This is a genomic window from Streptomyces sp. WZ.A104 (assembly GCF_002382885.1).
Classification (GTDB): domain Bacteria; phylum Actinomycetota; class Actinomycetes; order Streptomycetales; family Streptomycetaceae; genus Streptomyces.
This window is the reverse complement of the sequence record NZ_NWVL01000007.1, coordinates 110,440-167,686: the sequence shown is the minus strand read 5'-3', so window position 1 is coordinate 167,686 and position 57,247 is coordinate 110,440. Positions and strand designations below refer to the sequence as shown.

At 69.8% G+C, this 57,247-nt stretch carries 45 protein-coding genes and 1 pseudogene (1 of these 46 cut by a window edge); 25 read left to right on the top strand and 21 right to left on the bottom strand.

What is annotated here, in order from left to right:
* Window positions 1-92: 92 nt before the first annotated feature.
* From CIB93_RS38680 to CIB93_RS06025, 3 genes and pseudogenes are all read left to right on the top strand, one after another.
* Entirely contained in the window at window positions 93-707 is a 615-nt protein-coding gene (locus CIB93_RS38680) for an ISAzo13 family transposase (protein WP_257002050.1), read from the top strand.
* Window positions 653-1,378 (top strand): hypothetical protein, encoded by a 726-nt coding sequence (locus tag CIB93_RS38675; RefSeq protein ID WP_257002049.1) that lies wholly within the window; start codon window positions 653-655, stop codon window positions 1,376-1,378. Before CIB93_RS38680 ends, CIB93_RS38675 begins: the two co-directional genes overlap by 55 nt.
* A 10-nt stretch (window positions 1,379-1,388) precedes the next feature.
* Window positions 1,389-1,979: pseudogene (locus CIB93_RS06025) on the top strand (IS3 family transposase); the annotation flags it as partial.
* Between the two features lie 182 nt (window positions 1,980-2,161).
* Here the strand turns inward: CIB93_RS06025 and CIB93_RS06020 are convergent.
* From CIB93_RS06020 to CIB93_RS06005, 4 genes are all read right to left on the bottom strand, one after another.
* Window positions 2,162-3,034: an SDR family oxidoreductase gene (locus tag CIB93_RS06020; protein ID WP_096624822.1), complete on the bottom strand. Its 873-nt coding sequence runs from the start codon at window positions 3,032-3,034 to the stop codon at window positions 2,162-2,164.
* Window positions 3,035-3,127: 93 nt separating this feature from the next.
* The gene (locus tag CIB93_RS06015) at window positions 3,128-4,096 is read right to left on the bottom strand and encodes a hypothetical protein (protein ID WP_143660000.1); all 969 of its coding nucleotides are present in this window, start codon (window positions 4,094-4,096) and stop codon (window positions 3,128-3,130) included.
* Window positions 4,097-4,216: 120 nt separating this feature from the next.
* On the bottom strand, window positions 4,217-5,440 hold the full coding sequence (locus CIB93_RS06010; RefSeq protein WP_096624818.1) for a beta-ketoacyl synthase: 1,224 nt from the start codon (window positions 5,438-5,440) through the stop codon (window positions 4,217-4,219).
* A complete protein-coding gene (locus CIB93_RS06005; protein WP_257002048.1) occupies window positions 5,437-5,706 on the bottom strand; it encodes an acyl carrier protein in 270 nt (89 codons plus the stop codon). Before CIB93_RS06005 ends, CIB93_RS06010 begins: the two co-directional genes overlap by 4 nt.
* A 529-nt stretch (window positions 5,707-6,235) precedes the next feature.
* Here CIB93_RS06005 and CIB93_RS06000 point away from each other — a divergent pair.
* From CIB93_RS06000 to CIB93_RS05980, 5 genes are all read left to right on the top strand, one after another.
* Entirely contained in the window at window positions 6,236-7,414 is a 1,179-nt protein-coding gene (locus tag CIB93_RS06000; protein WP_179499993.1) for a wax ester/triacylglycerol synthase domain-containing protein, read from the top strand.
* A gap of 306 nt (window positions 7,415-7,720) precedes the next feature.
* Window positions 7,721-9,556 (top strand): pentapeptide repeat-containing protein, encoded by a 1,836-nt coding sequence (locus CIB93_RS05995; RefSeq protein WP_107470944.1) that lies wholly within the window; start codon window positions 7,721-7,723, stop codon window positions 9,554-9,556.
* A 1,438-nt stretch (window positions 9,557-10,994) separates the two neighbouring features.
* Window positions 10,995-13,190, top strand: coding sequence for an MMPL family transporter (locus CIB93_RS05990; RefSeq protein ID WP_179499992.1), 2,196 nt, complete (start codon window positions 10,995-10,997; stop codon window positions 13,188-13,190).
* A 480-nt stretch (window positions 13,191-13,670) separates the two neighbouring features.
* Window positions 13,671-21,089, top strand: a complete 7,419-nt coding sequence (locus tag CIB93_RS05985) for an SDR family NAD(P)-dependent oxidoreductase (RefSeq protein WP_373558716.1) — start codon at window positions 13,671-13,673, stop codon at window positions 21,087-21,089.
* A gap of 22 nt (window positions 21,090-21,111) precedes the next feature.
* On the top strand, window positions 21,112-21,912 hold the full coding sequence (locus CIB93_RS05980) for a thioesterase II family protein (RefSeq protein ID WP_179499990.1): 801 nt from the start codon (window positions 21,112-21,114) through the stop codon (window positions 21,910-21,912).
* A gap of 1,218 nt (window positions 21,913-23,130) precedes the next feature.
* On the opposite strand, the gene CIB93_RS05975 is transcribed toward CIB93_RS05980, so the two are convergent.
* Window positions 23,131-24,039 carry a serine hydrolase gene (locus CIB93_RS05975; protein WP_096624808.1) on the bottom strand — a complete coding sequence of 303 codons (909 nt, stop codon included), beginning with the start codon at window positions 24,037-24,039 and terminating at the stop codon, window positions 23,131-23,133.
* The gene (locus tag CIB93_RS05970) at window positions 24,036-25,001 is read right to left on the bottom strand and encodes a LysR family transcriptional regulator (protein WP_096624806.1); all 966 of its coding nucleotides are present in this window, start codon (window positions 24,999-25,001) and stop codon (window positions 24,036-24,038) included. The genes CIB93_RS05975 and CIB93_RS05970 overlap by 4 nt, the downstream gene beginning before the upstream one ends.
* Before the next feature lie 424 nt (window positions 25,002-25,425).
* Between CIB93_RS05970 and CIB93_RS05965 the strand changes: the two genes are divergently transcribed.
* The 3 genes from CIB93_RS05965 to CIB93_RS05955 all read left to right on the top strand — a co-directional run bounded on the left by CIB93_RS05965 (window position 25,426) and on the right by CIB93_RS05955 (window position 29,250).
* A complete protein-coding gene (locus tag CIB93_RS05965) occupies window positions 25,426-27,057 on the top strand; it encodes a penicillin-binding transpeptidase domain-containing protein (RefSeq protein WP_096624804.1) in 1,632 nt (543 codons plus the stop codon).
* Between the two features lie 58 nt (window positions 27,058-27,115).
* Window positions 27,116-28,597: a penicillin-binding protein 2 gene (locus CIB93_RS05960; RefSeq protein ID WP_096624802.1), complete on the top strand. Its 1,482-nt coding sequence runs from the start codon at window positions 27,116-27,118 to the stop codon at window positions 28,595-28,597.
* Between the two features lie 95 nt (window positions 28,598-28,692).
* Window positions 28,693-29,250, top strand: a complete 558-nt coding sequence (locus CIB93_RS05955) for a VanZ family protein (protein WP_096624800.1) — start codon at window positions 28,693-28,695, stop codon at window positions 29,248-29,250.
* Here CIB93_RS05955 and CIB93_RS37115 read toward each other — a convergent pair.
* Window positions 29,219-29,530: a chaplin family protein gene (locus tag CIB93_RS37115; protein WP_107470943.1), complete on the bottom strand. Its 312-nt coding sequence runs from the start codon at window positions 29,528-29,530 to the stop codon at window positions 29,219-29,221. The genes CIB93_RS05955 and CIB93_RS37115 overlap by 32 nt on opposite strands.
* A gap of 476 nt (window positions 29,531-30,006) precedes the next feature.
* Here CIB93_RS37115 and CIB93_RS05950 point away from each other — a divergent pair, with 476 nt between their 5' ends.
* Genes CIB93_RS05950 through CIB93_RS05940 form a run of 3 tightly spaced genes read left to right on the top strand, consistent with a single transcriptional unit; the run spans window position 30,007 to window position 32,635 of the window.
* Window positions 30,007-30,684 (top strand): response regulator transcription factor, encoded by a 678-nt coding sequence (locus tag CIB93_RS05950; protein ID WP_096624798.1) that lies wholly within the window; start codon window positions 30,007-30,009, stop codon window positions 30,682-30,684.
* A complete protein-coding gene (locus CIB93_RS05945) occupies window positions 30,681-32,117 on the top strand; it encodes a HAMP domain-containing sensor histidine kinase (RefSeq protein ID WP_096624796.1) in 1,437 nt (478 codons plus the stop codon). The genes CIB93_RS05950 and CIB93_RS05945 overlap by 4 nt, the downstream gene beginning before the upstream one ends.
* A complete protein-coding gene (locus tag CIB93_RS05940) occupies window positions 32,114-32,635 on the top strand; it encodes a hypothetical protein (RefSeq protein WP_096624794.1) in 522 nt (173 codons plus the stop codon). Before CIB93_RS05945 ends, CIB93_RS05940 begins: the two co-directional genes overlap by 4 nt.
* On the opposite strand, the gene CIB93_RS05935 is transcribed toward CIB93_RS05940, so the two are convergent.
* The 8 genes from CIB93_RS05935 to CIB93_RS05905 form a co-directional block, all read right to left on the bottom strand.
* The gene (locus CIB93_RS05935; protein WP_096624792.1) at window positions 32,627-33,829 is read right to left on the bottom strand and encodes an ABC transporter permease; all 1,203 of its coding nucleotides are present in this window, start codon (window positions 33,827-33,829) and stop codon (window positions 32,627-32,629) included. The genes CIB93_RS05940 and CIB93_RS05935 overlap by 9 nt on opposite strands.
* The gene (locus CIB93_RS05930) at window positions 33,826-34,527 is read right to left on the bottom strand and encodes an ABC transporter ATP-binding protein (RefSeq protein WP_257002046.1); all 702 of its coding nucleotides are present in this window, start codon (window positions 34,525-34,527) and stop codon (window positions 33,826-33,828) included. Before CIB93_RS05930 ends, CIB93_RS05935 begins: the two co-directional genes overlap by 4 nt.
* Window positions 34,524-35,633 carry a peptidoglycan-binding protein gene (locus CIB93_RS05925; protein ID WP_096624790.1) on the bottom strand — a complete coding sequence of 370 codons (1,110 nt, stop codon included), beginning with the start codon at window positions 35,631-35,633 and terminating at the stop codon, window positions 34,524-34,526. The genes CIB93_RS05930 and CIB93_RS05925 overlap by 4 nt, the downstream gene beginning before the upstream one ends.
* A complete protein-coding gene (locus tag CIB93_RS05920; protein ID WP_096624788.1) occupies window positions 35,630-36,088 on the bottom strand; it encodes a hypothetical protein in 459 nt (152 codons plus the stop codon). Before CIB93_RS05920 ends, CIB93_RS05925 begins: the two co-directional genes overlap by 4 nt.
* 1,335 nt (window positions 36,089-37,423) lie before the next feature.
* Window positions 37,424-37,549, bottom strand: coding sequence for a hypothetical protein (locus tag CIB93_RS38670; protein ID WP_257002045.1), 126 nt, complete (start codon window positions 37,547-37,549; stop codon window positions 37,424-37,426).
* A 90-nt stretch (window positions 37,550-37,639) separates the two neighbouring features.
* Complete coding sequence (locus tag CIB93_RS05915; protein ID WP_143659999.1) at window positions 37,640-37,975, bottom strand: hypothetical protein; 336 nt, start codon at window positions 37,973-37,975, stop codon at window positions 37,640-37,642.
* Window positions 37,976-38,088: 113 nt separating this feature from the next.
* Window positions 38,089-39,666 (bottom strand): hypothetical protein, encoded by a 1,578-nt coding sequence (locus tag CIB93_RS05910; protein WP_143659998.1) that lies wholly within the window; start codon window positions 39,664-39,666, stop codon window positions 38,089-38,091.
* Window positions 39,633-39,980 (bottom strand): hypothetical protein, encoded by a 348-nt coding sequence (locus CIB93_RS05905; protein WP_096624782.1) that lies wholly within the window; start codon window positions 39,978-39,980, stop codon window positions 39,633-39,635. Before CIB93_RS05905 ends, CIB93_RS05910 begins: the two co-directional genes overlap by 34 nt.
* Before the next feature lie 479 nt (window positions 39,981-40,459).
* On the opposite strand from CIB93_RS05905, the gene CIB93_RS05900 reads away from it, so the two are divergent.
* Window positions 40,460-41,395, top strand: coding sequence for a DUF5655 domain-containing protein (locus tag CIB93_RS05900; protein WP_179499997.1), 936 nt, complete (start codon window positions 40,460-40,462; stop codon window positions 41,393-41,395).
* A 99-nt stretch (window positions 41,396-41,494) separates the two neighbouring features.
* Here the strand turns inward: CIB93_RS05900 and CIB93_RS05895 are convergent, their stop codons facing one another.
* The gene (locus CIB93_RS05895) at window positions 41,495-42,241 is read right to left on the bottom strand and encodes a site-specific DNA-methyltransferase (protein ID WP_047471334.1); all 747 of its coding nucleotides are present in this window, start codon (window positions 42,239-42,241) and stop codon (window positions 41,495-41,497) included.
* Between the two features lie 581 nt (window positions 42,242-42,822).
* Between CIB93_RS05895 and CIB93_RS05890 the strand changes: the two genes are divergently transcribed.
* From CIB93_RS05890 to CIB93_RS05845, 10 genes are all read left to right on the top strand, one after another.
* Window positions 42,823-43,968 carry a C40 family peptidase gene (locus tag CIB93_RS05890; RefSeq protein WP_096624838.1) on the top strand — a complete coding sequence of 382 codons (1,146 nt, stop codon included), beginning with the start codon at window positions 42,823-42,825 and terminating at the stop codon, window positions 43,966-43,968.
* An 88-nt stretch (window positions 43,969-44,056) separates the two neighbouring features.
* Window positions 44,057-44,365, top strand: a complete 309-nt coding sequence (locus CIB93_RS05885) for a DUF6112 family protein (RefSeq protein WP_096624778.1) — start codon at window positions 44,057-44,059, stop codon at window positions 44,363-44,365.
* Window positions 44,365-45,045, top strand: a complete 681-nt coding sequence (locus CIB93_RS05880; protein ID WP_096624776.1) for a hypothetical protein — start codon at window positions 44,365-44,367, stop codon at window positions 45,043-45,045. The genes CIB93_RS05885 and CIB93_RS05880 overlap by 1 nt, the downstream gene beginning before the upstream one ends.
* Window positions 45,046-45,073: 28 nt before the next feature.
* Window positions 45,074-46,483 (top strand): ATP-binding protein, encoded by a 1,410-nt coding sequence (locus CIB93_RS05875; RefSeq protein ID WP_096624774.1) that lies wholly within the window; start codon window positions 45,074-45,076, stop codon window positions 46,481-46,483.
* Window positions 46,484-46,615: 132 nt separating this feature from the next.
* Window positions 46,616-48,082 carry an SCO6880 family protein gene (locus CIB93_RS05870; protein WP_096624772.1) on the top strand — a complete coding sequence of 489 codons (1,467 nt, stop codon included), beginning with the start codon at window positions 46,616-46,618 and terminating at the stop codon, window positions 48,080-48,082.
* Between the two features lie 25 nt (window positions 48,083-48,107).
* On the top strand, window positions 48,108-48,560 hold the full coding sequence (locus CIB93_RS05865; RefSeq protein WP_096624770.1) for a DUF6238 family protein: 453 nt from the start codon (window positions 48,108-48,110) through the stop codon (window positions 48,558-48,560).
* A 26-nt stretch (window positions 48,561-48,586) separates the two neighbouring features.
* Entirely contained in the window at window positions 48,587-50,092 is a 1,506-nt protein-coding gene (locus CIB93_RS05860; protein WP_179499989.1) for an ATP-binding protein, read from the top strand.
* A 32-nt stretch (window positions 50,093-50,124) separates the two neighbouring features.
* The gene (locus tag CIB93_RS05855; RefSeq protein ID WP_239105453.1) at window positions 50,125-50,820 is read left to right on the top strand and encodes a hypothetical protein; all 696 of its coding nucleotides are present in this window, start codon (window positions 50,125-50,127) and stop codon (window positions 50,818-50,820) included.
* 129 nt (window positions 50,821-50,949) lie between these two features.
* Window positions 50,950-51,513 (top strand): hypothetical protein, encoded by a 564-nt coding sequence (locus CIB93_RS05850; protein WP_107470942.1) that lies wholly within the window; start codon window positions 50,950-50,952, stop codon window positions 51,511-51,513.
* A gap of 97 nt (window positions 51,514-51,610) precedes the next feature.
* Window positions 51,611-52,372: a hypothetical protein gene (locus CIB93_RS05845; RefSeq protein ID WP_096624766.1), complete on the top strand. Its 762-nt coding sequence runs from the start codon at window positions 51,611-51,613 to the stop codon at window positions 52,370-52,372.
* A gap of 157 nt (window positions 52,373-52,529) precedes the next feature.
* On the opposite strand, the gene CIB93_RS05840 is transcribed toward CIB93_RS05845, so the two are convergent.
* The 5 genes in view from CIB93_RS05840 to CIB93_RS05820 are tightly spaced (at most 27 nt apart) and all read right to left on the bottom strand, a layout consistent with a single transcriptional unit that may run on beyond the window.
* Window positions 52,530-53,231, bottom strand: a complete 702-nt coding sequence (locus CIB93_RS05840; RefSeq protein ID WP_096624764.1) for a cation transporter — start codon at window positions 53,229-53,231, stop codon at window positions 52,530-52,532.
* Complete coding sequence (locus tag CIB93_RS05835; RefSeq protein ID WP_096624762.1) at window positions 53,232-53,567, bottom strand: helix-turn-helix transcriptional regulator; 336 nt, start codon at window positions 53,565-53,567, stop codon at window positions 53,232-53,234. It abuts the gene before it with no gap.
* Between the two features lie 27 nt (window positions 53,568-53,594).
* On the bottom strand, window positions 53,595-56,126 hold the full coding sequence (locus CIB93_RS05830; protein WP_096624760.1) for a hypothetical protein: 2,532 nt from the start codon (window positions 56,124-56,126) through the stop codon (window positions 53,595-53,597).
* Window positions 56,127-56,135: 9 nt separating this feature from the next.
* Window positions 56,136-56,480: a helix-turn-helix transcriptional regulator gene (locus tag CIB93_RS05825; RefSeq protein ID WP_096624758.1), complete on the bottom strand. Its 345-nt coding sequence runs from the start codon at window positions 56,478-56,480 to the stop codon at window positions 56,136-56,138.
* A 12-nt stretch (window positions 56,481-56,492) separates the two neighbouring features.
* Window positions 56,493-57,247: the 3' portion of a tyrosine-type recombinase/integrase gene (locus tag CIB93_RS05820; protein ID WP_257002043.1), read on the bottom strand. It continues 13 nt past the right edge of the window; 755 of the gene's 768 nt are visible here — the last part of the coding sequence; its start codon lies beyond the right edge, outside the window; it ends in the stop codon at window positions 56,493-56,495.

The following is a 57,247-nucleotide window of genomic DNA, read 5'->3' as shown; positions in this document are numbered from 1 at the left end:
CCGCCGCCTGCGCAAGCACAAGACCTTCGGCTACCTCACCCCGGCCGAGACCCGGCAGCGGCATCAACACGCTCTCGCGGCATAACCATCGAGTGTCCGAGATCACGGGGAAACTTCACTTCAGTCTGCAGGGCATGGCCAAGACGCGGGCCGGCAGCCAGGTGCCCGACCGAGACGCCCAGTTCCGTCACATCAACACCGCCGCCGAACGTTTCCTGTCACGGGGCCTGCCGGTGGTGAGCGTGGACGCGAAGCAGAAGGAACCGATCGGCGACTTCGCACGCCCCGGCCGCACCTATCGCCCCAAAGGGCAGCCGATCACTGCTCCGGATCACGACTTCTCCGGCCCCGACACCCCGTTCGCCACCCCGTACGGCATCTACGACCTGGGCCGCGACAGCGGCTGGGTGAATGTGGGCACAGACCGCAACACCGCTGCCTTCGCGGTGGAGTCCCTGCGCCGCTGGTGGAAGGCCCAAGGGCGCCTCGATTATCCCAGCACCGACCGCTTGCTTGTCACCGCCGATGCCGGAGGGGCCAACTCCGCTGACTCCCGACTGTTCAAGATGGGCCTGGCCGACTTCGCCGACGAGTGCGGGCTGAGTATCACCGTCATGCACTTCCCACCTTTGGTACTTCAAAATGGAACAAGGTGGAACATCGTCTGTTCTCCCGGATCACCCACAGCCTGCGCGGGCAGCCGCTGACCAGCTACGAGGTACTGCTGGAGACCATCTCGGCCACCCGCACCAGCACCGGACTGACCGTCCAGGCCGTGCTGGACGAGAACACATACCCCACCGGGCGCGTGCTCACCCGAGCCGAACGCCAGAGCGCCGAGCGACGCGTCGAACGCGATGAGTTCCATGGTGAGTGGAACTACACCATCGCCCCGCAGGACCCCGGCCAGCAGCTTCCGGAAGATTCACGGGCCGAGTCGGGCCCTCCGATCCCGGCCGAGGCCACCTTCCTCCTCACCAACCCCGCACTCACTGGCATGACCCGAGAACACTTCGAGCAGCTTGTGCTCCAGCTCGAACCGTGCCAACGGCTCCTGACCGAAGCCGAACGCCAGAGCGCAGACAGGGACGGTCGCGGCCGTAACCCTGGTTTCGGCACCCTCGATCACCGCCACCGTGTCCTGGTCGCCGTACTCCGCAGCCGCAACACCGTCACCTTGACTCTCGCGGCCGAACTGATGGGCCGCAAGCGCAACGTGCTGAGCTACCACGCCGGGAGATCCAAGCCGATGCTCGCCTTCGCCGGACCCGAGCTCGCCAGAGTCCTCGTCTTCCACAGGCCCCACCCTCCCCGCACGCTCGAAGCCTTGAAGTGCCTGATCGAGCACCACGACGAGATCAACTCAAGCAGTAGTTAGATTACGGGTCCTGAACCGCTTCCAGTTCGTCGCCGACCACCAGCGCCGGTACGGCGTGAAGCGGCTGTGCACCATCCTGGGCATCGCCCGCTCCAGCTTCTACTACTGGCGCCGCACCGCCGCCGACCGGGCCGCCCGGCAGGCGGCCGACGCCGGTCTCGCCGCACGGACACGGGCGGTGCACCGCGAGTCGGACGGCACCTACGGCGTCCCCAGGATCACCGCCGAGCTCCGCGAGGACGGCGAACGCGTCAACCACAAGCGGGTCGCACGCGTGATGCGGAGCATCAATCTGGCCGGCCTGAGGCTGCGGCGAAAACACCGCACCACGACTCCGGACCCGGCGGCGGCGAAGGCCCCGAACCTGATCGGCCGCGACTTCACCGCACGTGAGACGAACACGAAGTACGTCGGTGAGATCACCTCCCTCCCCCTGGAGAACGGGAAGTTCCTCTACCTGGCCACCGTCATCGACCTCGCCTCACGGCGTCTGACCGGCTGGGCGATCGCGGACCACATGCGCACCGATCTCGTCGTCGACGCGCTGGCCACCGCCGAACGCACCCGCGGCAGCCTCGCCGGAGCGGTCCTGCACACCGATCACGGCGCCGCCGCGCTCACGCTTCCGTACAGCAACGGCCTCACCGAAGACGTCAACACCAGGACCAAGCGCATCGCCCGCTAGATGCACGGACGGGCAGGGTTTAACCTCCTCCGCCTCCGCATCCTCATCGGATATCACCACTCTCCGTCACCGCAGACTGTGAGACAGGGCCGAACATTTTACAGCCCCCTTCTCCATGATCGGGGGTTACACTGGACGATTCGCTGCCTCGGGGCCGGGGCAGTCGGACGAAGCGGCGGCAGGCGTAGCCCCGGCCGACCGGGTGCCGCGAGGTCCCAGGAGAGGGGCTTAAGGAGTGGTCGGGGTAGATGCCGCAGACCCCAGACGGCGGCCTTGTACCTCAGGGTCGGCACACTGACGGCCTTGCCGCGTGCCAGGTCGCGGAGGGCTGCGGACGCCACCTTTTCGGGCTCCAGCCACAGCCAGCCGGGAAGCCTGGAGGCGTCGAAGCGGGATCGGTCGAACAGTTCGGTTCGCGTGAAGCCGGGGAGTACCACCGTCATCTGGACCCCTGCGTCCCGCAGTTGCCGTGAGCGGCCCAGTGCTTCGCTGAATGACAGCAGCCATGCCTTGCCGGCCGGATATGTGGTGGACAGTGCGCCGGGTCCGGCCGCCGTGAACGACGACACGTTGACGATGCTGCCGGAGCGTCGCGCCACCATGCCGGGCAGCACGGCGTGCGTGAGGCGCAGCACCGCCCGGACGTTCAGGTCCAGCATCGTCTCCTCCTCATCGAGGCCGTTGCTTGGGAAGGGCCCGCGCAGCACGATCCCCGCGTTGTTCACGAGGACGTCGACTGTGGTCCCGCTCTGGACCAGGTCTTCCACCGCGCGGCAGCCAGAGACGGTGGCGAGGTCTGTGGGCAGCGTACGCACGCCGACGCCGAAGGCGGCGCGGATCTCGGAGGCGACACGGTCCAGGGTTGCCTCGGTGCGCGCGACGAGGACGAGGTCGTGGCCGTCGCGGGCGAGCCGTTCGGCGAAGGCGCGGCCGATTCCGACGGTGGCGCCGGTCACCAGGGCCAGAGACATGGGTCAGCTCACTTCGGTGCGCGGGAAGAGGGAGAAAGATGGACGGTCACTGCTGGCCGAACAGGCTGCGCGCGCGACCTGGTCGTCGGACTGTCACCGGACCGTGCTGACGACGGGCGGCACGGACTGGTCGAGCGTGACGGGATCGACCAGGATCAGCTGGATGTCGACGGACGCGACGGTCCGGCTCTTCGTCCGGGCGACGCACCGGTACGTCATCCCCCGGGTGGGCGTTGCCGTGAAGGTCACGGTCTCTCCCGCGCGCGCGAATCCGTCCGCTTGGAGGGTGAGTGGTCCGGCCAGCCAGCGGGCGTGCGGATAGAGCTCGGCGACCGCCTGGTCGACCAGGGTGGTCATCGCGGTCGCAGCGACGGCGACGGGGAGGACCGGATAGCCGTCGAAGTGCCCGGGACACAGCGCGGCGGTGACGGGCAGCTCGGCGGAGATGGTACCGGTGGCAGGTTCGAGACGGAAGCGTTCCAGGGGGATCGGTTCGCCGTACGGGCGGGAGGAGGGGGCGGTCTCGCGGAAGGGGATGCCCCCGGGTGACGTCGACGTGTCCTCGGAGGGCGGGGCGTCGTCGAGCAGGCGGGTGAGGAGCCGGTGCGGGAGGACGTCGTAGGAGACGGACATGCGGGCGACGATCTCGCCGGAGAAGGCGTCGGTGAGCCGGGCGTCCGCAGTGGCCTTGCGTGAGGTGGTGAAGGCGGCTTTCGCGTGACCGATCAGCGGGCTCTGCTGCGGTGCGAGGGTCGGGGCGGCGAGCCACTCGACGCGCGCGGCGCGGGCGAGGTAGGCGAAGCGGCCGGGTCGGCGGTTGATGGTGGACGCGGCGCAGAGGCCCAGGATGGCGAGGTGGCGGCCGGCCTCCCCGACGCCCATCACCGCCGCCTGTCGCCCGGAGCTGGACTCGATCGGAACGGTGGCGATGACCCGTCCCGGCGCGATGCGGCGCAGATCCTCCAGGGCGAGGTAAGGCCTGGAGACACAGACGAGGTCCTCGACGTCCAGAGGGACCGCTGCCGCGGCCTCGTGGTCGGAGAGCGATTCGTAGGCGATCACGTTCTGTTCCTTCACAGGGGTCGCGGAGTTGCGGGGGCGGTCATCCGGCGCGGCGGAGGGGCACCCGTGGCGCGGAGGAGAGGGCGGGGAGGGGGCGGGGCCGTCCGTGGCGAGCACGGGTCACGCGGCCTTGAACACGAGGACTGCGTTCTGTCCGCCGAAGGCGAACGAGTTGGACAGGGCCGCCCGCATCGGGTGGGGCCGGGCGGTCTTGGTCACGATGTCCAGGTCGATCTCCGGGTCGAGGCGGTCCAGGTTGGCTGTGGGAGGGATCAGCTGGTGGCGCAGGGTCAGCACGGTCACCGCCGCCTCGATTGCGCCGGCGGCCCCGACGCAGTGCCCGATGATGCTCTTGTTCGCGGTGACGGGAGGCGGGGTGCCGAACACCGTGCGCAGGATTCGCCCCTCGGCCAGGTCGTTCTTCTGGGTCGAGGTGCCGTGGGCGTTGATGTGGTCGATGTCGGCGGCGCTCAGCCCGGCGTCGGCGAGCGCCGCCGCGATCGCTCGCCGGACGCCGTCGCCGGCCGGGTCGGGCGCGGTGGGATGGTGGCCGTCCGCAGTGGCGCCGTAGCCGGAGAAGTAGGCCTGGACGCGCGCACCGCGCGCCCGTGCGTGCTCGGCGCGCTCCAGGACGAGAACGCCGGCGCCCTCGCCTAGCACGAATCCGTCGCGGTCGGCGTCGAAGGGCCGGGAGGAGCCTGCCGGGTCTTGGGTCCGGGAGGAGAGTGCCCCCGCTTGGCTGAATCCGACGCTGGCGATGCGCGAGCAGACACTCTCGCTGCCGCCCGCGATGATGATGTCGCAGGCGTCGAGCCGCAGGAGGTCGCGTGCCGTGCCGAGGGCCGTGGCCCCGGACGCGCACGCGGTCGCGGTGACCAGGTTCGGCCCGAGCGCCTGCATGTCGATGGCGATCTCACCGGCGACCATGTTGGGCACGGAGCGTGGGATGGTTAGGGGCGAGATCGCGCTGATGCGGTTGTCGCGGAGCTTGCCGTACTCGGCCTCCAGGCTGACGTTCCCGCCGCTCCCGTTGCCGATCACCACGCCAACGCGGGCGCCGTCCCAGGTCTTGGGGTCCAGGCCCGCGTCGGCCACGGCCTCGCGGGCGGCGACCAGCGCCATCTCGGTGAACAGGTCGATGCGCCAGGTGAGACGTCTGCCGAGTTCGGTGACCGGGTCGAAACCAGGCAGCCGGCAGGAGAAGTCGACCGGCAGCCCGGCCAGCTTCGGGTCCTTCGCCGCCGTCGGCATGCCCCCGCAGAGCCCTTCCCACGCGGCCGCCACGCCGAGTCCGGCGGGCGTCACCAGTCCGAGGCCGGTGACGGCGACGTCGGAGGCGGTCATACGGCGTCCACCGCCGCGGACCGCTTCTCCGCCACGAGACGCTCGACGTGCTCGCTGAACTGGCCGAGGGTCATCTCCTCGCCCTTCAGCTCATCGAGGTCGAAGGTCACGCCGAGGTCCTCCTCGAGAATGACGCCCAGCTCCAGAGCGGCCAGGGAATCCAGTTCGAGGTCGGGGAAGGTGGCGTCGGGACGGACGCGCGAGGCGTCCACACCTAGGTTCTCCGTCATCTTCGTGACGAGCATGTCGTACACGGTGGTGGACATGTGCGATCGGCCTTTCGTCCAGGGGAACGCCTCTTCAGGTGTCCCTGCGGGAAGGTAGGGCGTGTGACCGCTGCGCAGCCAGGACGGGGGCCGGGCGTGACACGGGTCGGGATATACGAGCGGCTCAGACCTGAGGACCTTTCAGACCCTGCGGTCTCCGCTCACGGCGTGCAAGGCACGGCAGTCATCCGGGTGAGCGCCGATGCGAGCCAGCGCCGTTACACGAAGTCCGTGCAGCGCCCGTGCAGCCGAGCGACGTCGCCGATGGAATGAATCCGATGTCGAATGCGGGGAGAAGGCGGTGCAGGGTGAAAGACCTGGGGTATGTGGAGGTCCGCGGAGGCCGGCTGACAGTCGCGCGTTGGATCGCCGCGCGCGGACGACTGTCCGCCACCGGCCTGTAAACAAAGGGAGAAGCGCCCCTGTGCGTCCGGCCTGCCCCAACGGTGCCCCCTATCCTCCTTTCCCGCTGCGAGCTGTCGACCTCTCGTTCCGCAGGGCGGCGGGCGGCCCGCTCACCATGGGCGTCATGTTCGACTTCGACGGCGTGGCGCCGCCTCTGGCCTCTCTGCGGGCTCGGACTACCGCCCGCGCCCATCACATTCCGTCGCTGCGCTACCGCCTTGGGAGAAACGACAGGAAGGCTTACGCGGCAGGGGGGTTCGAACCGGGGGCGCACGTCCTCCAGCTGCTCGTGCCGCGCCGCGGGCAGTTCGACGTGGCGCGGCGGCAGATGCTCACCCGCCCGCTGCCGGAGGGCCGGCCGCCGTGGGACCTCTGGCTTATCCGGTGCGCGGAGGAGTCGTTCACCGTGTGCTTCCGCTCCGACCACGCTTTACGGGACGGGATCGCCGCGGCGTCCATCCTTCGTCTGCTCATCGAGGACGAGCCGGTGGACTGGTCGCCGCGCTCTCCCCCGTCGGCGCGCGTCGGGTTCCGCGGTGTCGCCGCAGTCCTCGGCCAGAGCGCCAGGGCCATGCGCCCGCTGACCCCGGCCCCCGCATTCGCCGGCGCGGAGTCCGGCACTCCACAGCTGTTCCACCGAGACCTCCCCATAGCTCTGCTGCGCGTGGCCGCGCGGGCCCACGGTGCCACTGTCAACGACGTGTACCTGGCCGCCCTGTCCGAAGCGGTGCACCGGCGGCACCAGGAAGGTACACACCAGGGGCATCCGCCGATGCCCGTCACCGTGCCCCTGTCCGTACGCGGCCGCGAACAGGCCACCCTGGTGGGAAACGCGCTGGTGGGCGTACGTCTGACCCTGCCCTGCAAGGACAGCGGCGGCGTCGAGGGCGCCGTGGACGCGGTGACCGCTCAGACCCGCCGACTGCGCGCGATCGACTACCGCGGGTCCGCACGACTCGTCCTGGACGCCCTTCCCCGCAGGGCGGGCGCAAGGCTCGCCCTGCGGGTGGCGGGCGCGGGGCCTGTCGGCCTTCTGGCGTCCAACGTGGACTGCGGACCCGCTCTCACCCTCTTCGGGCTCCCGGCGACACAAGCCCAGCTGTTCAGCGCTCCGGCGGACGGACTCCGCTGCTACACGGCCCTGACCGGCTACGACTCCCATGCCCGCCTGACCGTCGTACACGACGGCTCTCTCCCGGGGATGCCACGCCTGGGCGAGCACTGGGTGGCAGCTGTGAGGGAACTCGCCGACGCGCCCCGGCCCCGTGTTATCTCGGGTGTCGAGCGGGCGACAGGCATGTGAGGCATGTGTCCCTCGGTACAACGCGCCTGACAGATATCTACGGGTTGTTCAGGCACGTACGGCATATTCGAGACGTGGGGCCGATCCCTGACTTTGCTCGGATTGAGCCAAATCGGATGCCATCGTCCGGCGACAGTCAGGAGCGCAGCCGCGCTACTTCCCGGGGCCTCCCTGCTGCTGATCGATACTGCGTACCGAACTGGTCGGCGAAATTTGGCGGCGATGCTGCCCGTTACGGTCGGGCCTGAACCGTTCCCGTCCCCAGAGCGTCCATACGGGCACCTGACACCGTGGAGCCGCCGCACCATGAGCACAGCCATACCGCCATCCTGGCCGCACTGCGCACACGGCGCAGACCCTGCTGCCGACCCCGTTGGCTGCCGCGGCATCCGCATCCCCGGCCACACCGCATGCCTCGCCCACCTGGCCGACGCCGACCGTGGTGCCTACCTGGCCGGCCTGACCCGCGGCACCGACGTCGACCACCGCGGCACCCCCTTCACCGAACTCCTTCTCGACGCTCTCCTCAACGCCCTTCGCGATCCCGCCACCGGACACGCACGCCTCGGCGCCGCCCAGTTCGATTCGGCGACCTTCGCGGGAGAAGCCTGGTTCAAGTCGGCGACCTTCGCGGGTGACGCCGGGTTTGAGTCGGCAACCTTCCAGAGCTACACCACCTTCAGGTCGGCGACCTTCCAGGGCCACGCCCAGTTCAGGTTGGCGACCTTCCACAGCTACACCGGGTTTGAGTCGGCGACATTCCAGGGCGAGGCCCAGTTCAAGTGGGCGACCTTCCAGGGCAACACCGGGTTCGAGTCGGCGACCTTCCAGGACCACGCCGAGTTCACGTCTGCGACCTTCCAGGACTTCGCCGGGTTTGAGTCGGCAACCTTCCAGGACTACGCCGGGTTTGAGTCGGCAACCTTCCAGGACCTCGCCGGGTTCGGGTCGGCGACCTTCCAGGGGGACGCCGGGTTCGAGTCAGCGGTTTTCCACAGCGATGCCAAGTTCGAGTCAGCGGTTTTCGAGCGGTGGGTCAGCCTCGGGCCGCTGGTGTGCGCCGGAAAAGTGGGATTGTCCGGGGCGGTGTTCAACGGCCCCGCGACTCTCTCGTTCGCCACGAACCGTCTGGAGTGCCGCCGGACCCGCTGGATTTCCACGGCCGAGGTGCGACTGCGCTACGCCACAGTGGACCTCGCCCACGCCGTCTTCGAGTACCCCCTCACCATCGCCGCGGAAGCCGACCCCTTCGTACGTCCAGACGGACAGCCGGTGGCGGAACAGGCCCTGGCCGGCGCGCCCGGCGCCGACGCCATGGTGCGGATGGCCTCGCTGCGCGGGGTGGACGCAGCGCATCTGGTCCTCGCCGACGTCGACCTGTCGAAGTGCCTGTTCACCGGGACGGTGCACCTGGACCAGGTGCGACTGGAAGGCGCCTGCTCCTTCGACACGGTCCCGTCCGGTACGCACTGGCGACACGGGCACCCAACACGGTTCACCTCGCGCCATACCCTCGCCGAGGAACACCACTGGCGCGCGAGCCAACCAGCGGCGGCCAGAGGCTGGAAGGCCGCGGTGCCCGGCACCGGACACGCCGGGCCAACGCAGCTGGCACCGGTGTACCGGGCACTGCGCAAGGCGTTCGAGGACAGCAAGAACGAACCAGGAGCCGCGGACTTCTACTACGGCGAGATGGAGATGCGCCGCCACGACCGCACCACAACCTCCCCCGCCGAACGCGGACTGCTGCACACCTACTGGATACTCTCCGGCTACGGCCTGCGTGCCCTGCGGGCCCTGGGCTGGCTCGTGGCCGCCATGCTGATCACCCTCGTGCTGCTGATGGGCTTCGGTCTTCCGAAGGACGACCCGAAGCAGGAGGCGACCGGCACCGTGCCGCCCGGCGGAGGCAAGGTCACCTTCGAGATCGAAAAAGGCGACCCGCAGAACCCCACTGGGAACAGGTTCACCGGCAAGCGCTTCGAGAAGGCCCTGAACGTCACACTCAACTCGGTGGTATTCCGCTCCAGCGGGCAGGACCTGACCACCGCCGGCACCTACATCGAAATGGCCTCCCGCCTCGTAGAACCCACTCTCCTCGCCCTCGCCGTCCTCGCCGTCCGCGGACGTATCAAACGCTGACTTCCTGACCCGACCTGACGGAGGCCCGTGAACCGTTCGACCGAACCGTTTCCGGCCACGTGCCTTACCTGCCTGCACCGCCGATCATGATCTTGAACTGCATAGAAACCCCTCGACTCCTAGATAGTACGGGCGGCCGAACCGGCGGCGGAGGTCGTCCGGTCGGCGCCTTCGCGGAGGCCGGGTCGCCCGCGCTGAGCTCTGAAGTACACGACGGAGCCGGGGATTAAGGCACCCGGCTGAGGTGCACCAGGACCGCGAGACGCCGGTAAGCCCGACCAAGTGCCGGATCTGGCCGGCCCCGGTAGGAACTTGTCAACAGCAAAGGCGTCAGGACTGCCAGGATGGGTATCGTCGGGGGTCAGGACGGGCCCCCTGGTGCCCTCCGGCCGCCGTCCGTATTTCCCGGGCCACGGCACTTTCTTGGGATCCCACACTTTCCAGGAGGCTGTCGCCCGTCGAGCTGACTCCTCGGTGCCTACGTCTGAGCTGGTGTCTTTCGCTTACTCGCTGAGGGTGCGAGCTGTTCCGTCGTCCCGGATGGGCACAGGACGCGGTGCGGCGCCCCGGCGCATCGTCGGACCGTCCGCACCCACCCGCACGTGCACGCTCCCTCGCCGCGCGCAACGCCGCGTCCGACGCCTCGCTGGATCGTCCAAGGGAGCACAGGACAGCCCTCCGGGTTCCGCCCAAGACCGAGCGCGGGAAACTTCATGAGTGACACCTCGGATTTCTGCCCCGCCACCCTCATCAAGGTATGGCGGTACCTGAAGCCCTCCGCGGAGTTTCTGGGTTGTTCGTGGGGGCGACGAGCAGACGAGGGCTGCACCAGCCGCTCGTCGAGGTCTCCGCACAGCAGTGCGTGCAGCAACACCATCGCCCCGTCCGCCTCCGTACGTCCGGTGGACGGGCATCGGGCGGTCGGTGTCCCCATCCCGCCCATCCGGCGCGGAGCCTCTCCGATGCCCTACGGCGTGTCCTGCCTGGTCGGGGCGTCCCGATGGGGAAGCGTGTGCACGGTCCCGGCCCGCCGGGGTCAGGACGGCACGCCTAGATTCCCCACGCAGAGTTTTCTCCCTCCGCGTTCAGGCCAGGTCCTGTCGACGGCACGTGTACGCCCTGAGGCGGGCACATGGGGCCGGCCCCGCACCCGATCTCGTACCGGCCCCGAAGTCGGCCATAACTCCGTACACGTACCCGCCCGCCGACCGAGATGCGGCGGCGAGTACCGCCGTTCGAAGGGACATCCCGGCCCATGCCCGACCCGTCCACCCCGTCCGACCTGCCAGCGCCCTTCGCCGCGTCCGCCGTGCCCGACGCGGGGGCTGCCGCAGCCACCCCTCTCAGGAAGGGTCACGGTCCGGGGGAGCATGACCGCACCGATTCCCGCGTACGCCCTTGTCCGCCGGGGCCCGCGGAGAGCGACAAGGGCAGCGAGATGCCTCTGCTCGGCCAGGTGGCGCGCTGGTCGTTCCGGCACTGCCGGTCGGTGCTCGGTGCTGTGGCCGCTCTTGTCGTGCTGCTTGCCGGTCTGGGGCTCAGCGTAGGGGGCGAATGGTCCAACGGCGGCTACACCGCGGACGGCACAGCCGCGCAACGGGCCGAGACCGCGGCCCGTCAGTTCGGTGCCGGGACACCCGACCTGGTCCTGTACCTCCGTTCCGGCCGGCCGGTCGACTCGCCCGAGGCTGCCGCGCAGGGACGACGGCTGACCGAACTGGCCGCCGCGACGCCCGGGGTCGGCGCCGCGCTGTCTTACTGGAACACCGGGAGGGATCCGCTCCGGTCCGACGACGGCCGGGGCGCCCTGCTGCTCGTCGATCTGGAGGGCGACGAGTCGCGGGCCGCCCGCACCGCGCGGGCCCTGGTGCCGTCCCTGCGGGCCGCCGCCCCCGGGCTCGACCTGGCGGTGAGCGGGCCCGCCTGGGTCAACGTGACCGCGACCGAGCAGGCGGAGCGCGACCTGCTCCGCTCGGAGCTGTTCGTCCTGCCGGTGACGTTCGTGGTCCTGGCACTGTCCTTCCGCTCGTTCAGCGCCACCCTCGTCCCCGCTGCGATCGGCGCGACCGCGGCCTCGGGAGCCCTGGCCCTGCTCGCGGTCGCGACCCGGCTGGTGCCGATCTCGGTCTTCGCCGTGAACCTCAGCTGCGCCCTCGGCTTCGGCCTCGCCGTCGACTACGCCCTGTTCACCCTCGCCCGCTACCGGGAGGAACGCGCCCGCGGCCTGGACGCCGAACAGGCTGTGGGGCGGGCGATGTCCACCACCGGCCGGGCCGTCGTCTTCTGTGCCCTGACCATGGCCTGGTGCATGGCGGGCTTGCTCGTCTTCCCGCTGGGGCTGATCCGTTCCCTCGCGATCGCCTCGCTGATCGTCGTCGCGTTCTGCGCCGTCGGCACCCTGCTCCTCCTTCCTGCCCTGGTCGCCGCTCTGGGCGGCAAGCTCGACGGCACGCGCCCGCCGCGTCGCGGACCCTGGCGCCGTGGCTCTGGCGACCTCTCGGTCAGCCCGGCCTGGCGACGGGCGGCCGTCGCGGTCACCGCACGGCCCTGGCTGTGGGGAACGGCCGGGGCCGTCCTCCTGCTCGGCCTGGCCCTGCCCGTCGCGGGGCTGCGGCCCGCGCTGACCGACGAGTCCATCCTCCCGCCCACCGCCGAGGCCCGGACGGCGGCCGCGGCCGTCCGCGCGGACTTCCCCTTCGCGCCGGAACGGCAGCTGACCGTGGTGCTGCCCCGGACGGACGCAGCTTCCCGGGCCGCCGAACTTGACGCTTACGCCCGCACGTTGGCCGCACTGCCCGGCGCGGCGCGCGTGAGCACGGCGGCAGGCGAGTACGCCGGGGGGCGGCGCGTCGCGGAACGACAGACGGAAGCGGCCCCTCGCCCCGGAACCCTGGTCACGGTCTTCGGCGCGGACCCGGTCCAGTCCTCTCAGACCGGCGCTCTGGTCGACGCCGTACGCGCCACCCCGGCCCCGGGCGCGGCCTTGGTGACCGGGACGGCCGCCCACCTCGACGACACCCGACAAGCCGTCACGGACGCGCTCCCCTGGTGGACGGGGCTAACCTTGTGCGGAGTGTTCATCATGCTGCTGCTGTTCACCAGGAGCCTGCTGGTGGCGCTCAAGGCCGCCGTCCTGGGCGCGCTCAGCATCGGCGCCGCCCTCGGCCTGATGGTCCTGCTCTTCCAGCGCCTCCAGGTCCTCGGACCGCCCGCCACAGGAGGGGCGAGCACGCTCGAGATCACCATGCCGCTGCTCGCCGCCGCGCTGGCCTTCGGGCTGTGCGTGGACTACGAGGTCTTCCTCGTCTCCCGCATGGCGGAGCAGTGGCAGCGCACCCGGCAGAACACGACCGCCATCGTCTTCGGCATCGAGCACACGGGCCGCCTGTTCACCGCCGCGGCACTGGTGGTCGCCGTAAGCATGGGCGCGCTGATGCTTTCCCAGATCAGCCTCCTGGTGGTGCTGGGCGCGACGATGGCGGCCATCGTCCTCATCGACGCGACCGTCGTACGGGGCGTCCTGGTCCCCGCGTTCATGCAACTGGCCGGACGGGCGAACTGGTGGTCACCGCGGCCGCCCGGCCGGGCAGCGCCCACCACGACTCCCGTACCCGCCAAAGCACGGAACCGGTGACCGCGGCCACGACACGACCGATCCGACGACACTCTGGAACCGCGGCGGGACAGTGCGCCAGCGCACGAACACGCAGGGAGTGGGTAGGGTGCCGGGCCGGGGTCAGCCTCATGTGCTCCTTGCCCCGGCCCGGCTGTCTGGCGGGCCCTTGCTCCGCCCGACTGGCCTCTGAGGCGAGCGGTGAGTGTCGGCACCCTGGTCATGCACAGTCTGCGAGGCCACAGCAGTCAGCCTCCGACATCAGCTGGCTGAAATAGTGACGCACCGTTTGGGTGACTTTGCCTCTCTGGTGACCAATAGTCGTGTGTGGGACAGGGAGGCTTGCTCTCTAGATTCTTCCTCGCCCTGTCTCTGGAGCTTGCTTTGTCTGCCTCTGCTCACACTTCCCCATCCGCTCGCGAGTCGCAGAGTCTGGCGCCTGATGGGGTGGCGGTGGTGGGAATCGGTCTACGGCTCCCGGGCGGGATCCGCTCGTTGGACATGCTGTGGACGGCGTTGGCCGATGGCCGGGACTTGGTGGAGGAAGTACCAGAGGACCGATTCGACGTCGGCTCCTTCGTGGCCGGCGGTCCTGCAGTGGCGGGCAAGTCCTGCACCGCAGCAGCAGGGCTCCTGGACGACATTGCCTCGTTTGACGCCGACTATTTCGGGATCTCCCCGAAGGAGGCCGCCCAGATCGATCCGCAGCACCGGCTGGTCCTGGAGTGCGCGGCGGAGGCAATCGACAACGCCGGTCTCGATCCCGCGGCTCTCGCCGGCAGTGACGCGGCCGTGATGATCGGGTTGTCCTCGCACGACTACGGTGATCTGCAGCAGCGTCGGCTGCGCGAGTTCAACGCCTACAGCATCGCCGGGACGGCGGCCTGCAATGCGGCCAACCGTCTGTCGTACTTCTTCGACCTGCACGGTCCTTCCCAGGCTGTGGACACCGCTTGCTCTTCGGCGCTGACGGCCGTGCATCTCGCCTGCGAGGCACTGCGTTCGGGACGCAGCCACCTGGCACTGGCCGGAGGTGTCAACGTCCTTCTCAACCCTGCGGGCTTCGCGGGCTTCTCCCAGGCCTCGATGCTGTCCCCCACGGGCAAATGCAGGCCCTTCGCCGCCGCGGCCGACGGGTTCGTGCGGGCGGAAGGCGCCGGGGTGCTGGTGCTGAAGCCTTTGGCCGAGGCGGTGAAGGATGGAGACCGAATCCACGGGGTGATCGCCGCCAGCGCCGTGAACAGCGACGGGCGTACCGCTGGGCTGGCGCTGCCCAGTGCCGACTCACAGGCGGCGCTGCTCAAGCAGGTGTACGCCCGGGCGGGCATCGGTCCGCAGGATGTCGCTTACGTCGAGGCGCATGGCACGGGGACGCAGGCTGGTGACCCGATCGAGTGCCGGGCGTTGGGACAGGTGCTGGGTACGATGCGCGAGAACGGACCATTGCCGGTGGGCTCGCTGAAGTCCAACCTTGGCCACCTGGAGGCCGCATCGGGCGTGGCGGGGTTGCTGAAAGGGTTGCTGGTGCTGCGGGAGCAGCGGATTCCCGGGACGCTGCACATCCATCCGCTGAACCCGTCGATCGACTTCGAAGGGCTGGGCCTGGATCCGGTGGGCTGCGACCGGCCTCTGGGCGGGGTCGACCGTGGTGTGGTCGGGGTGAACTCCTTCGGGTTCGGTGGCGCCAACGCACACGTCGTCCTCGCTCCCGCCCCGGATACTCCGACGCAGCGGGCCAGCGGAGCTGGCACCGCGGATGGGACGCACAAGTCGCAGCCGAAAGAGACCGGCCGGTTGCCGGTGGTGGTGTCGGCACGGACACCTCAGGCGCTGAACGAGGCGGTCCACACCTGGGCGGAGTTGTTCGAGTCCCAGGAGCGTGGTGACGCGGCCCGTGCACAGTTCTATGACACGGCGTTCACCTCCTGCCAGCGGCGAGCAAAGCACGCGTACCGGGTCGCGGTACTGGCCGCGGGTCCGGCCGACGCGGCGAAGGCGCTGCGGACGGTGGCCGCGGGAGAGCCTGCCCCGGCAGCTTTCTCGGGCAGCGCGGCGCCCCGTGGCCGGATCGGCTTCGTCTTCAGCGGCAACGCGTCCCAGTGGGTCGGTATGGGAGCACAACTCCTTCAGGAGGAGGCGGCTTTTGCCCAGGAAGTGGCGGCCGTCGACTCCGAGCTGACGCCGCTATTGGGCTGGTCGGTGCTGGAGGAACTGGCCTCACCTTCCGATCCCGCCCGGTGGGACCGAACCGAGGTGGCGCAGCCCGTGCTGTTCGCCTTGCAAGCCGGATTGGTGGCCTCCCTCGCGGTCCGGGGAATCGAGCCCTGCGCCGTGGCGGGGCACAGCGTGGGGGAAGTAGCCGGCGCCTACAGCGCCGGTGTCCTGAGCCGCGAGCAGGCGTGTCAGGTGATCGCCGCCCGCAGCCGGGCCCAGGCGTCGACGGCCGGTACAGGCCGGATGGCGGCAGTCGGCCTCGGGGAGGATCTCGCCCGGCGGCGGCTGGCCGAGGCGGACTATGCCGGGCGGCTGGTGGTGGCCGCAGTCAACTCCGACCAGGACGTGACGGTCGCCGGTGACAGCGCAGTACTTGCCCAGCTGGGGACGGCGCTGGACGAGGAGGGCATCTTCTTCCACGACCTCGGCCTGGACTACGCCTTCCACAGCCCCGCGATGGACGGTCTGGGGGAGCCGCTGAAGGCGGCCCTGGCCGACCTGAGTCCCCGGCGCGGCCGCATTCCGATGATCTCGACTGTCACGGGGGTTGCGGTGACCGGCCGGGACCTGGGCGAGGCGTACTGGTGGAGCAACGTCCGCGAGCCGGTCCGCTTCTCCCAGGCCCTGACCGTCCTGACAGGCGAGGAAGTGGGGTGTGACGTGCTGGTGGAGATCGGCCCGCATCCTGTGCTGGCAACCTACCTGCGCCGGGCAGGCGCAGGGACGTCCAAGATCGCCGTCGTGCCGACGCTCTCACGAACAGCCGCTGGCGCGGCGGCGCTGGACCGGGTGCAGGCCCAACTCCTTGCGGTCGGTGCGCAGGTGGACGGGGAGCGCTTCTTCCCGCGACCCGGACGGGTCGCGGATGTACCGGCCTACCCGTGGCAGCGTGAACGGTACTGGAACGGCAGCCCCACCTGGTGGCTGGAGGATGCCGACGCCGACGAGCGTTCCGGAAGCAGGCATCCCCTGCTCGGCACCCGGCAGCCGGTCGCCGTTCCCTCCTGGCGGCAGCGGTTTGATGCGGGCATGGCCGTATGGCTGGCCGATCACACGGTGGCGGGTTCCGTGGTCTTCCCGGCAGCCGGGTACATCGACATGGCGCTGTCCGCCGGCCGTGCTGTTCTGGACGCCCCCACCGAGGTGTCGAACCTGGCGATCGGCAGGGCGCTGACCTTGCCGTTCGGCGACCCGAACGCGGACGTCAGTGTGTCGGCGACCCTGAACACCGACGGGGCTTTCACCGTCGCCGGCCGCGCTGATGACGCGGGCGACTGGAGCGAGCACGCCCGCGGCCGGGTACGCCGCCTGCTGCGCGAGCAACCACCTGCCCTCGACGTTGACGCCATCCGCTCCCGGCTGACCGGTTCCCTGCCGGTCAGCGAGCACTACGGCGCCTGCGCCCGTGCCGGCCTGCCGTACGGGCCCGCGTTCCAGACCCTGACCGCGCTCGGCACCGGCGACGGCGAGGTCTTGGCCTCGTACGAAGCCATGGTGGTGCCGGGCCCGGGCCACCAGGCGCACCCCGCCATCCTCGACGGAGCTCTGCAGGCGGGGCTTCCCTTGCTCGCTGACGCCGTCAAGGGCGCACCGGTCCTCTTTCTGCCGTCCGGATTCGACAGGGTGCGCTGCTGGCAGGCGATGCCCACGACCGGTGTGGTCCATGTCCGGGCGCAGTCGGTCACTGACCGCGAAGCCGTCTGGGACGTGACGGTCGCCACCCCTGACGGGCACGTAGCGCTGGAACTGACGGGCTGCCGGATGCGGCGCTTCGATGCGGGCTCGCGCCGCGAGCCGGCCTTGCTCGCGGACGTCGTGCGCGCCGCTCCTCTGGGCGGTGAAGCGGTGGAGCCCTCACCTCTGCCGTCTCCGCAGACCGTGCGGGCTGCTTGCGCGGACCGGATGAACGAGTTGGCGCAGCAATGGCGGGCACAGCCCAATGCGCATGTCGAGCGTCTGCTTGAGCTCGTCAGCCATTTCACGGCCGCTGCCATGAGGGAACTGCTCCCCGGCCAGGACAAGTTCACCCTCAAGCACCTCGTCGCAGCCGGGGTCGAAGCCAAGCACACGCGGCTGCTGCAGGTTCTTCTGGCAACGGCCACCGAGCAAGGTCTGCTCAGCGCCGAGAAGGACGGGCACTGGCGCCTGGTGAGTGAACCGGACCCACAGCGGGTGTTCGCCGCGCTGCTGCAGGACGCACCGGGCGATGCCACGGCACTGCTGTCCTACGGCGTCTGCGGAAACAGCCTCGCCGCTGTGCTGTGTGGCCGCCGCGATCCGCTGGAGCTGCTGTTCTCCGAAGCCGATGCGCTCGCCATGCGGTTCTACGACTCCACCCTGAAGGTGCAGAAGTTCGGTGCCCTGGCTGAATGCGTACTGCGGGCACTTCTGGCCGAGTGGCCTGCAGACCGCCCCCTGCGCATCCTGGAGGTCGGGGCTGGAACCGGCGGATTCACCGGTCTGCTGCTGTCCCATCTGCCACCTGAACTGGCCCGCTACACCTTCACCGACGTCTCCTCGGGCTTCTTCCGCCAGGCCCAGCAGCGCTTCGAAGCGCACGACTTCGTCGACTACCAGGTTCTGGATCTGAACGCTGACCCTGTCGGCCAGGGCTTCACACCAGGCTCCTTCGACGTGGTGATCGCGTTCAACGTCCTGCACGCCACCGATGACCTGACCGCCGCCCTGCGGCGCATCGCCGACCTCCTCACCGACGGCGGCCACCTCCTGGCCCTGGAATCGCACCGTCACGACTTGCTGGCCCCGATCTTCGGCCTCCTGGACTCCTTCTGGACCGCGACCGACACAGCGCTGCGCGCCGAAGGGCCCCTGCTGGAACGGGACCGTTGGCCAGACCTCCTGCACTCCTGCGGCTTCACCGGCACCGTCCAGACCGGCGACCAGGAATCTCCCGATGGTCTCCTCTCCCTCATCCACACCGCCCGCCAGCCCCGCCCCGCAACTGAATCCGCCAGCGCGGGAACCGTCGTGAACAGCGAGGGACGGGATACCCGGCGGTGGGTGGTGGGCAGTCTGTCCTCCACCCGTGCTGCGGAGAGGCGAACCCGGGAAGTCGCTGGGGAGCTGGAGAGGTCTTGTGCCGGTCCGGTACGGGTGGTGGAGGCCGGTGCCGACCGTGCGCACTGGGCGACATGGCACACCGAGGACGCCGTGCCGACGGACATCGTGCTGATCTCCGGGCCGGACAGCACGGCATCTGCCCAGGAGGAGACGGAGGAAGCAGTCCGCCACCTGGCGGTGCTACGGACGATGAGCACGGTCAGTGAGCAGTTGCCGCCAGGATCGAAGCTGAACCTGTGGCTGGTTGCTCCCTGGGCCTCCGGTACCTTGTGCCCGGCTCCTGTTCCCGGGCCTGCGGCTGCCCTGTGGGGAGGGGCCCGGACCCTGGCGAATGAGCAGTTGCGACTGACCGTACGCAAGATCGCCCTGGCGGTCCCGGAAGACACTGAGAGCAAGGCTCGTGTGCTGCAGCGCCTTGCCAGGGAAATGCTGGCCTGCCCGGCTCAGGACGAAGTGTTCCTCACCGCCGGCGGCCGGTTCGCCGCCGTCGTCAGGCAGGTCCAGCCGCCGAGCCTGCTCAGCCGCGGCAGCGCGTTCACCCTCGCGGTGCACGAACCAGGGCTGCGCTACCGACTGCGCTGGGAGAAACGGGACGTACCGGTGCCGCAGCAGGGACAAGTCGTCGTGCAGGTTGCCGCGGCTGCGCTGAACTACCGCGACATCATGGTGGCCACCGGCCTGATTCCGCCCAGCTCCCCGTTCCCCGGCGCCGCTCCCGTCGGCGGTGAGTGTGCCGGTGTCGTCAGTGCGGTGGGAGCCGGCGTCACCCACCTGCGCGTGGGCGACCGCGTCTTCGGAGTGGGGCAGGGCTGCTTCGGTTCCCACGTCGTCGCCCATGCCGACTGGCTCATGCCCATCCCGCGGGACATGCCTTACGAGGCAGCGGCCACGCTGCCGATCGTCGCCTTTACCGTGCAGCACAGCCTGCACCGTGTCGCCCGCCTGGCGGCCGGAGAAACGGTGCTGGTGCACGGCGCCGCCGGAGGGGTGGGCCTGGCTGCCCTGCAGTACGCCCAATCGGTAGGTGCTGAGGTCATCGCCACGGCCGGCACGCCCGCCAAGCGGGACCTGCTGCACCTGCTGGGCGTCCAGCATGTCCTGGACTCGCGCAGCCTCCACTTCGCGGAGCAGATCCTCGATCTGACCGGCGGCCAGGGCGTCGACGTCGTCCTCAATTCGCTGGCGGGAGAGCCCATGGTCCGCAGCCTGAACCTCGTCAAGCCCTACGGTCGGTTCGTGGAACTGGGCAAGCGTGATCTGCTGGCGGACACCTCGCTCCCACTGGGGCCGTTTCTGCGGAATCTCTCCTTCCACTCCGTGGACGTCCTGCCCCTCATGACCGGCAACTCGGCAATGGCCCAGGCCCACTTCGCCGCGATCACCGATGCTGTGACCCGGAAGACGTACATGCCTCTGCCCCACCGCGCCTACCCGGCTGCCCGCATCGGTGAAGCGTTCACCTGCCTGCAGCACTCGCGGCACATCGGCAAGGTCGTCATCACTTTCGACGATGACGTGCCCGTCCATGTCACCGACGAACCAGGTGCCCTGGACGCGGCGGCGACCTATCTGATCACCGGCGGCCTGGGCGGATTCGGCGCCGCCACCGCCCGCCACCTGGCGGCCCGCGGAGCCCGCCACCTGACCCTGATGAGCAGGCGCGGCTCCAGCTCCCCCGAAGCACCCGGCCTCATCGCGGACCTTCGTGCCGCAGGCGCCGACGTCACCGTGCACGCCGCCGACGCCGCAGACGAAGCTGACCTGCGCCACATCCTGGACACAATCGACGCCTCCGGCCGCCGTTTGGCCGGAATCGTCCACGCCGCAATGGTTCTCGACGACGCGCCACTGAGCGAACTGAGCGACGACCGCCTCCGCGCCGTCATCAGCCCCAAGATGACCGCAGGCCGGCTCCTGGACGCCCTGACCCGCCAGCGGGAACTCGACTTCTTCATCGTCTACAGCTCCGCATCCGCGCTCGCCGGCAATGCCCGACAAGCCCCCTACGTCGCCGCCAACTACGCACTCGACACCCTCATGCGCGAGCGGCACCGCCACGGCGACCACGGGCTCGCCGTCCAGTGGAGCGTGATCGCCGACGCCGGTTTCGTCGACCGCGAAGGACGCGTGGCCGAGCTTGACGCCTACGGGCTCAAGCCCCTGACCGCGAAGGAGGCACTGGCCAAACTCGACCGACTCCTCACCCACTCCAGCAGCCCCGTCGTCAGCGTCGCCCATGCCGACTGGAAGCAACTGCATCGCGTCCTGCCCAACCTGAGTGCACCCCGAACCGCACACCTGCTGCCCGAGCAGAGCGACACCGAGGCCACAGACCTCCTGCACCACGCACTCACGGACGCCTCCTGCGAACAAGCCCTCACCATCGTCGAAGACACGCTCGCGGACCTGCTGGCCTCCGTCCTGCAGAGCACAGCCGAGCGCATCGACCGCACCCGCCGCCTGGACCTGCTGGGCATGGACTCCCTGATGGCCCTCGAACTCACCGTCCAAATCCAGCAACGCATCGGCATCGATGTCCCCGTCGTCGAGCTGGCCCAGGCCGAAAGCCTCAAGGCACTGGCCCAGCGCCTCACCAGCCGTCTCACCAAACCCGACCACAACTGACCCGCCCGAAAGGAAGCCGGCCTTGCACCCCCCGCACGGCGCTACCCGCTACGGGCAGCCCTCCCTCACCCCGCTGACCCACCGGCCGGACGCAACCATGCGCCTGTACTGCCTGCCGCCCGCAGGACTTGGCCCCAGCTTCTACGCCCGATGGGCAGCGCTCCTTCCCTCCACCGTGGAGCTGTACGCCATCCAGCTGCCCGGCCGGGAAGCCTTGAACGACCAGCCCTCCCTCACCGACCCGCGACAGCTCACCACCGCACTCGCCAACGAGATCGCCAACACCGACGACGATGGCCTCTTCGCCATCTTCGGTCACAGCCTCGGCAGCCTCCTCGCCTACGAGACCGCCCGGCGACTGGTCCGCACCCACCAACGTCGGCCCGCCCTGCTGGCCCTGTCGGCCATGCCCGCCCCGCACGCCAGATCCCTCTCCAGCGAACTGAGCCTGCACCTGTCCGGACAAAGATCCATGGATGATGCCATGAGCATGATCAGGCAGTTTCTGCCCGCCAGGGTGATACAAAACCCCACGGCGCTCACCCTCGCCTGCACTCCGCTCCTCGCCGACGTGGTGTTGGCGCTGCATCACGCCCACCAGGACGAGCCGCCCCTGGATATCCCCTTCGCCGTGTACGGAGGCGCAAGCGACCCCCTCGTCACTGCGGAAGACCTGCGAGCCTGGAGCGACCTCACCACCCTGCCCCTCACCCCACGCCTCTTCCCCGGCGGCCACATGTACACGACGGAACAGGCGCCCGCCCTGACCGACAGACTGCACAAGGACCTGCTCGCCGTCGCCCGCTACGCCACCGCCCCATGACACCCGCACAGGTCACGCACCGCTACGCGCTGCCGGTCGCCCGCGGCTCACCGGTGGGCGGCAACCGGCACCCTCGGCTTGGGCCTGTTCATCCTCGGCACAGAACTGACCATCTTCTTCGGCTCAGCGAACTCGCCGCCCACGTCATGCACGCAACATCGACAACAGGCTGACGCCACACGCTCCGTCAGTTTGTCGACGCCCCCGAACCTTGAGTGGTTCACCAAGCGCCGCCCTGGTGGGCGCGGAGTGAATGTCGAGATTCAGGTGGGCACTTGTCCCCGAAAGAACCCCTGATGAACGGAGAACGGTCACCTGATCGAGGACGCTGACGGCGTGTCGGTTGCGGTTCTGAACGATGGCGCTGGGTGCCGATGGGACATGAGGGGACCCGTGGCCTAAGGTCGCAGGGCGGCTGCCGTGACGCCGGTTTGCGTTGCGGCGTTCCCCACTCACCACAGGAGTAACAGCCAGCCACTGTTCCGGGAGCGGGCGAAACGGGAAACTGCGGTGGCGTCAGGATTCGCGAGGGATGCGAAGCATCACGGTGACCGTCTCGTGTACGAGCCGCTGAAGAGCAAGGTGGAGTGCCTACCACGCGAGACATTGGAGGGCAGGAGAGAACCGCGGTGCGCGTTATCCCGGCCGGGTTCACGGTCCCGTCCCGGGGGAAGACCGGCTAGTACGGCATGGTGGGGCCCGGCCTTCCGGAGGGCGCGGGGACTCCGTTCCCCTGGACCATCACGATCCAAGACCCCCCGGTGTCCCGAACCCGGGGTAGTGACTCGGTACCTTGTCGGCCGATTCCGCGCAAGTGGAGGCTTGATCAGTAGTTGCGGACGGCAGACAGGGCTGGGCTTCGGAGCGGCGGCACAAAGGCGCACAACTCGCCACGGCCGCAATCGGGTGACGGAGACAGAAGCAACCTTGGTGCGAGGTCTCGGAGGCTGCCGAGAGGCACGCAGAATCCGTCCGCTGTCGGCTGGCTGTTTGGAACGCAGGGGGCCAGGGGTGTAGCGGCTGCGGCCGTGATCAGGCCAGACAGGGCGACCAGAGTGCCGGTTGTGAGGATGGCTCCGCGGATGGTGTTGCGCATGGGTCCCTCCTAATCGCACCCCACCGGAGGAGGCGCTCAGCCAAGCAGAACCGATGCCAGACGTATGCGCATCTGGTCTGCGCCGGACGGCCTAACGGCTTGACCAGACCAACAAGAAGCCTCTACGGCAACCGAGTGGTGGACGCCGCTGTCGTGACACTCCCGGCGCGGAGGGCGTCGACGGCGAGGCGGGCGGTGGTTCCGATGACGGCGTCGACGGAGGGGAGGGTGGCTGCGGGGTTGACGGCGCGGGTGAAGACCGCGATGGCGTAGCGGCCGCCGTCGGGGTATTCGATGACGCCGACCTCGTTGCGCACGGTGGGCAGGCTTCCGGTCTTTCCCGCGACGTGCACGTCGTCGAAGGGGAACCCGGCGGCCATGCGGTGGGGCCAGACCTGGAGGCCGAGGAGGCGGCGGATCGCCGCGCAGCCTTCGGGGCTGCAGGCTTCGTCGCGCCAGAGGGCGCAGAGGAGGCGGGTCATGTCGCGGGGGGTGCTGCGGTTGGTGCGGGCGGGATCCAGCGCGCGGAGGCGGGCGATGACGCGAGGGTCGGCCAGGGCCGGCGCGCCGACCGGGCCGACGTCTTCACGGATGGTGGCGAGCGTATGGGCGAAGGTGTGGACGGCGCGGGTGTGAGTGAGGCCCAGGCGGGTGGTGGCGGCGTTGACGGCATCCAGGCCGACCCGTTCCAGGATCACTTCGGCAGCGGCGTTGTCGCTGACGGCCATCATGAGGTAGGCAGCGTCACGCAGGGAGATGCGGACAGGGTCGAGCATGACGGCCAGGCCCGTGGGGCCGGCGGCCCGGCCGTCGGTGGCGCATTCGACCTGCTCGGTCAGGTCCAGCAGCCCCTGTTCTGCTTGCTGGTGGAGGGCGAGGAGCAGGCAGAGCTTGTGAACGCTGGCGGTGACGACGGCACCGTCGGCGTTCGCGTTGACCTCTGCGCCGCTGTCGATGTCGACGGCGTGCAGCCAGCCGGTGGCGCAGGCTTCACTGAAAGCGCTATGGATCTGCTGGAGGGTGCGGTTCACAGCCAGTACTCCGATGCCGGGCGCAGATGAAGGGGGCGCGGGGGCGGATCGGTGGACACTGCGGCAGTGTTCCACAGCGCCCGGGGAACTGCGTCGGCGAAGGCGTGGATGGCGGTGTCCTTGCGGCCGTGGGGCCAGGCGACCGAGTAGCGCCAGGCGAGCGGGGCGCCCGCGAGAGGGCGCCAGACGACCTCGGAGCTGGGTGAGCCGGCAGCGGTACCGCGGTCCGGGGGGCTGAAGGCGACGGCGTTCACCGAGAGGATCAGCCCGTGGACGAAGCTGTCGCCCTGGCCGTGCCGGAGGCTGTCGGGAGTGTAGCCGTTGCGGGCACAGGTGGTGAGCAGGTCATCGTAGACGGCCGGTGCGTCGGCGCGAGGGAAGAGAACCAGGCCGAGTCCGGTGAGGGATGCGAGCGGGACCTCGTCGCGTGCGGCCAGCAACGAGGCGCGCGGCAGCAGCACCCCCAGCTCACAGCGCAGAACCGGGCCAAGCTCCAGTCCGGCCACGTCACAGGGGTGGTGGATCAGCCCCACTTCCAGGTCGTGCGAGGCGAGACGGGCGAGCTGATCGGTGGTGGACAGTTCCTCGAGCTCCAGCTCCACGCTGGGGTGGTGCTGGTGCAGGTCGGCCAGGATGGCGGCGACGGTCTCCCTGGCGAGCCCTGATGGCAGTGCGGCGCGCAGCAGCCCGCTCTGACCGTCCTTGATGCGGGTGGCGCAGGCCAGGAACTCTTCGGAACGGTCCAGTAGCGCTCTGGCCTCTTCGAGGAGCAGCGCGCCGCTTCGGGTGATGGTGACCTGGCGGCTGCTGCGGTCGAACAGACGGACTCCGAGTTCTCTCTCCAGGCGCTGCATGCGCTGTGACAGGGGTGGCTGAGCCATGCCCAGGCGCGCTGCCGCCCGACCGAAATGTCTTTCTTCTGCAACAGCGACAAAGCACCGCACATGCCCGATGAGGTCCACAAGCAGCAATAATATCAAAAGGTGATCGGTGGCTCATCAATATTGATATTGGACATGTGGGCCAGCCTAGTGCTCAGCTCAGGTCATGCCACCCCCGCTTCCCGCTTCAGCGCTCATCTTGGTGTTCGCGGTCGGTCTCCTCGCCTGCGCACTGGCGGCCGCACCCCGCCCCAGGCCCCGGCCGCCGCGGTGCCCGGCCGCCCATCGCGCGCCGATCACCCACACCCGCGCCCGCACCGCTGCACCGAAGCCCATGGCCGGGCACAGCACCGTGCCGGGACGTCTGGGCCTCGGCACCGGTCATGGCCTGAGAAACGGCCCGGCCGTTGCGAGCGCCGCGCTTCGTACGAGCAGCTGCTGTTCGACTCCCACGCCAACACCCTTCGCGAACCAGCACCGCTGGAACACGGACAAGGAACCCGAGATGCCCGAATCCGAACACGCCACCGCGAGCCGCGAGCGGCCCCGCTTCCTCCGGCCCGCCGTGGCAGCGGCCGTCGCCATCGTTTGCGCTGTGACCGCCGGCAGCGCGTACGCCACCCAGTGGGGGCCTTTCGCGCCCGAGATACCGGAGGTCGATCCGGCAGCCGTCGCCCAGGCCCGGGCCTTCCTGGCGGACTGGGCGGGGGGCCGCATGGAAAGCGCGGGCGCCCGCACCACCAGCCCCGACGAGGCGCAGAACGTCCTGCGTAACTTCACTACCGGGCTGGACATCAGCAGGCCGAAACTGGCTGCCGCCGCGGCGAGCGCGGCAACGGGCGGAGCCGTCACCGTCCCCTTCACCGCGAAGATGCCCGTCACCGACCTCGGCACCTGGTCCTACGACTCGGAAATCCCGGTGCGCCGCCAGGAGGACGGCTCATGGAAGATCGACTGGTCCCTGCCACTGGTCCATCCGAAGCTGAGCAGCACCGACAAGTTCCGCCTCACCCGCGAGGACACCGGCGCCCCCCAGGTCACCGACCGCACCGGCGCCCCCATGCCCCCGGAAACGAGCCCTTCGCTCAAGCCCGTGATCGACCAACTCGGCACAACCGCCGGAGCCGGACCACGCGGCTCGATCGAACGCGTCGACCGAACCACCGGTGAAGTCACCGCCACCGAAGCGAGGTTCGGCACAAAGACCGGCGCATCCGCCGACCGGTCCGTCCAGACCACTCTCGACCCGGCATGGCAGGTAGCCGCGGACCGTGCCCTGGCGGCCGAGGCCGACGGCAAGGACGCTGCGCTCGTCGCCCTGCGCATCGACAACGGTGAGATCGTCGCCGTTGCAAACTCCCCGGCCTCGGGCTTCAACCGGGCGCTCTCCGGCACCTACGCCCCCGGCTCCACGTGGAAGATCGTCACCACCGGCGCACTGCTGCTCAAGAACGCCGTGGCGCCAGGGGACATCGTCGACTGCCCCAAATACCTCACCGTCGGGAAGGAGTTCCACAACGTCGAGACCTCCGAGTTCCCGGGCGCCAGCTTCCGCAAGAACTTCACCGAATCCTGCAACACCGGGTTCATCAGCCTCCGCAACAAGATCGGTGACAGCGAACTCGGCAAAGTCGCCAAGAACTACTTCGGCGTCGGCCAGGAGTGGCACACGGGTATCCCGTCCTTCGACGGTTCCGTCCCGGTCCCCGGCGACCAGACGGAGAAGGCCGCCTCGATGATCGGACAGGGCAAGGTGCTCGGCAATCCGCTGACCATGGCATCCATAGCCGCGACCGCCGCCTCCGGGACCTTCCACCAGCCCACCATCACCGACGGCGCCAAGGACACGACCAAGACCACCGCCCTGCCCCGGGCGGTCGTCACCCAGCTGCGCTCACTGATGCGGGCCACAGTCACCGACGGCACCGCCCGGGGCTTGGCGGGCCTGCCCGGGGACATCGGCGCGAAGACCGGCACCGCCGAGGTCAGCGAGAGCGCCCCCAACAACGGATGGGTCGTCGCCACCCGCGGCAACGTCGCGATCGCCGTCGTCGTCGAAGGCGGCGTCACCGGCGGGGCGTCCGCAGTGCCCGTAGCCCGCCACCTGCTGGAAGCCGTGCCCCAGGACCCGTCCTGACCCGACCCGGCACCCTTCCCACCGTGGCGACCCTGCCTACGAAAGTTCCAAAGAGACCATGAACAACAAGACCCTGCGGCATGTGGCCGTCCTCTGCGGAGCACTGCTGTTCGCCGTGCTCGCCCGGGCGACCTGGATCCAGTTCGTCACCGCCAAAAGTCTGGACGAGCACCCGACCAACCGGCGCTCACTCATAACGGAGTTCAGCGAACCCCGCGGCGACATCATCGTCGGCGGACGGCCGATCACCGGCTCGACGAAGACACCGGGCTCCGACCTCCTCCACAAGCGCGTCTACACCGACGGGCCGATGTACGCGCCGGTCACCGGATACCTCTCCCAGGCTCAAGGCGCCACCCTCCTGGAAGGAGTCCACCGCGACATCCTCAACGGCAAGGACACCCGCCTGCGGACCAACTTCCTCGACACCCTGACAGGGAAGAGACCGGCGGGCGGCAACATCATCACCACCATCCACCCCGGAGCCCAGAAGGCCGCCTACCAAGGGCTGACCCGCCTGGGGGCCAAGGGTGCGGTCGTCGCGCTCGACCCCCGCGACGGCAAGATCCTCGCCATGGCGAGCACCCCGTCCTACGACCCCTCCGCCTTCGCCGGCGACTCACTCAAGGAGGGCGAGGAGTTCACGCGCCTCGATGAGGACAAGGACAAGCCGCTGAGCAACCGGGCGCTGCGCGAGGCCTACCCGCCCGGCTCCACCTTCAAGATCCTCACCGCGGCCGCCGCCCTCGAACACGGCACAATCACCGACACCGACGCTCCCTCCGGCATCCCCTCCCCCTATCAGCTGCCCGACAGCTCGAGGAAGATCGGCAATGTGGTGCCGGACGCCCAGTGCGACAAGGTTTCCATGAAGACGGCCCTGCAGTGGTCCTGCAACAACGTCTTCCTGGATGCGGCGCTGAAGACCGGCGGCGCCAAGATGCGCGAGACCGCCGAGAAGTTCGGCTTCAACCAGGAACACTTCCTGCCCGTCCGCGCCTCCGCCGCAACCTACCCCAACAAGCTCGACAAGCCCCAGACCGCACTCACCGGCATGGGCCAGGGAAGCCTGACCAGCACACCCCTGCAGATGGCCATGGTTGCAGCCGGCATCGCCAACAACGGCACCGTCATGAAGCCCTTTCTGGTCGAGCAGATCCAAGCCCCCGACCTGTCCGTCATCGACAAGACCACCCCCGAAGCCCACGGCCAGGCAGTCTCCGAACGCACCGCGCGAAAGGTGCAGGACATGATGGAGCACGCCGTCCGCGAGGGAACCGCCGAGGGAGCACACATCCCCGGAGTGACCGTCGGCGGGAAACCCGGCACAGCCGAACACGGCATCGACGTGGACGACGAACGCCCCTACGCCTGGTTCGTCTCCTACGCCAAACAGAAGGACGGAACCTCACCCGTCGCGGTAGCCGTGTTCATCGACCCCAAGGACATGAACATCGCCCCTTCCAGCATCGGAGGCGGCCGCCTCGGCGCACCCATCGCCAAAGCAGTCATGAACGCCGTACTGAAGTCAGCCTCATGAATCCGGCGGCGTGCGGGAGGCCCGCGTCAAGAGCGTGAGCCCTCCACGGACGTGCCGAGGCCTCATGGGCGAGGCCGAATACGAAGGAGTGAAGCGTGTCATTTGAGATAGCTCTGGTCGTGGGTGCCCTTGGCAGTCTGCTGATCGCCGTGATCACGTGGGCGCTCGGCCTCCCACGGCGCGCCTCCCAACGGCGCGTTGCCGCACTGGGCTGGCTGTGGGCAGCCGGCGTCGTGGGCCTGACGTTCGGTACCGGACCCGGTGGCGGGAAGGCCATCAATTTGGCACTGCTCGACCTGGGAAATTCGGCGGACAGGGTCGACTTTCTCCTCAATACGGTGATGTTTTTCCCCGGCGGGATTCTCCTTTCGATTTTGCGAGCAAGGCTCCGATCCGTCATTCTTTTCGGACTGCTTGCGTCGCTCGCGATCGAGACTGCCCAATACATGACTGGATCCGGGCGCACTGCAGATATCAACGATCTCTTGTCCAACACCATCGGATGCGCTTTCGGATATCTGTGCGCCAGGATGGTCGCCGAAACTGTGGCGCACCGCAGCCGGCGAACCGCTCTGGCCCGGTCGATCGGTACAGGACGGGCAACTGGCCGGGGCCGTCGGATCACGAGGGCAGGATTGTCACGTCCTGATTGACGAACTGGCCAAAGGCCATGGGCAGGTGGGTGTAGAAGTCCGCACCTCCGCAGCTCTGGTATGGGGCGTCGACAGGCAACTGAACTACGTTGGCGACGAACCCGGATCCCTGAGCGGTGCGCCCGGTCGCCTGTGTCAGGTCGCGCAAGGTGACGCAGGTGTTGTCGAACGCCGGAGAGCCGATGACACCGACTCCACCTGCAAAGGTAGGGGCAGAGGGGAGCAGAGTGGCGCAGAGCGCGGTCATACCGACTGTGGCGAGGCCTTTCACTGTCATCATGCCTGGTACACGAAGGAGACGGCAAAACGTTCGGCCCCGCTCGTCGATGGGGCACCCCCTAGCCGCCTTTGATCATGATCTTTCGATGCTTGTGCAACTCTTCCGCGGGGACAACGCCTTTCGGTCCGGCAGGGCTGCTCATCGAGCATTTCGCGGTGGTGTTGACCGTTCTTAGGCCTGATGGCCAGGCGGGCCCATCGCCCGTGAGGATAACCGTCGCTGCAAACTATCACCGCACCAGCGCACGCTGGGCGGCCTGCTGAATCTGCGCAAGCGCGACAACCTCGCCCAGACAGCCAACGGTTGCGGTGTCTCCGCCAGCATCGCCCGCGCCAACACCAGCCGCGTCACCGACATGCTCTCCGATCGGGCGCCAGGACCTGACAGCGGCCCGCACTCAAGGAGCTCAGTGAACAGCTACAACGCCCGAATGGTTACCGGCCGTGCCGACTGATTCTTTCTCCCGCAGTGTCCGTATGACTCACGTGCTGCTGATAGAGGACGACCCAGCGCTCAGCACTGGACTGGAGATGGCTCTGCGTCGGATGGGCCACGGGGTGGCCGTCTGCGCAACCGGAGAGGAAGGGCTGCGCCGGGTCGAGGCCGGCGGTATCGAGGCCGTGGTGCTCGACCTGATGCTGCCCGGGATGGATGGCTTTGAGGTGTGCCGCCGGCTCCGGGCCACCGGCCCCGTACCGCTCCTGATGCTCACCGCGCGCGGCGACGACATCGACGTGGTGGCCGGATTGGAGGCGGGCGCGGACGACTACGTCGTCAAGCCGGTGCAGCCACGCGTGCTGGCGGCACGCATCAGCGCAGTCCTGCGGCGCAGCGACCCGGTTTCCGGCAGGCAACGTGAGCAGCATGGCGACATGGTCATCGATCGTGCGTCGCTGACCGTCACCAGGGGCGGAGAAGAGGTCGCGCTGCCGCCGACCGAGTTGCGTCTGCTTCTGACGTTGAGTGCCGAGCCGGCGCGGGTCTTCAGCCGGGAGCAACTGCTGGAGGCGGTCTGGGAGTATGAGCGGGTCGCTGAGCCCCGGCTGGTCGACGCGGCGGTGCAACGCCTTCGGCTCAAGATCGAGGACGTGCCCGGTGACCCGCGCTATGTGCGGACTGTGCGTGGGTTCGGTTACCGTTTCGGTCCTCTGTGAGGGGCTTGCGTGGTCGTCTCCTGACGGCTTTCGTACTGCTGGCCGCGTTCAGCACGGTCGCGACGGCGGGCCTTACCTATCGGCAGGCGCGCGGTTCCATTCTGGACCGGTCGCAGTCGGCCCTCGTCACTGATTTCCGCGTACAGCTCGCCGCTCTCGCCCCCTCTTTGGCCTGGCCGGCCGACCAGGCCGTGCTGACCCGCTTCCTGGGCCGGCTCACCCCACGTACCCGGCAGGCGCACGTGCAGCTCGTGCAGGGCGCCGTGCGCGCGACCGGTAGCGCCGGCGTGTCTGCGGTGCCGGTTCCCGACGGGCTGCGCCAGAGGGTCCGCGACCAGCGGTCCCATGCCTCCCAGCGGGTGGTGAGGGACGGCGTCCCGTGGCTGGTCGTGGGCGCCCCGCTCACCGTGACACAGCCGGGCGAGACGGCGAGCGCCAGGCAGGCTGCCGTGCCCGTTGAGGTCTATCTGACAGCTTCGCTGCATGCGGAGCAGGCAGACACGGCGGCCGTCTTGGATGCGGCCCGCAACGGGGCGTTGCCAGTGGCACTGGCGGCGACGCTGCTCGCGTTGCTGTCGGCACGCCGGGTCCTGCTGCCGGTACGGGATCTGGGGCGGGCAGCCCACGAACTCGCCGATGGCAGGCTCGACACCGAGGTGAAAGTGGTGGGCAAGGACGAACTCGCCGATCTGGCCACGACCTTCAACCGATCGGCGCGCGTATTGGAGTCGACCGTCGAGGAGCTGCGCTCGATGGAAGCCAGGGCTCGGCGCTTCGCCGCCGACGTCTCGCACGAGCTGCGCACCCCGTTGTCGGTCATGACGGCGGTCACCGACGTCCTGGATGAGGAGGCCCGCTCGATGAGCGGGGACGCGGCGACAGCGGCCGCCTTGGTCGGTTCCGAGACGCGGCGACTGGTGCGACTAGTGGAGGATCTGCTGGAGATCTCCCGCTTCGACGCCGGTGCCGCGATGCTGCGGCGACAGGATGTGGTCGTCTCCCGCCGGCTCCAAGCCACGCTGCGCGCACGGGGCTGGCAGGACCGAGTGAGGACCGTGCTGCCGCAGCAGGACGTACGGGCCCAGCTCGACGCACGCCGCCTCGACGTGATCGTGGCCAACCTTGTCGGCAATGCGTTGCGGCACGGTGCCGATCCGGTGAGCGTGACCCTGGCCGCAGTTCCGCACGGCGGGCTGGTCGTGGAGGTCGCGGACAGCGGGCCCGGCGTCCCCCAGGAAGCACTGCCCCACCTCTTCGACCGCTTCTACAAGGCCGAGGCGTCCCGATCGCGGTCGGAGGGCAGCGGCCTTGGGCTGGCGATCGCCCAGGGAAACACCCGACTGCACGGCGGCACGCTGACCGCGGCCAACCGGCCGGAGGGCGGCGCAGTGTTCACCCTCTGCCTGCCCGGCGGCGAGAAGGTCGGGACATGAGGAAGCTCCGCGTACTGCTGCCGGTGGTGGGCGTGCTGGCCGGATGCGGTGTCGGCCCGGCCGGTCCTGACAGTCTTGCCGCGACCGCGCCGACCGTCACGGTGTCCCCACGCTTGTATTGGGTCACCGCCGACGGGAAGCTGCGCGGTGTAGCACCCATCGGAAAGGCACCGGCGACCACGACCACCGAGTACTTCGTCAGGCAGCTGCTGAGCGGCCCCAGCCAGGCACTCGTCCTGGAGGGCCTCTCCAGTGAGCTGCCGGAATTCCCGGAAGACGAGGACGTTCCCATCACGGTGACGGCTCCGGTCCAGGGTCCCGTCACCGTCATGCTGCCCCCCGGCCTCTCCCGGCTGGACAGGACAGCAGTCGGCCAGGTCACCTGCACCGTGTGGAGCGCGGAGGCTGCCCGGAGAGGAAGCCTCGCCCAGGTCGAGGTCGTCCTCAGTAGCGGCGGTCGGCGCAGCGGGCCGCACCGCTGCGCCGACTTCCCGACGGTCGCAGGGCCGTCAACCTGAGCCGAGCGCTTCAGTGGGGCAAAGTCGCGAGGCGCGGACCGCCGGGTAGAGGCCCGCGATCATGCCGATGACGACCGTCGAACCGAGTCCTCCTCCCACCGCCCAGGGCGGGACTACGACCTGCCAGCCCTTGGCAGTGGCGAAGCCGAACGTGCCAAGAGCCCCGAGCAGCGCGCCGATCACGCCGCCCAGGCCGGACAGCAACAGCGCCTCGGTCAGGAACTGGATGCGGATCTGTCCCCGGGTCGCACCGATGGAACGACGCAGTCCGATTTCCTGACGACGCTCCAACACTGAAATGATCATGGTGTTGGCAACCCCGACCCCGCCGACGAGCAGTGCCACCGCGCCCAGGCCCAGCATCAGGCTGGTCAGCGAACCGGACGCGGCGGCCTTCGCGGTGAGGGCGTCGGAGGGGCGGCTGACCTGGACGGTCTCCGGGGCCTGCGGATTGACCGTGCGGGAAAGGACCCCCCGGATCGAGGCGACGGCCGCGTCGCTTGAGCGTTCGTAGAGCCGAGTGGGATGCCCGTCGAAGCCCAGCCGCTTCTGTGCCGCCTGCCAGCCCACCAAGGCCGCTGTGTCGAGGTCCGCGGCGAGCTCGACGGGCTCCAGCACCCCGATGACCGTGAAGCGGTCCTCACCGATCCACACCAGCTCCCCGGGCTTCGCGGCCAAGCGCTCCGCGGCCAAGTGGCCCAGGACGACGGTGGGGTAGGCGAGGGTGGCGCGAGTGAACCAGCGGCCGTGGGCCATGCCTCCGCTTACCGCTCCCAGGAGCGCCGGGTCCGCCGCCATCACGTTGATCCCGCCATTGCGTTCGGCCGGGACGAGTTGAGTGCGGCGGACCGTGGCGTCCTTGAGCAGCGCGAGCGCGCTGACCTGGTGCACCGGACCGATCCGGGACACCATCGCCACCGCCCCCTTGGGCAGCTTGGGCGTCTCGTCCCCGCCGTCCAGCGCCGCGCCCGCCTCGACGGTGAGCATGTCGGTGCCGAGGTGGTCGAGTTTGACCATCAGGTCGGCCTTGCTGGAGTTGGAGATGCCGACCACGGCGACCATGGTGGCGATGCCGATCGCGATACCGAGCGCGGACAGGAAGACCCGCATCGGGCGGGTACTCAGTCCGACCGCTCCTACCCGCAGTACGTCAGCCGGGCTGAGCCGGGCGGGGCGCAGCGCAACGTCACTCATGCCGCGATCACCGGCCCCCGGTCGTCGATGACCTGGCCGTCGCGGACACGCACTTGGCGGGGCAGCGAAGCGGCGATCGCCTGGTCGTGCGTGATGATCACGATGGTGGCTCCGTCGGCATTCAGGTCCCGCAGGATGCCCATCACAGCCTCCCCGGACTTGGTGTCCAGCGCTCCGGTGGGCTCGTCGGCCAGGATCAGGTCGGGTTCGCCGACCACCGCTCTGGCCACCGCCACCCGCTGCTTCTCGCCGCCGGACAGTTCGCACGGCCGGTGGCCGGCCCGATGGCCGAGCCCGACGCGCTCCAGCGCGCTCGCGGCCCGCTTACGGCGCTCGCTCTGCGGCAGCCCGGCGTACAGCATGCCGTCGGCGACGTTGTCGAGTGCGCTGCGGCCCGGCGCGAGGTGGTACTGCTGGAAGATGAAACCCAGGTGCCGAGCGCGCAGCGCGGACAGCTGCTGGTCGTTGAGAGCCCCCACGTCCCGCCCAGCCACCCGAACCGTGCCGGACGTGGCACGGTCCAAGGTGCCGATCAAGTTGAGCAGCGTGGACTTGCCCGAGCCCGAGGGGCCGACGATGGCCGCCAGCTCACCGCGCTCCACATGGAGGTCCACGCCATGCAGGACGGTGAGGTCGCCGTAGGACTTCACCACGCCGGCCAGGCTGATGACCGGACTCATGACCGACTCGTTGGTCATGTCGAAGGCACCTCCACCACGGTGCCCTCCGGCAGCGCGGAACCGGTGAGCTCGACCTGGCCGTCGGCGTACGTCCCCGGCGTAACCTGAACCGTCTTCTTGACGGTGCCGGTGACGACCTGAACCCCGTAGCCGCCCTCACGCAACGCGACCAGCGCCTCGACCGGCACGGTAAGAGCATCCCTGGTCAGCTGGTCGGCATACGTGACCGTGACCGGCAGCCGGTCCTGCACCGACGCCTCGACCTCACCGTCCAGGGCGATCTCGACCGTGGCCTTCGGCTGCTCTGGGAGTGCCGCACCGGACGGGGCCTCGGCGCCGTCTTCGGGAACCGACAGCGTGATCTTGGTGATTCGGCCCGGCTTCTCCCCGGCGCCGGGGACGGCCACCTTGACCTCGGCACCCTGCTTCAGCTTGGCCCGCATCGCGTCCTCGACCTGCGCGGTGACGACGCGCTCGCCCGAACTCACAGTGAGCACAGGAGAGTTGACCTCGACCCCGTCACCGGCCTGCGCCTTGGCTGCGGCCACCCGCACCGAGCCGGGCAGGAAGACCAGCTGCTCCGGCTTGACCACCCCCGTCGGTGCGATGCCCAGGCGCTTCTGCCAGCGCTTGACGGCGGCCTCCGTCCCCGCGTCGAACTGCCCCGCCCGGGAAACGCCCACGTAGCCCAGTACCCGCAGGTTCTCGGTGAGCTGGACGACGTCAATACCGTCCACGCCCCTCTTCAGCTCGCGGTACATCGGCACCTCGCCGTAGAAGAGCACTACCGGCACCCGGTCCACCTCGTACAGCGGCTGATTGCGACGGATCGTGTCGCCGGCCCGCGGCGGCCGCGCGGTGACGGTGCCCGCACCACCGGCCTTGAGGTCGCGCTGCGCGGCGTAGGTAAGCGTGCCGGAGAACGACGTGGTGGTGACCAGGTCGGTCTTCGTCACCTTCGCGGTGGCCGCCGGGGCGCTGCTCGCGCCGAGCTTCGCATCGCCGCCGGTGCCGAAGGCGGCGTATGTGCCGCCTCCGGCTGCCACCGTCAGCGCCACCGCCGCCGCGCCCAGTACCAGCTTGCGTGAGGGCTTGAGTGAAGGCGGGTGCGGAGGCTTGGTCATCCCTGGGCTCCGTCATTGCCGAAGGCCTGCTGGCGGCAGGCCGGGTCGGCGGCCTTGAACTTGGAGTCCTCCATCGCCTTGCCCGCATCATCGAAGAGCGAGCCGCCGTCTTTGGGGTCGTTGACCTTGACGCCCTTGTCGCGGAGGCAGTTGGCGTATTCCTGGAATTTCCGCTTGTTCTCGGCTTCCAGCTTCGGGTCCTTGGACTCCTTGTCCATCGCCTCGCCCACCTTGGCCATCTGCGGCTTGCACGTTTCGTTCGCCTTGCGGCCCAGCTCGGAGATGCCGTCATGGCTGTTGGCGTCGTAGTACCCGGAGTCCGCCTCCGCCTGGGGAGGGCCCTCTCCGGGCTTGAAATCAGGGAACTTGAGCCCTGTCTTGCGCATACAGGCCACATAAGCGTCCTGGGCCTTCTTGAGCGTGTCCGGGGAACCGGCGGCGTCGGGCTTGTCCATATCCCTGCCCCCACCCCCCGTGGGGGCGGTCTCGGCGGTAGCCACTCCGTCGTCGGAGGAGGTGCCATTGCCGCAGGCGGCAACGGTGAGGATCAAAGGGAGTACGGCGAGCGCCGCAAGGCGGAGCGACCTGGAGCGGGGAAATGTGTTCATGCCCGCAGCCTTGCCAGCACAGATCATGACGGCCTCATGGCAACATCATCGACCTGTAACAGACGGTTTTCACCCACGTCCGGAAGCGTTCGGCGTCCCCGTCTCGGCGCTCGCGCCCGACGTCTCTGACCCTACGGTGATGAGCGGTGCGTTTCGCGGGAGCAGGGGAAGCTCTTTCGGCAGTTTCCGCCAGAGAGATTTGACGTGTGGTGATGGGGTTTCTTGCAAGCCCCAGCGGCCGCTGCTGTGGGGGCTGGCCGGTTCCATGCTGCTGAGCTTGGCCCTCCCCGTCGCCGGAATACGGCCTGCCTTGACCGACGAGTCCGTCCTGCCACCCCACGCCGAGGCACGGACCGCCGCCGCGGCCGTCCGCACAAACTTCCCCCACGCTCCCGACCGACAGCTCATCGTGGTTCTGCCGCAGACGAACGCGGTGTCCCAAGCGACAGCTCTCGACGCCTACGCCCGGAGACCGGCCGCGCCGCCCCGGCGCGGCCCGTGTGACCACGGCGGCCGGAGAATGCGCCGCCGGGCTTCTCGCCCAGCGGGGTCACCAGCACCGGAACCGTCTCCGGGGAAGGTGGAGACGACACAATCAACGTCTTCGGAGGGACGTTCTTGCAGGGGACCAACGAGCGGCCCACCTTGGGGGGCGCCCTCTCAGGGGGCACAATCCGGGGGGGGCGGCACGGCGCGGGGGCTGGCGCTGTCGGGGGAGGGGACCCCAGTCGATCACACGGAGCCGTGCGTTCACCAACTGGACTTCGTGGATCTCCAGTTTCTGTATCGGCGTGCGGCCGTGGCGTTCGAGCCAGCGCTGCCTGCGGTCGCGTTCGCGGGCGCTGAGAGTGTTCCCGTCGTCGTAATAGAGACCTGTGTCGCCGGTTGGACTGGTTTCGTGTGTGGCCTGCTGAACGAATGCGAACTCGTCCGGGCTGCGGGACAGAGTGATGAGAGCCCAGGCCGTGGCGTAGTCGAGGGACGGACCGTGCTGGCGTATGAGGCGCAGCGCGCTCCACTGGCGCAGCGGGGCGAGCAACCACCGTCTTGCGCGTACGTTCATTCCACATCAGCTCCGGGGCGGGGGGCGAGAGCGGGCATCCACCCGGCGGCGGCGGCCTGGAGGTCGTTGCTGCCGAGCGCATTCAGGGTCTGGGTGAGGGCGCGGAGAAACACTTCGCGCTATTGTGGGGTTCGCATTTCGGCGAACAACTGGTCGACGAAACGGGCGACTTCTTCCTCGACGGTGCCGCTCGCGGAGTTGCGCGGCGGGGTGACTGTCTTGACTGCGGCCGTCATCTGTTCCATTTCGGCCAGCCGCTCCGGGTACTGGTCGATCCACCAGACGGTGCGCTGGTCAGGGTCGGACAGGACGGCTCGGAGGAAGTCGATGCGGCGTCATGTCTCCTCGCGCTCCAGGTCTCCGTGCTGCGCGCGCCGTAGGTGCTCCTCGGCGAGGGCGCGGTCGGCGTCGGACACCGTCAGGCAGGCCGTGCCGTGCACGGTGAGCCAGGGTTCGGGGGTGAGGGGGCGTGCGATGACTGCGTTCACCGCGTCCTGTGCGGCGGGGATCGCCAGGACTGTGTGGCGCCTGAGGATGCGTGCCGCATGCTCACGCAGATGGCTTCGAGCGAGCGAGTCGGGTGCGTGGTGCTGAGGTGGAGCGCTCTCGTCCAGGTTCCACGTGCCGTTGACGGATACGGTGAAGTGGAGGGTGGGTACGCGACTTGGCATGCGCTCGTCGCGCAGGCCCAAGGCGGTTCCGGCCTCGAGGGTGGTCAGGGCCGTCGCCGTGTCGCGTGTGGATGGTGACGGCCCTGGGGCGCTACGGCGCCGGGTGAACAGGCTCATGCTGCAGGCTCGGCCAACTCCTCCTCGTCCGCTGCCTGTTCATCAGGAGTTGCGGTTGACTGGGACGGCGGAGCCTGCTTTGCGACGGGAGGCAGGATCCGGTTGAACACTTTGACGCGGCGGGCACGGCCCTCCGGTGTCGTGGCGCTCCCGCCCACCAGGAGATCGGCGGCGCGGGCGTCGATGGTGCTGTCGTTCAGTACCTCCACGGTGATGTCCACCGCATGGTCGTCCGGGACGGACGGAGAATCCAGCCATGCGGCCAGCGACTTCTTGGCCGCGTCGGCAAGGGGTTCATGACGCCAGGTCGCTCGCCATCCCCGTACGAAGACGTGGTCCGCGAGGCCCGGCCCGTCTTCGGCGAACAGGTCCTCAGCCAGCGCCAGGGCGAGCGGCGTGTCGCCCGCCAGCTCGGTCAGAACCAGGAACGCCCGCGTGCCAGCCTCCCGGATCGTGAGGTCGTCACTCTCGGCCCATCCGACGATCTCGCTCAGGACCAAGGGCCGGCGCCTGGGCTCGGCGGCCAGGTCGCGCACGGCCTGGGCGACGGCCGGCGCGCCGCGCTGGTCGGCACGGCCCGCCAGAATCCGCAGGCGGGTCAGAGCGACACGCGGGTACTCGTGTCCGAGGCGGCCCGCGCAGACCTCGGCGACCGTCCGGGCGAGTGCTTCGCTGAGGTTCCTCTGGCCGGCGGCGTCATAGAGGTACTTGCGCACGGCCACCCCGATGCCTGGATGGGTAGCAGTATTCTCCAGCACGCCCGCAGCCAGACGGCGTTGCGCATCGCTCTCCGAGGCGATCCACTGGTCGACGATCCGCAGGACTGCATGGCCACCCGGCCCCGTGGCCAAGTGCGTCAGAGCGGTGGCCACCTGTGCACGGTACCTGGCGGCGACGCCCTTCGGTGCGGTGATCTGCGAGGCCCAGCGCAGGAGTTCACTGCGCAGGTGCGGGCGTTGGACCCAGACGTGCGAGAGCACTGCTTCGTCCAGGCCGTGGCGCACCGCGCTGAGTGACAGGCCGTCGTCCTCGGTCCGATCGGCCTCGATGTCCTCCAGGCGTGTTTCGAGGTCCGGGCCCGCCAGCGCACCGCCGGGCGGCAGCTTGCCCTTCACCTGCTTGAAGAGCTGGTCGGCGGCTGCCATGACTACCTCGCCGGGACGTCCGTCGAGCAGGGCGGTCGCGATGAGCAGTGCGCGGTCACGCAGATGCTCGGGTTCGTCATGGTCCTTGAACCAGGTCACGAGATGGCCCTGCCATCCCTCGAACTCCTCTTTCACCGCGTTCTGACTCTCATTGTCCGCCTCGGCGATGTGCTCGGCGAGCCAGACCGCGTCATCGGGCGATGTGGCGGAAGTCATCAGCTTGGCCAAGTTGATGGCGCCAGGGGTGTCGGTGGGGTCGTCCAGCCAAGGCATTCGCTCGGCTTTGAGGTCCTTCAGATGTGACCGGGCCACACTCAACGCGGGAGGAGCCGCATGCTCGATCCGAGGGATGCTCGCGAGATTCCGTGGCCGCCACGTAGTGGGCGTCGCCAGGATCACGAGGTAGGCCCCGGCCGCGAGGGCTTCCACCAGATGAGGGCCTCGCCGACGTTCAGGTCACCGGAGGCGCCCTGCTGTTCGAGACCGGGGATTCCGGCGCACAGTCCCACCCAAGTGCTCCGTGAGAGCCGCCAGATGGCCATGGTGCGGCGGCGACGAGCGTAATCGACCCGGGGCTCCTGTTCGTCCAGCATGTTGGCGACGTCGTCGACTGCCTGCTCGAAATCGGGCCAGAGGCCGGCCTGTTCCAACGGCTGGCCCAGCACGTTCATCGTCTGGGCCGCACTGCTCGCGGGGATGCCGAGGCCCGCGGCGCACAATCGCCAGCTCTGCCCGCTGATCAACTCGGCAAGCCTGAACCACCCACCCCCTCCTCACTCTGATCACCTGCGCCGACTGGGACACCACCACCCGTACCTACACAGCCAACCTCGTCGTCAGCGCCCAACCGGCAACCGGACCGGGTCAGTCCTGATACGCGCCCGCAGGACACGGAGAACTCCGTGAACCGGGCACCTGGCCCGAGCACTGTCCGGACGGGCGCTCCGCCGACCGGAGCAAGCGCCGGCGGGCGTGATGCTGGAAGGCGGATCTGGGACGGGCCGAGATCTGTGCGCCGAGATGCGGCCTCGGACGCGCATCCGACTGCCGCGCCTCCCGGGCCAGCCCGCATGGCGCTTCCACGGCCGAGTGAAGGCGGCTCGCCACGTCACCGCCGGGCGGCCCTGCCCATGCCCCTTGGACGGTCCGGCGCGCTAGAGGTGGAATAACCAGGGCGTTCGTTCGATTGGCTTCCTTGCAGAGATCGCGGGAGGGGGCGCTGGTGGCCGAGCTGATGGTGTTCCGGCAGGGCGCGGACGGACGGGATGTCGAGCTGGCCGGCTCGACGGTGGCGCTGGAGGTGGAGCTGCAGCGGCGGGTCGAGGCCGGCCTGGATCAGATGCTGGGCGTCCGTTTCCTGGCATCGGAGTATCCGACCGGGCCTTGGCACCGGGGGCGGATCGACACCCTGGGGCTCGATGAGAACGGCAGCCCGGTGGTGATCGAGTTCAAGAAGGGCTCGGACAGCGGGGTGGTGTCGCAGGCGGTCTCCTACCTGTCGTGGCTGGAGTCGGCGCACCACGAGTTCAAGGCGCTCGTGCGGAAGGTGCTGGGGGCGGAGGTGGCCGAGTCCGTCGACTGGTGTCGTCCGCGGATGATCTGCATCGCGGCGGGCTTCTCGCATCACGACCGGGTGGCGGTGCAGAGGTTGCCCGAGCGGATCGACCTGGTGCGCTACCGGATCTTCGACGGTGGCCTGCTGGGGCTGCTGCTCGTGGACTCCGCGACCGGCTTCCCGAGCGCTGCCTCTTCTCGCCGGGGCCGGGAGCGGGCACCCGTGGCGGACAGCGTGCCGACGTCTTCGGCGATCTCTGCGCCTGCGGGTGGAGGAGCGGTGCCGGAGTGCCTGCGGGACCTGTACGCGGAGATGGACGAGGCGCTCACGGCCTGGGGCGAGGTGGAGGTGGCGCCGTTGCGGCACTACATCGCCTACCGGCGGTTGGTGAACGTGGCGTCGGTGATCTTCCGTCCGAAGCACGAGGCGATCCTGGTGTACCTCAGACTCGAACCGGACACGGTCGAGTTGGAGGAGGGCTTCACCCGGGACATGCGCGGTATCGGACACCTCGGGACCGGCGACCTGGAGGTCCGCGTCGTCTCGGCGGCCGACTTGGAGAAGGCGGCGCCGCTGATCCGGCGGGCGTTCGAGGCGGCCTGACGTAACAGGAGGGGCGGCTGGTGCATCGGTTAGTCGATGCTCCAGCCGCCCCTTTGGCGTCTGTGGGCCGCCGGCCCTGGCCTCTCTCCGCTCTCACGCTCATGCCTCCGGTCCGGCCAGCTCGAAGTCGTCCTTCGTCAGTTCTGCCCGCAGCCGCTCCTCGGCGACGTCCGCGTAGTGCGCGGACAGCTCGACGCCCACGAAGCGGCGTCCCTCGCGCAGGGCCGCGACCCCGGTGGAGCCGCTGCCGGTGAACGGGTCAAGGACGGTGCCGCCCTCGGGGCAGACCTGGACGAGCTGCTGCATGACCTCGACCGGCTTCTGGGTGATGTGAACCCGGCCCTTGCGGGGCTGGGAGGCGATGTAGTGCCCCGGCAGGTAGAGGTCGCGGGTGTTGTCGAGGGAGCCCTTGACGCCCCAGATGATGAACTCCGAGTCCTGCTTCGGCCCGCCCTTGCGGGGCCGGCTGGACGGCTTGATCCACGGGATCGTGCCGCTCCAGGTCCATCCCGCCATCTGCAGGGCGTCGGAGGTGGTCGGCTCCTGGCGCCAGTCGGTGAAGACCATGGCGACCGCGTGCTCGGTCGAGGCCCGGTAGGCCTCGGTGAGCAGTTCGGTGAGCCAGGAGCGGTAGGAGCGCTGGTCGCGGTTCTCGCCGGGGAAGTTGGCGAGGTCGTGCGCCGAGTTGCTCGTGACGTACTTGGCACGTGCGGTACGGCCGGTCCGGTCGGAGCTGGTGCGGCCCCCGGAGTTGTACGGCGGATCGGTGATCACCGCCTGGACGCTCTCGTCCGGGAGGGACTTCAGGACGGTCAGGGCGTCGCCTCGGTGCAGCGTGTAGCTCATGGGGAGGGCCTCTCTTCGGGCGCGGCGGAGTCTGGACCTGCTCCGGGCAGCGCTCAACGGCGTGCATCCGGTGTGAGGTTGCAGCGGAGGTTAACGGCGAATTCCGGCCGCGCCCAACGAGGTGGCTCCCTGCTTCGGGCCCCTGGGATGGCAGTCGTTTGGCGCGGCCGGAATCCCTGTCTACTGTCTCGCCGTGCCACCGGGAAGGAGCGCTGCTCCACCCCCGTTGAGCTGTGCTTATCTGTGCTGTCTCGTCCAATCGGGCGGTGTCGGGGGCATGTTGCCCATCTGCCCTTGCACGCCGTGAGGAGGCCCCTGTGCACTGCCTGAGATTACGAGCGCGGCTGGCTGCCGCGCGTGACCTGAAACCGGCGTCTCGGAGCTACCAACTCCTCTGACCCGGGCCCGCCGAGAGGCGGATGCACATCGGCGCGGTGCCGACGGCTTTGCACGAGAAGTCGGCACCGCGTCTCCTTCGATCACCGAGGAGCCGCTGCGGTGCAGCATGCCCTGACACACCCGTGCCCCGACCCACCTCCCTCGACCGGTCCGCACCGCCGTTGCGCTGAACGGGGGTGGCCGTGAAGAAGACGACGGGAGCCCTCGTCGGTCTGTGCGCCACCGGACCGCTCCTGCTGGCACTGCCGATTCTTGGCATCGGGGCCGGGACGGCCTCGGCTTCGTGCTCGACCGACGGTGCACAGGGTGTGGACGCCTCCGCCGTCGCCAAGCAGGTGAAGGCCATCCTGGACGGCGGCGACAGGGGCTCGGTCTCCGTGCCGGGTCTGGACGCGCCTGCCGACCAGGTGCCCAACGCCAAGACGATCCAGGCCACGGGCGTTGCGATGAACATCCCCGCCCGAGGGCAGGTCGTCGCCTTGGCGACGGCGCTGCAGGAGAGCGGCCTGCGGAACCTGACCTACGGCGACCGCGATTCGCTGGGTCTCTTTCAGCAGCGGCCGTCTATGGGCTGGGGTACGGCTAGCCAGATCCTTGACCCGGTGCACGCCTCGACGAAGTTCTACGAGGGGCTCAAGAAGGTCTCCGGCTGGCAGTCCCTCTCTGTCACCCAGGCCGCGCAGGCGGTACAGAAGTCGGGCTTCCCGGAGGCGTACGCCAAATGGGAGCCGCTGGCCACCGCCCTGCAGAAGGCCATCGAGCCCCTGCTGCAGAAGGCCGGCGGCGCATCGCCGAGCCCGTCGCCGTCCGGCTCTGCCGACACCGGGAGCCCCTCTCCCGATTCCGCGGGGGGTTGTTCGGCGGACGGCGACGGGACGGACTTCGGCACCATCCCGGCGGGCGCCCTGCCGGACGAGTACAAGATTCCCGCCTCCGCGCCGCCGAAGGTACAGGCGGCGATCCGGTGGGCGCTCGGTCAGCTCGGCACCCCGTATCAGTGGGGCGGCACGTGCACCGACTCCCGCGGCAAGAACCCGATGGGCCGCTGCGACTGCTCCTCCCTGATGCAGGGCGCGTACAAGGCCGCCGGGGTCACCCTGACGCGGACCACGTACACGCAGGTCAAGGGCGGCAAGGCCGTCTCGGTCGATGCCCTCAAGCCGGGCGACCTCCTCTTCACCGAGGGGACGGCCGCCGTACCGGAACACGTCGGGATGGCGATCGGGCAGGGCCTGATCGTCCACGCCCCGCACACCGGTGACGTCGTACGGATCGCCACCGTCGCGTCCTGGAAATCGCGGATTCTCGCGGCCCGCCGAGTCGTCTGACCGGCGCTCCTCCCCCTCCTCACCTCCCCTCGCACCGCTGGTTCGCCCCTCCGGGCTTTGGCGTGCGCTCATTCGAACTGGAGTTCCCGTGTATCTCGCTGAACAGGTCATACAGCTCGCCTACGACCCCGGAATCAAGCCCAACGAGGGCGGGCTTCCGGGCCTCAACGTCCTCAAGCAGGTGATGGGCTCGGTCAACTTGTTCGGGCTCATCGCCGTGGTCGGAGCCCTCGCCGTCAGTGCGGGCGTGTGGGCCTGGGGTCACCACTCCGGTGGTCACCAGGCCGAGGCGAACGGGAAGAAGGGCGTGCTGGTCAGCGCGGGCGCGGCCCTTCTTCTCGGTGCGGCCAACGGTGTAGTGGCGTTCTTCTCGACGCTGGGGACGCAGGTCCACTGATGGCTCAGCACTCCGCCCACCCCGGCGGCGCATCTCGCGTGCGCCGCCGGGCGCTGCTCGGCACTGCCGTCCTGGCGGTGCTCGTCGCCCTCGCCGGCCTGGCCGCCTACCTCACCCGCGAGGGCCGAAGCCCCTCCGATACCGCTTCTCCACCGCCGAGTTCGCCCACGGCGTCCTCGTCGACCGCGGCGCCGTCGGGGCCGCACACCAGGCTCCGCGCTCTGCCCGTTCCGCCGAAGACCCATGACCCGATCACGTACGGGAAGGCCGCCGCCGCAGCGCTGTGGTCGTACGACACCCGCGCGTACTCGCAGCCCGAGCTGCGCAAGGCGCTGCGCGGCTGGCTGACCACGGAGTCGAAGTACGCCGATCCGGCCTCCGTCGATCAGGAGGTCCCCTCGGCCGTGCTGTGGAAGGAGATGGCGGCCAACAAGCAGGTCGCCACCGCCAAGATCAACGAGGGGCACTTCCCGCATGCCTTTACCCAGGCTCTCCAGGACGACCCCGGGGCGATCACGCAGGCGTACGTCTACGCCGTCACGGTCTCCGGCAAGCAGTCGATTCGCTGGAAGGGCTCGGCTGCCGGCGGCGCGGAGAGCCGGTCCACCACCCTCGCGGTCCAGTGTCGGCCCAACCACTTCTGCGCCCTGGTCGGCGTCATGCCGTCCGTCGCGCCCTGACCCTCGCCCCAGAACGGAGGTACGACCCATGGGAGTCTGCGACTTCCCGCTGATGGACAAGGTGTGCGGCGCTGTCGACTTCGCCACCAACCCCGCCGGCACCGTCACCGACGGTCTCGGCGCGTGGATCGCGAAGTCGGCGGGCGAGCTGGCGTCCAGCGCGGCCGACCTGGCCGCCAAGGCCGTCAACAAGACGACGGCCATCGACCTCAACGCCGGTTGGTTCCGCGACAACTACGAGCTGCTGCTGCCCATCGGCCTCGCCCTGACCGTCGGCATCTTCTGCATCCAGCTCATGACCGCGGCCTGGCGCCGCGACGAACGCGCTCTCGCCAAGGCGGCGTTCGGCACCATGACCGGAGTCCTGTTCAGCTTCTCCGCCATCGCCTTCACCACCGTCGCCATCACCGTGGTCGACGCGCTGTCCGACGGCCTCTTCAAAGCCGCCAACACCTCGATCGACGACGCGATCCGCCGCGTGATCAAGGTTGACCAGATGGGGGCCATGTACGGCCTTGGCTGGGGCGTCCCTTCCTTGGTCGCCTTCGGGTGCGCGATCGGCGCTTTCCTCTATTGGGGCGTGATGGTGGCCCGCAAGGTCGGCGTCCTGATCATGGTCGCGCTCGCGGTGTTCGCCGGGGCGGGCGGCGGCTGGGAAGTCGCCAAACGGTGGCGGCGCGGCTGGATCGAGGCCACCGGCACCCTGATCGTCTCCAAGCTGTTGATGACCGTGGTCTTCCTGATCGGCGTCTCCGCCATGGGCAAGACCGACGCCAGCGACGGAATGGCGGCCCTGTCCGACGCGATGGCCGGCATCGTCGTGATGGTCCTGGTGTTGCTCTGCCCCTACGCGACGTACAAGTTCGTTCACTGGGCCAGCGATGGCGGCGGCCACGACGACATGCACCGCACCGGTGTCGCCGGCATGGCGGTCGCCGCAGGAGCCGCGAAGACCGCAGGCAGCCTCGCGCTGCGGGCCGGTACCGGCGCCCCCGCTCCGCAGGGTCCGAACCAGGTCCCCGGCGCGGGCACCGATGGCGTCGCCTCCGGCATCAACCCCTCCGGCGGCAACCTCAGCAAGGAGGGCATCGACGCCGGGCCGCCCAAGCAGCAGACCCGCTTCCGGTACGGCGAAGACCAGGACGCGAGCGGCGACAAGGGCCGGGCTCTGATCCAGCGCCCCGGGATCCCGCCGCTGATCACACGTCCTGGCGAGGACGAACCGGAAGGTTCCGAGCCGACTGCCCAAAGCGTTGCGGGCGGCTCCGGTCACCTCGCAGCCGCATCGGCTCCGGGCGGCGACATGACCTCCATGCCGCCGGCCGACCCCGGACCCTCGGCCTCGGGCACTCCGGCGTCCGGGTCCGGTCCGTCGGCCACCGGCTCCGCGACGCCGACGAACTGGGTGTATCCCACCCAGCCGCCGTCGGGTTCCTGACCCACATCCCCGGGGGCGGGCCGAACTCCACGGCCCGCCCCCGCCTCCCCACCAGCAGGAAGGTTTCGCCATGACGTCCAGAAGAGCGCCGCGCGCCCCGTCCTCCGCCCGCTCCCACCGTCTGGAACCACCATGTCCGGCAAGCACCAGTCCTCCACGCCCACCGTGAAGTTCCCGCACCGCAGCAGGCGCGGCGTCCTGCTCGGCCTGTCCGTCCCGCAGTTGGTCGTCGCCGGGCTCACCGGCCTTCTCCTTCTCGCCGTGATCCTCGCCCGCGGTGTGGTCGGCGCCCTCCAGCTCATCCCGCTGTGGGCCGTGATCGCCCTGCTCGTCTTCGTCCGCCACCGAGGCCGTGCTCTGGCGGACTGGGCCCCGATCGTCGTCCGGTACGCGCTGCGCCGGATGCGAGGCCAGCTCGTCTGGCTCACCCGGCCCTCTCGCCGGCCGACCCGCGAGGGACTGCTCCACCTTCCCGGCACCGCTGCCAGCCTGCGCGTGACCACCGCTCCCGACGGCAAGTACGGCGCCGTCCACAACCCGCACACCGGGACGCTGACCGCGGTGGTCAAGGTCTCCTCCCGCGCCTACGCCCTGCTCGACCCCGGCACCCAGCAGGCCAACGTCGGCGGCTGGGGACGCGCGCTGGCAGCTCTCGCCCGTACCGGGCAGATCGCCCGCATCCAGGTGATCGAGCGCACCATCCCCGACTCCGGCGACGCGCTGCGCCGCTACTGGGAAGAGCACGGCCGCCCCGACACCCCGATGGCCGGCGCGATCTATAACGAGCTGATCCAGAGCGCCGGTCCCGCAGCCGCCCCGCACGAGGCGTACGTCGCGGTGTCCCTGGACACCAAGGCGGCCCGTCGGCTGATCAACCAGGCTGGCGGCGGTCTCACCGGTGCCTTCAGCGTCCTCGCCCAGCTCACCTCCACGTTCGACCAGGCGGCGCGGACCGCCGGTCTCACCCCGACGGGCTGGCTCACCGCCCGCGAGATCGCCGCCGTGGTGCGCACTTCCTATGACCCGAAGGCGCTGGCGACACTCGACCGCTGGTCCACGGCCGGTCGCCCCGAGGCCGAGCCCGCCGCCGCCGGACCCGTCGTGGTCGTCGAGAAGGCGGATCACATCGCCACCGACTCCGCCGTGCACGCCACCTACTGGGTGGAGAACTGGCCGCGCACCGAGACCAGCGCCGGCTTCCTGCACCAGCTCCTGTTCACCGGCGGGGTGCGGCGCACGCTGTCGCTCTCCTACGAGCCGAAGAACCTCGACGCCGCCCTGCGCGACGTGCAGCGCAAGAAGTCCAGCGTGATCGCCGACGCCGCCGAACGGGCCCGGCGCGGCCAGGTCGACTCCGAGGCGGACTCGATCGAGTACCAGGACATCAAGTCCCGCGAACGCCAGCTCATCGCCGGGCACGCCGACGTCGCCCTGACCGGTCTGCTGACCGTCTCGGCCGACACCGAGGACGAGCTGCGCACCGCCTGCGCCGTCGTGGAGACCGCCGCTGTCGGCGCCCAACTCGATCTCCGGCCGCTGACCTGGCAGCAGGCCGAGGCGTTCACCGCCGCCGCCCTGCCGCTCGCGCTCGCTGCCTGACCCTTCCCTTCGAAAGAGCACCCTCATGTACCGCACCGCCAGCCCGACCGCGCAGGACTTCGTGCCCTTCGCCACCGCCGCGCTCGACTTCCACCGGGCGCTCAACATCCCGGGCGGCCCGCTGGTCACCACCCGGGCCGAGCTGGACGCCCTGCACGCCCACCTCGTTTCGCTGTACGGGCTGCTCGACGCCCACACCGGTCGCACCGGGCAGCTCGTCGCGGTCGAGGGCGACCAGCTCCGTACCGCCCGCACCCGCATCTGGCAGGCCGCCGAGCACCTCCACGCCGCCTACCACGCGGCGCCCCGGCCGGACTCCGGCGAGATCCCCACACCAGAGGCGTGCCAGGCCGGCCTTCCGGAGGGAGCACCGGAACTGACCATCTGCCAGCGCCACCAGCGCACCGCTCATCTCGTCCGGCGGCGCACCACCCCGGCCGACCTGCACGCACCGTTCACCGGCCTCGTCCGCCGCTGACCCACCCCTCATCTGGAGAAACGCTCATGCCCCGTACCCGCGCCAGCGCCTCCCCCCTGTTCGTGCCCCGTAAGACGACGCGCGCCGAGCAGCGGGCCGCCCGAGCCGGTTTCACCGAAGCCCGCCGCCAGGCACGCCTCGCCGGAAACCCGCCCAAGCACCGCGCCGAGCAGACCCTCGACCCGGATCTGCGGCCCACCTACCCGCCCGCCGGTCGCCCCGGTCCGGCCTCCGCCCGCGGCGGCAAGCTCGCCCTGCCCGCCCACCGGATGACCACCGCCACAGCCAGCGGCGCGTACCCGTTCGTGGCCGAGGGTGGCCTGGGCGCCGAAGGGGTGTTCATCGGCCGCGATGTGCACGCGGAGGCGGCCTTCTGCTTCGACCCGTTCTCGCTCTACAACAGCGGCAGGGTGGAGGGCTTCACCAACCCCAACGCGGTCCTGGCCGGGATCATCGGCATGGGCAAGTCGGCGCTGGCGAAATCGATCGCCACCCGGTCGATCGCCCACGGCTACCGGATCTACATCCCCTGCGATCCCAAGGGGGAGTGGACCGGCGTCTCGCAGGCCCTCGGCGGATACAGCATCGCCCTGGGCCCGGGGCTCCCCGGCCGGTTGAACCCGCTGGACGCCCCGGCCCGCCCCGCCTCCGTGAGCGAGGAGGACTGGTTCACGGAGGTTCGCAAGCGCCGTCTGCTGCTGCTGGCCAGCCTCGCCCGCACCGTGCTGAAGCGCGACCTGCTGCCGATGGAGCACACCGCCCTCGACCTGGCCCTGGATCTGGTCGTCGCCGACGCCGCCGCCCGGGGCACGGTGCCGCTGCTCGGCGAGATCGCGCACGTACTCGGCTCCCCCGAACGCCTCGACCACGCCCTCGGCCACCAGGCGGGGCACCTAGGTTCAGCCGCCCAGGACCTCGCCCACGCCCTGCGACGGCTCGTGCACGGCGACTTGAGCGGCATGTTCGACGCACCGAGCACCGTGTCGTTCGACCCGACCACACCGATGCTGTCCATCGACCTCTCCCGTCTCGGCGGCTCCGGTGACGACACGGCACTGGTGCTCGCGATGACGTGCGCGAGCGCGTGGATGGAGTCAGCCCTCAGTGATCCCGATGGCGGTCGACGCTGGGTGATCTACGACGAGGCGTGGCGACTGATGCGGCACGTCGGGCTGCTGGAGCGGATGCAGAGCCAGTGGAAGCTCTCCCGAGGGCTGGGCATCGCGAACCTCATGGTGATCCACCGGCTCAGCGACTTGCTCTCGGCGGGCGACGCCGGTTCACGCGGCCGAGTCCTGGCCGAGGGGCTCCTCGCGGACTGCAGCACGCGCATCATCTACCGCCAGGAGCCCGACCAGCTCGCCGCCGCTGCATCTCTGCTCGGCCTGACCGGCGTCGAGACCCAGGCGGTGTCCGCCCTGACCAAGGGCCGAGGTCTGTGGAAGGTCGCCGGCCGCTCGTTCATCACCCAGCACATCCTCCACCCGGCCGAGCGGGAGCTGTTCGACACAGACGCCCGCATGGCCGCCTAGCCCAACGACCAGCACAGCAACGGGAATCGATCATGTCTTCTTCTTCCACTGCTTCCTCCGGCGACAACCAGCCGTCGCAGGCCACCGACCCTTTGGCGTGGCAACGGCACCTCCCGGCACTGGCCACGGCCGCCGCCGGGATCAACGAGGCGTGCGACGCCTGGGACGCGGTTTCGGACTCCCTCTGCGACGCGGACGGCTGGCCGCTGGACGACAAGGTCTACGGGGACGGGAAGGTCAAGCGGGACGCCGAAGCGTGGAAGCACGCCGAAGTGTTCCTCGACCACGGACCCGAGGTGCTGGCCGGGGTCCGCGCCGCCGCCGACGGCCCCGACTACGTCGAGGGGCCGATCAGTGACGACCTCCGTCGGATACGCGGGATCGACACCATCCTGTTCCGGGCAGAGGAACTGCGGCACGAATGGGACGGCGTCATGGCGCTAATGGACGGTTCGCAGCCGAGCGTGCTCCACCTCTACAAGGAGCGTGCCGAGGAGCACCGCAACACCGAAGGCTGGCACTACTCACACGAACTGGGTTCCAAGGGACCAGCGTTGGTGCGCGTCGGCGAATACCTCGCTCACCGAGCGGACACCGAACGGCCGGCGCAGACCGAGCGGGCTCGCGCCGCCCTGACCCGCTCGACGCGCAACGCCCCTGCCGTATCACCTGCTTCGCCCCAGCTCCCGCCGGCATCGCATCCGCCGGCTCCCGGTCGCTCGCGGTGATCCCTAGCACGCAGTCGCGGCAGCGCCAAACTGCCCGATCACCGGATCCTCATGGACCACCGCACTTCTTCAAGCTCCACGCCCCGTCGGCTCCCGCCGTGCGGCGGGATGTTCGCATCGGAGAACTCCATGCACCTCGAAACCTCGCCCCCGACCCCCGTGTCCGATCCGCGTCGCCTTCAGGCTGCCCTCTGGTCCGCGCTGGGGCAGCGCGGCCTGGAGGGCACCGTCGAGTACGGCCTCAGCGACTACATCGTCCACGCCGAGCATCCCGACGGCAGTTCGCTGATCATCTCGCCGCCGCAGGAGCCACCCTCCGAGCATCCCGAGTCCCCGGAAAGCTGGATGGTCACCCGCCACCGGTCCGCCGAGCCCGCCGTCTACGAGGTGATCTACGACTCCGAGCCGGACGGTCCGCATGCGCGCCACGGCGGCAGCGTGCCGGACCTCCTCTCCGCTGTCGACGCCCGCCTGGACCACCTTGGCGTGCCAACACGCCAGGAGCAGGAACGTTCCGGCAAGGCGCGCGCCGCCACCGTGCTCCCGCCCGGCTCCGCTCCATCCCGGGCGAGTGTCGCTCTCGCCTCCTCGCCGTCGGTCGGCCAGCGCGTGCTCCCGACCGGTCCGCCGCCGGAGTCCTCCACGCGGACCGCGCCGCCGTCGGCCAGTTCCTCATCCGCTCCCCGGCTCTGACCGACCGCGTTCCAGGAGTCCTCCGTGCACCGCACCCCCAGAACTGATCCGCCCGTCGCCCGCACCTGCAACCGCACCCGCCTCGGATGGATCTGCCATGCCCAGCCACTACGACGTGCTGCCCGACCTGGCCTTCGGCCACCACCCCGTCCACGGCATCGTCGCCGCGAACCCGAAGAACCTCGCGGCCAGCACCTGGATGCTCAAGGGATTCGACTTCCATCCCGTCCCCGACCAGCCGACGTTGTACGCGCTGGCCGACCAAAACCGTGACGGACACGGCCGTACAAGCCAGGCCATCGAGCTGCTGCGCAAGGCCGGCTACCAGGTCGATGTGGACGCCGCACTTGACCCTGCACCGGCGCCCGACACGGCACGGGTACGCGACCGCGGTCCGCTCGGTGAACCAGACGTCGCCTTCGCCGATCACCCACAGCTCGGCATCGCCGCAGCCCTCGACGACCGTGTCTCCGGCCTCAGCGGGCTGGCGCTGGTGGACGACGGCTGGCGGCACAACTCGAGCCTGGACATCTACACGCTCCCCGCGACCACCGATCGCGTCGAGGCGCTGGGGAAAGTCGCCGCCGCCACGGTGGCCCTGCACCGTTCAGGGCTCCAGGTCGCAGTGCAGCCACGCCTCGCTCAAGAGGTGACGGCTCGGCCCCGCCCTGCTGCCACGCCGACCGCCGGCCGCGAGCGCGGCCGTGGTCCCGCCCGCGCGTCTCCATTGAGCGCCGCCGCGCTCGCCGCCAGCCCGGCCCGTGCCGGTATCCCGGGCAGGGCGCCGGTCCCCGCCGCCGTCACCACACCGGCGGTCCGGCCGGTTGACCCCCGCGTCGCGTACTCCCGCGACCGCTGATCCAACTCCTCAAGGAGGCCCTTCCATGGCCGTTGTTGGTAAGTCCGGCTATCAAGACCTGCGGAATAGGCAGTGTCTGTGCCGGATGCTCGCGGCTTCAGTCGGTGGGCTGGAAGGTAGGCGAGCGTTCCGGACGGCGGTAGTGCCGGCGGGTGGCTCAGCAGCAGCTGCAGCCGTCGGTGCAGCCGGAGGCATCGGCGTGAGTTGCGTGGGTGTGGTCGGCGGTGGGGGCGCAGCAGCCCTTGCCTTGCCAGGCGTCGCGGCCTTCCTTGGCGGCGATGACGGCGATGACCAGGGCGGCGATCGGGTCGGCCCAGGCCCAGCCGAACAGCAGGTTCGCCAGCAGGCCGGCCAGGAGTACCGCGGAGAGGTAGGTGCACAGCAGGGTCTGCTTGGAGTCGGCGACGGCGGAGGCGGAGCCGAGTTCGCGGCCGGCCTTGCGCTGGGCTGCGGACAGGAACGGCATGATCGCCAGGGAAAGCGCGGCGAGGACGATGCCGGGGATGGAGTGGTCGGCTTCGCCGGTGCCGGTCAGCGCGCGGACGGAGTCGACGGTGACGTACAGCGCGAGGGCGAAGAAGGAGACGGCGATGATCCGCAGGGTGCGCTGTTCGCGGGCTTCGCGGACGGCCTGGTCGGTGGCGGAGAACTGCCAGGCGACCGCCGCTGCGGAGGAGACCTCGATGACGGAGTCGAGGCCGAAGCCGATCAGCGCGGTGGAGGAGGCGACAGTGCCGGCCGTGATCGCGACGATGGCCTCGATGACGTTGTAGGCGATGGTCGCGGCGACCAGCAGCCGTATCCAGCGGGCCAGGGCGTCGCGGCGGGCCGGGCTGGGGCCGAGGGAAATCGCGGTCATTCAGCAGCACCCCTTCTCGTCGGCATCCACGCAGGCACGGTCTGCCTCGACCGCCACGACGGCGGTACGCAGGTCGTCCAGGGCGTGGCCAAGACGTTCGTCGGCGAGCTCGTAGCGGGTGCGCCGTCCGTCCGGGGCCGTGACGACCAAGCCGCAGTCGCGCAGGCAGGCCAAGTGGTTCGACAGCCGGGTACGGGAGATTCCCAGGGTGTCGGCGAGGTCGGCCGGGTAGGCCGGGGCCTCGCGCAGGGCGAGCAGGATGCGGCAGCGGATGGGGTCGGCCAGGGCGCGACCGAACCGCGCCAGCACGTCGATGTCAGCGGCGAGTGTCAGCACACCGCGACAGTACACAACATCCTGAATTCAGGGAAGCGTGAACTTATCGGTGGTGGTGCGGCGGCTCAGCTCTGCGCCGTAGGCGGGGCCGAAGCCGCCAGCCTCGGTGTCCCAGTTGTCGGCGGTGGACTGGCTGAAGCCCAGCAGCCGGCTGAAGACGTAGGCCGGGAGTTCGGAGGCGATATCCATCAGGGAGGAGTTGCGGGCCACACGGGGCCGGATGCCGAGGTTCTTCAGGCGGCGGCCCAGGCTGTGCGGCTCGAGGGGGCGTCCGGCGTACATGCCGGGGAACAGCCAGCGCTCCCCGTGCTCCGGCCCAACCGGTGCCCGGATGCGTCGGCGGCGTGCCAGTTCGCGGATGAGGTCGTCCAGCGGGGCGGGGATGTCCACGGGCTGGCGGCCCAGGCGCAGACGCAGCGTGTGGCCGTCGTCGAGTACGTGGTCGGCGGTCAGGCGGCAGATGCGCGCGGCAGGCTGGGCGAACAGCAGCAACAGCAGTCCGGCCGCGCGGTCGGTGGTCTGAAGCTCGGTGTCGCTGATCAGGCGGCGCACCAGTCTCCAACGCTGGTCCTGGGCGATGACCTGGGCGGCGAGGTTGCTGGTGTAGAGCGGCGCCGTCAGGGGTTTGCTGTGGTGGTGGCGGGAGGTCCAGCGTACGAAGCCGCGCACCAGGGTGCGCTGGGGCGCACCGTCGGCGAGCCAGGCGTCGAGCTCGTCTTGGGTGCAGTCGGCAAGGCCGGTGCCGGATGGGTGGAGCCATTCCAGCAGTCGCACGACATTGCGGATCTCCATACGGACGGCGTCGGCCTGGCCGTGCGTGACGTGCCGGCCGGGCGGAAGACGGCGCAGCCGGCGCAGCGGCTGCCAGCGGACGTAGCGCCACAGGATCCGGCGCTCTTCCGGGTCGGGGACGCGGGCGATGGTGCGCGTCAGCCACGCCTCCAGCCGGGCGAGGTGCTCATCGCGCTCGGGCAGGGCGCCGCCGGCCACGAGCAGCGCCCGCAGGTGGGCGGCAACCGCGTCGTCGGCCACCCGGTCCAGGACGGCGTGGGTGACCGGCCCGTCTGCCTCGGCGAGCGCGCGAAAGGCGGCGTGGCGGGCGGGGGTCTTGTTGATCCAGCGCAGCACCGTGCGGGGCGGGGGCAAGAACAACGCCGCCCGCACGCCGTCGAGTTCCGGGCGCACCCGGCCGTCGGGGCCGGTCAGGACCTCGTTCACGCTGCGCTCGCGGGTGCAGCCCGGGCACAGACCGCGGTGGTAGAGCCGTTCCACAGCGCCGCAGCTCGTGCACGGCCGCCGCGCGCCGGGGTCCTTGCCCCAGCAGGTCTGGCACAACGGGCGGCCGTCGCTGGTGCGGCCGGCCGGCTTGAAGGTCTTGCCGCAGCCCGTGCACGGCTTGGGCTTCACCCCGCAGCTGGCGCACAAAGGCTCGCCGGTAGCGGTGCGGTTGTTCACCCGCCGCAGCTGCCCGCATCCCACACAGACGGCCTGCTCGCGGGCCTTGGCGCAGCAGGGCAGGCAGCGCGGCGAGGCGGTGTTCGCGTATCGACACGGCCGGTGCTGCCTGCAGGTGGCGCAGGTCGCGGCCGGGACCTCGGTACAGGCGTAACACAGCCCTCCCTCGGCGGTGCGGTTCTTGCGTACCCGCAGCTCGCCGCAGCCGCTGCAGGGACGCCGGTTGAACGCATCGGCCTGCCGGCAACTGCCGCAGACCGGCTGGCCGTCGAAGGCACGCCCGCCGATCGGCCGCTCTCGCCGGCAGCGCGCACACCACTCGATGCGGACCTGGCTCCAGCACGCGGTGCAGCAGCGCAGCCCGTCCCGGCGCGAGCGCAGCTGGGTGGAGGTACGGCAGAACGGGCACAGCGGCACCACGACCCCCACCGCACCGAGGTCGACCAGCACCCGGGCGAGCGCGGAGATCTTCGGCGGCCCCACCGGATCCCCGCCGCCGAGCTGATCGGGCGCGTCCTGCAGCGACCACAGCAGCTTCAGCCGGCCACCGCGGGACCGCTCCACCGTAGCGACCGCCTCTGCGACCGCCTCCTCGCTCAGCCCGGTCGCTCCGGCCAGCAGCCGACCCAGCTCGCACGCCGGGTCCACCCCGGCATCCGGCGGATGCTTGCGACAGCGGGCCCGACCGTCGCGGTCACGTCCGACGAAGTTGATGCTGCCGCAGATCACACAGGGATTGACGCGCACCCGGCGGCGGCCGACGCAGGTGCCGCAGATACGGCCCGTCTCGGCCAGGGCCTTCAACGGCCGCTGCTGCCCGCAGTCCCCGCAACCAGGCAACACCACGCCCGTGGCGCCGCATTCACGCAGCGCCCGGATCAGCCGTTCGATCGATCGCGGACCCTGCCCCCGGCCGGAGGTCAGCAGGCCCGGGTCCGCCACCAGCGCCTCGGCCAGCTCCCGCCGCTGCGGACGGTGCCGGAAGACTGCGGTGATCACCTTGGTCACATCCAGCGCCCGGCAGGAAGCATCGGCCGACCGCACGACCTCGCAGATCACATCCTCCGGCGCCGTCGCATAGCGCGGCAGCTCCTCATCGGCCATCACCGCGGCCTACTCGGGCACGATCCTGGCCCGCTTGGGCCGGAACTCGCCGACCCCGCCATCGCCCGCGGCGGCTGTGCTGCGGTCTCCGGCGGCGCGCCGCCGGCGAATGCTGCCGGCCGCCGGCACCGGTTCGATCAGCTCGTCCATCCGGCAGCCCAGGATGTCCAGCAGCGCCATCAGCACCTTCAGGCTCAGCCTCTCCGGCCGCTCGGCTACCAGCCGATAGGTCTGACTCGCCGACAGCTCGATGCCCCGCTCAGCCAGCAGCGGCTTCAGGTCGGTGGTGGAGAACATGCCGCGCGCGGCCATGACCTCCCGCAGGTGCCAGCGGTAGTCCAACATCGCCGTCATCGTCGACTCTCCCTACTCTCCGCCGCCCAGGGCCCGGTCCAAGACCTTGCGCATCATCGTGTTCATGAAGTCCCCGCTCACCCCGGTGTACAGGGCTGTCGTCGACGGGTACCGGTGGCCGACCTGGCGCTGGACGAACGCCGGGTCCGCCCCGTCCTCGATCTGGTGGGTGACGTGGCTGTGCCGCAGGCAGTGCGGCACCAAGTCCCGGTCCATCCCCAGCGCGTCACGGTAGTCGGCGAACCGGTCCTCGATCTCCCGAGCCCGCAGCCGTCCACCGCGCTCGGTCAGCCACAACGCCGCGTTCGCCCCGGCGGCCGCATACCGGGGCCGGACGTTGGTCACGTAGTCCGCGACCGCCTCCACCGCCCATGGCATCACCGACAGCGTCATGCGCCGCCGCGGCGGCGAGCCCTTCGACCGCTTGCCATAACGCACATGCAGCGCACCGAACGCGCCCAGCTCAGGCGCTTTGGGGTTGCGGTAGAAGTCGGTGACATCCAGCCGCGAGGTCTCCGTGCAGCGTGTGCCCCAGCCGTAGAGGGTCTTGAACACGGTGGCGTCCCGATAGGCCGCCAGCGCTCCCTTACGGCCCCGCCGGATGGCCCGCTCCACCTGCGCATCCGCGTGATCGAGGAACGCCTGGATCTCCTCCCGGGTCATCGGCCGCCGCTCCGCCCGGCCCTCGTAGTCGGTCAGATGCGCCGCGGTAGTGAGGTCGGCCCAGGGCGCGGTTCCGGTGTTGCCACCGGCCCGTCTCCCTGGGC

Excerpts from the sequence above, each read along its gene's own strand:
- CIB93_RS05825 (WP_096624758.1), bottom strand. The coding sequence starts at position 56,480 with ATGACGGCGATGTTGGACTACCGCTGGCACCTGCGGGAGGTCATGGCC.
- CIB93_RS05850 (WP_107470942.1), top strand. The coding sequence starts at position 50,950 with ATGCACCTCGAAACCTCGCCCCCGACCCCCGTGTCCGATCCGCGTCGC.
- CIB93_RS05915 (WP_143659999.1), bottom strand. The coding sequence starts at position 37,975 with ATGCCAAGTCGCGTACCCACCCTCCACTTCACCGTATCCGTCAACGGC.
- CIB93_RS05840 (WP_096624764.1), bottom strand. The coding sequence starts at position 53,231 with ATGACCGCGATTTCCCTCGGCCCCAGCCCGGCCCGCCGCGACGCCCTG.
- CIB93_RS06020 (WP_096624822.1), bottom strand. The coding sequence starts at position 3,034 with ATGTCTCTGGCCCTGGTGACCGGCGCCACCGTCGGAATCGGCCGCGCC.
- CIB93_RS06000 (WP_179499993.1), top strand. The coding sequence starts at position 6,236 with ATGTTCGACTTCGACGGCGTGGCGCCGCCTCTGGCCTCTCTGCGGGCT.
- CIB93_RS05930 (WP_257002046.1), bottom strand. The coding sequence starts at position 34,527 with ATGACCAACGAGTCGGTCATGAGTCCGGTCATCAGCCTGGCCGGCGTG.
- CIB93_RS05865 (WP_096624770.1), top strand. The coding sequence starts at position 48,108 with ATGTACCGCACCGCCAGCCCGACCGCGCAGGACTTCGTGCCCTTCGCC.
- CIB93_RS05880 (WP_096624776.1), top strand. The coding sequence starts at position 44,365 with ATGGCTCAGCACTCCGCCCACCCCGGCGGCGCATCTCGCGTGCGCCGC.
- CIB93_RS05995 (WP_107470944.1), top strand. The coding sequence starts at position 7,721 with ATGAGCACAGCCATACCGCCATCCTGGCCGCACTGCGCACACGGCGCA.
- CIB93_RS05860 (WP_179499989.1), top strand. The coding sequence starts at position 48,587 with ATGCCCCGTACCCGCGCCAGCGCCTCCCCCCTGTTCGTGCCCCGTAAG.
- CIB93_RS05990 (WP_179499992.1), top strand. The coding sequence starts at position 10,995 with ATGCCTCTGCTCGGCCAGGTGGCGCGCTGGTCGTTCCGGCACTGCCGG.
- CIB93_RS38670 (WP_257002045.1), bottom strand. The coding sequence starts at position 37,549 with ATGGAACAGATGACGGCCGCAGTCAAGACAGTCACCCCGCCGCGCAAC.
- CIB93_RS05920 (WP_096624788.1), bottom strand. The coding sequence starts at position 36,088 with ATGGACAAGCCCGACGCCGCCGGTTCCCCGGACACGCTCAAGAAGGCC.
- CIB93_RS37115 (WP_107470943.1), bottom strand. The coding sequence starts at position 29,530 with ATGATGACAGTGAAAGGCCTCGCCACAGTCGGTATGACCGCGCTCTGC.
- CIB93_RS05895 (WP_047471334.1), bottom strand. The coding sequence starts at position 42,241 with ATGAGCTACACGCTGCACCGAGGCGACGCCCTGACCGTCCTGAAGTCC.
- CIB93_RS05845 (WP_096624766.1), top strand. The coding sequence starts at position 51,611 with ATGCCCAGCCACTACGACGTGCTGCCCGACCTGGCCTTCGGCCACCAC.
- CIB93_RS05870 (WP_096624772.1), top strand. The coding sequence starts at position 46,616 with ATGTCCGGCAAGCACCAGTCCTCCACGCCCACCGTGAAGTTCCCGCAC.
- CIB93_RS05830 (WP_096624760.1), bottom strand. The coding sequence starts at position 56,126 with ATGGCCGATGAGGAGCTGCCGCGCTATGCGACGGCGCCGGAGGATGTG.
- CIB93_RS05965 (WP_096624804.1), top strand. The coding sequence starts at position 25,426 with ATGCCCGAATCCGAACACGCCACCGCGAGCCGCGAGCGGCCCCGCTTC.
- CIB93_RS06010 (WP_096624818.1), bottom strand. The coding sequence starts at position 5,440 with ATGACCGCCTCCGACGTCGCCGTCACCGGCCTCGGACTGGTGACGCCC.
- CIB93_RS05855 (WP_239105453.1), top strand. The coding sequence starts at position 50,125 with ATGTCTTCTTCTTCCACTGCTTCCTCCGGCGACAACCAGCCGTCGCAG.
- CIB93_RS05960 (WP_096624802.1), top strand. The coding sequence starts at position 27,116 with ATGAACAACAAGACCCTGCGGCATGTGGCCGTCCTCTGCGGAGCACTG.
- CIB93_RS05875 (WP_096624774.1), top strand. The coding sequence starts at position 45,074 with ATGGGAGTCTGCGACTTCCCGCTGATGGACAAGGTGTGCGGCGCTGTC.
- CIB93_RS05940 (WP_096624794.1), top strand. The coding sequence starts at position 32,114 with ATGAGGAAGCTCCGCGTACTGCTGCCGGTGGTGGGCGTGCTGGCCGGA.
- CIB93_RS05925 (WP_096624790.1), bottom strand. The coding sequence starts at position 35,633 with ATGACCAAGCCTCCGCACCCGCCTTCACTCAAGCCCTCACGCAAGCTG.
- CIB93_RS05935 (WP_096624792.1), bottom strand. The coding sequence starts at position 33,829 with ATGAGTGACGTTGCGCTGCGCCCCGCCCGGCTCAGCCCGGCTGACGTA.
- CIB93_RS05985 (WP_373558716.1), top strand. The coding sequence starts at position 13,671 with ATGCTGTGGACGGCGTTGGCCGATGGCCGGGACTTGGTGGAGGAAGTA.
- CIB93_RS06005 (WP_257002048.1), bottom strand. The coding sequence starts at position 5,706 with ATGTCCACCACCGTGTACGACATGCTCGTCACGAAGATGACGGAGAAC.
- CIB93_RS05950 (WP_096624798.1), top strand. The coding sequence starts at position 30,007 with ATGACTCACGTGCTGCTGATAGAGGACGACCCAGCGCTCAGCACTGGA.